52 protein-coding genes (1 of these 52 cut by a window edge) are annotated in these 57448 nt (G+C 69.4%); 29 read left to right on the top strand and 23 right to left on the bottom strand.

What is annotated here, in order from left to right; all coding sequences use genetic code 11:
- The 3 genes in view from ACRDTB_RS10865 to ACRDTB_RS10855 are tightly spaced (each overlapping or abutting the next) and all read left to right on the top strand, a layout consistent with a single transcriptional unit that may run on beyond the window.
- Nucleotides 1–2985, top strand: partial view of an amino acid adenylation domain-containing protein gene (locus tag ACRDTB_RS10865; protein WP_431429941.1) — the 3' portion only. It extends 3357 nt beyond the left edge of the window; 2985 of the gene's 6342 nt are visible here — the last part of the coding sequence; its start codon lies beyond the left edge, outside the window; the stop codon is at nt 2983–2985.
- The gene (locus ACRDTB_RS10860; RefSeq protein ID WP_431429940.1) at nt 2982–6827 is read left to right on the top strand and encodes an amino acid adenylation domain-containing protein; all 3846 of its coding nucleotides are present in this window, start codon (nt 2982–2984) and stop codon (nt 6825–6827) included. The genes ACRDTB_RS10865 and ACRDTB_RS10860 overlap by 4 nt, the downstream gene beginning before the upstream one ends.
- Nucleotides 6808–8082, top strand: a complete 1275-nt coding sequence (locus tag ACRDTB_RS10855; protein WP_431429939.1) for an MFS transporter — start codon at nt 6808–6810, stop codon at nt 8080–8082. Before ACRDTB_RS10860 ends, ACRDTB_RS10855 begins: the two co-directional genes overlap by 20 nt.
- A gap of 18 nt (nt 8083–8100) precedes the next feature.
- Here ACRDTB_RS10855 and ACRDTB_RS10850 read toward each other — a convergent pair whose 3' ends face one another.
- Nucleotides 8101–8493, bottom strand: coding sequence for a VOC family protein (locus tag ACRDTB_RS10850; protein ID WP_431429938.1), 393 nt, complete (start codon nt 8491–8493; stop codon nt 8101–8103).
- Between the two features lie 365 nt (nt 8494–8858).
- Here ACRDTB_RS10850 and ACRDTB_RS10845 point away from each other — a divergent pair, with 365 nt between their 5' ends.
- The 3 genes from ACRDTB_RS10845 to ACRDTB_RS10835 are packed head-to-tail and all read left to right on the top strand — an operon-like array spanning nt 8859 to nt 11667.
- Entirely contained in the window at nt 8859–9869 is a 1011-nt protein-coding gene (locus ACRDTB_RS10845) for an ABC transporter substrate-binding protein (protein ID WP_431429937.1), read from the top strand.
- Between the two features lie 10 nt (nt 9870–9879).
- A complete protein-coding gene (locus ACRDTB_RS10840) occupies nt 9880–10689 on the top strand; it encodes an ABC transporter ATP-binding protein (protein WP_431429936.1) in 810 nt (269 codons plus the stop codon).
- 51 nt (nt 10690–10740) lie between these two features.
- On the top strand, nt 10741–11667 hold the full coding sequence (locus ACRDTB_RS10835) for an ABC transporter permease (RefSeq protein WP_431429935.1): 927 nt from the start codon (nt 10741–10743) through the stop codon (nt 11665–11667).
- 41 nt (nt 11668–11708) lie between these two features.
- Here the strand turns inward: ACRDTB_RS10835 and ACRDTB_RS10830 are convergent, their stop codons facing one another.
- Both ACRDTB_RS10830 and ACRDTB_RS10825 read right to left on the bottom strand, forming a co-directional pair.
- Nucleotides 11709–12398: a cysteine hydrolase family protein gene (locus ACRDTB_RS10830; protein WP_431429934.1), complete on the bottom strand. Its 690-nt coding sequence runs from the start codon at nt 12396–12398 to the stop codon at nt 11709–11711.
- Between the two features lie 13 nt (nt 12399–12411).
- Complete coding sequence (locus tag ACRDTB_RS10825; RefSeq protein WP_431429933.1) at nt 12412–14094, bottom strand: amidohydrolase; 1683 nt, start codon at nt 14092–14094, stop codon at nt 12412–12414.
- Nucleotides 14095–14228: 134 nt separating this feature from the next.
- Between ACRDTB_RS10825 and ACRDTB_RS10820 the strand changes: the two genes are divergently transcribed.
- The 12 genes from ACRDTB_RS10820 (at nt 14229) to ACRDTB_RS10765 (ending at nt 25670) form a co-directional block, all read left to right on the top strand.
- Complete coding sequence (locus ACRDTB_RS10820; protein WP_431429932.1) at nt 14229–15062, top strand: TauD/TfdA dioxygenase family protein; 834 nt, start codon at nt 14229–14231, stop codon at nt 15060–15062.
- 3 nt (nt 15063–15065) lie between these two features.
- Nucleotides 15066–16529 carry an aldehyde dehydrogenase family protein gene (locus ACRDTB_RS10815; RefSeq protein ID WP_431429931.1) on the top strand — a complete coding sequence of 488 codons (1464 nt, stop codon included), beginning with the start codon at nt 15066–15068 and terminating at the stop codon, nt 16527–16529.
- Nucleotides 16530–16561: 32 nt separating this feature from the next.
- Nucleotides 16562–17659: a zinc-binding dehydrogenase gene (locus ACRDTB_RS10810; protein ID WP_431429930.1), complete on the top strand. Its 1098-nt coding sequence runs from the start codon at nt 16562–16564 to the stop codon at nt 17657–17659.
- Between the two features lie 44 nt (nt 17660–17703).
- Nucleotides 17704–18597, top strand: a complete 894-nt coding sequence (locus tag ACRDTB_RS10805; RefSeq protein ID WP_431429929.1) for a DUF6282 family protein — start codon at nt 17704–17706, stop codon at nt 18595–18597.
- Between the two features lie 106 nt (nt 18598–18703).
- Nucleotides 18704–19606, top strand: a complete 903-nt coding sequence (locus tag ACRDTB_RS10800; protein WP_431429928.1) for an SDR family NAD(P)-dependent oxidoreductase — start codon at nt 18704–18706, stop codon at nt 19604–19606.
- A 25-nt stretch (nt 19607–19631) separates the two neighbouring features.
- Entirely contained in the window at nt 19632–20477 is an 846-nt protein-coding gene (locus tag ACRDTB_RS10795; protein ID WP_431429927.1) for an enoyl-CoA hydratase/isomerase family protein, read from the top strand.
- Between the two features lie 3 nt (nt 20478–20480).
- Complete coding sequence (locus ACRDTB_RS10790; protein WP_431429926.1) at nt 20481–21428, top strand: ABC transporter permease; 948 nt, start codon at nt 20481–20483, stop codon at nt 21426–21428.
- Nucleotides 21429–21437: 9 nt separating this feature from the next.
- Nucleotides 21438–22331 (top strand): ABC transporter permease, encoded by an 894-nt coding sequence (locus ACRDTB_RS10785; RefSeq protein ID WP_431429925.1) that lies wholly within the window; start codon nt 21438–21440, stop codon nt 22329–22331.
- A complete protein-coding gene (locus tag ACRDTB_RS10780; RefSeq protein ID WP_431429924.1) occupies nt 22328–22813 on the top strand; it encodes an FAS1-like dehydratase domain-containing protein in 486 nt (161 codons plus the stop codon). Before ACRDTB_RS10785 ends, ACRDTB_RS10780 begins: the two co-directional genes overlap by 4 nt.
- On the top strand, nt 22810–23247 hold the full coding sequence (locus tag ACRDTB_RS10775; protein ID WP_431429923.1) for a MaoC/PaaZ C-terminal domain-containing protein: 438 nt from the start codon (nt 22810–22812) through the stop codon (nt 23245–23247). Before ACRDTB_RS10780 ends, ACRDTB_RS10775 begins: the two co-directional genes overlap by 4 nt.
- Nucleotides 23240–24487: an acyl-CoA dehydrogenase family protein gene (locus tag ACRDTB_RS10770; protein ID WP_431429922.1), complete on the top strand. Its 1248-nt coding sequence runs from the start codon at nt 23240–23242 to the stop codon at nt 24485–24487. The genes ACRDTB_RS10775 and ACRDTB_RS10770 overlap by 8 nt, the downstream gene beginning before the upstream one ends.
- Nucleotide 24488: 1 nt before the next feature.
- Nucleotides 24489–25670, top strand: a complete 1182-nt coding sequence (locus ACRDTB_RS10765) for an acyl-CoA dehydrogenase family protein (RefSeq protein ID WP_431429921.1) — start codon at nt 24489–24491, stop codon at nt 25668–25670.
- A 15-nt stretch (nt 25671–25685) separates the two neighbouring features.
- On the opposite strand, the gene ACRDTB_RS10760 is transcribed toward ACRDTB_RS10765, so the two are convergent.
- Nucleotides 25686–27035, bottom strand: a complete 1350-nt coding sequence (locus ACRDTB_RS10760; RefSeq protein ID WP_431429920.1) for an FAD-dependent oxidoreductase — start codon at nt 27033–27035, stop codon at nt 25686–25688.
- A gap of 211 nt (nt 27036–27246) precedes the next feature.
- On the opposite strand from ACRDTB_RS10760, the gene ACRDTB_RS10755 reads away from it, so the two are divergent.
- From ACRDTB_RS10755 to ACRDTB_RS10745, 3 genes are read left to right on the top strand one after another with little or no spacing between them, the layout of a single operon-like run.
- Nucleotides 27247–27870 carry a TetR/AcrR family transcriptional regulator gene (locus ACRDTB_RS10755; RefSeq protein ID WP_431429919.1) on the top strand — a complete coding sequence of 208 codons (624 nt, stop codon included), beginning with the start codon at nt 27247–27249 and terminating at the stop codon, nt 27868–27870.
- An 18-nt stretch (nt 27871–27888) separates the two neighbouring features.
- Nucleotides 27889–29136, top strand: a complete 1248-nt coding sequence (locus ACRDTB_RS10750) for a cytochrome P450 (protein WP_431429918.1) — start codon at nt 27889–27891, stop codon at nt 29134–29136.
- On the top strand, nt 29133–30131 hold the full coding sequence (locus ACRDTB_RS10745) for an NAD-dependent epimerase/dehydratase family protein (protein WP_431429917.1): 999 nt from the start codon (nt 29133–29135) through the stop codon (nt 30129–30131). Before ACRDTB_RS10750 ends, ACRDTB_RS10745 begins: the two co-directional genes overlap by 4 nt.
- Before the next feature lie 27 nt (nt 30132–30158).
- On the opposite strand, the gene ACRDTB_RS10740 is transcribed toward ACRDTB_RS10745, so the two are convergent.
- Nucleotides 30159–30701: a Zn-ribbon domain-containing OB-fold protein gene (locus ACRDTB_RS10740; RefSeq protein ID WP_431429916.1), complete on the bottom strand. Its 543-nt coding sequence runs from the start codon at nt 30699–30701 to the stop codon at nt 30159–30161.
- A 27-nt stretch (nt 30702–30728) separates the two neighbouring features.
- Between ACRDTB_RS10740 and ACRDTB_RS10735 the strand changes: the two genes are divergently transcribed.
- Nucleotides 30729–31874 (top strand): thiolase C-terminal domain-containing protein, encoded by a 1146-nt coding sequence (locus tag ACRDTB_RS10735; protein ID WP_431429914.1) that lies wholly within the window; start codon nt 30729–30731, stop codon nt 31872–31874.
- A gap of 190 nt (nt 31875–32064) precedes the next feature.
- Here ACRDTB_RS10735 and ACRDTB_RS10730 read toward each other — a convergent pair whose 3' ends face one another.
- Genes ACRDTB_RS10730 through ACRDTB_RS10675 form a run of 12 tightly spaced genes read right to left on the bottom strand, consistent with a single transcriptional unit; the run spans nt 32065 to nt 45741 of the window.
- On the bottom strand, nt 32065–33126 hold the full coding sequence (locus ACRDTB_RS10730) for a phosphotransferase family protein (RefSeq protein ID WP_431429913.1): 1062 nt from the start codon (nt 33124–33126) through the stop codon (nt 32065–32067).
- Between the two features lie 33 nt (nt 33127–33159).
- The gene (locus ACRDTB_RS10725) at nt 33160–34332 is read right to left on the bottom strand and encodes a thiolase C-terminal domain-containing protein (RefSeq protein WP_431429912.1); all 1173 of its coding nucleotides are present in this window, start codon (nt 34330–34332) and stop codon (nt 33160–33162) included.
- A gap of 28 nt (nt 34333–34360) precedes the next feature.
- Nucleotides 34361–34771, bottom strand: coding sequence for a carboxymuconolactone decarboxylase family protein (locus ACRDTB_RS10720; RefSeq protein ID WP_431429911.1), 411 nt, complete (start codon nt 34769–34771; stop codon nt 34361–34363).
- 19 nt (nt 34772–34790) lie between these two features.
- A complete protein-coding gene (locus ACRDTB_RS10715; protein WP_431429910.1) occupies nt 34791–35252 on the bottom strand; it encodes a Zn-ribbon domain-containing OB-fold protein in 462 nt (153 codons plus the stop codon).
- The gene (locus ACRDTB_RS10710; RefSeq protein ID WP_431429909.1) at nt 35212–37215 is read right to left on the bottom strand and encodes an FAD-dependent oxidoreductase; all 2004 of its coding nucleotides are present in this window, start codon (nt 37213–37215) and stop codon (nt 35212–35214) included. Before ACRDTB_RS10710 ends, ACRDTB_RS10715 begins: the two co-directional genes overlap by 41 nt.
- 57 nt (nt 37216–37272) lie before the next feature.
- Complete coding sequence (locus tag ACRDTB_RS10705) at nt 37273–39420, bottom strand: acetate--CoA ligase family protein (RefSeq protein ID WP_431429908.1); 2148 nt, start codon at nt 39418–39420, stop codon at nt 37273–37275.
- A gap of 10 nt (nt 39421–39430) precedes the next feature.
- A complete protein-coding gene (locus ACRDTB_RS10700; RefSeq protein WP_431429907.1) occupies nt 39431–40213 on the bottom strand; it encodes an SDR family NAD(P)-dependent oxidoreductase in 783 nt (260 codons plus the stop codon).
- Nucleotides 40210–41250 (bottom strand): ABC transporter ATP-binding protein, encoded by a 1041-nt coding sequence (locus ACRDTB_RS10695; protein WP_431429906.1) that lies wholly within the window; start codon nt 41248–41250, stop codon nt 40210–40212. The genes ACRDTB_RS10700 and ACRDTB_RS10695 overlap by 4 nt, the downstream gene beginning before the upstream one ends.
- Nucleotides 41250–42302 carry an ABC transporter ATP-binding protein gene (locus ACRDTB_RS10690; protein WP_431429904.1) on the bottom strand — a complete coding sequence of 351 codons (1053 nt, stop codon included), beginning with the start codon at nt 42300–42302 and terminating at the stop codon, nt 41250–41252. The genes ACRDTB_RS10695 and ACRDTB_RS10690 overlap by 1 nt, the downstream gene beginning before the upstream one ends.
- On the bottom strand, nt 42299–43921 hold the full coding sequence (locus ACRDTB_RS10685; protein ID WP_431429903.1) for an AMP-binding protein: 1623 nt from the start codon (nt 43919–43921) through the stop codon (nt 42299–42301). Before ACRDTB_RS10685 ends, ACRDTB_RS10690 begins: the two co-directional genes overlap by 4 nt.
- 19 nt (nt 43922–43940) lie before the next feature.
- The gene (locus ACRDTB_RS10680; RefSeq protein WP_431429901.1) at nt 43941–44729 is read right to left on the bottom strand and encodes an enoyl-CoA hydratase/isomerase family protein; all 789 of its coding nucleotides are present in this window, start codon (nt 44727–44729) and stop codon (nt 43941–43943) included.
- Nucleotides 44722–45741 (bottom strand): LLM class flavin-dependent oxidoreductase, encoded by a 1020-nt coding sequence (locus ACRDTB_RS10675; protein ID WP_431429900.1) that lies wholly within the window; start codon nt 45739–45741, stop codon nt 44722–44724. The genes ACRDTB_RS10680 and ACRDTB_RS10675 overlap by 8 nt, the downstream gene beginning before the upstream one ends.
- Before the next feature lie 39 nt (nt 45742–45780).
- Between ACRDTB_RS10675 and ACRDTB_RS10670 the strand changes: the two genes are divergently transcribed.
- Complete coding sequence (locus tag ACRDTB_RS10670; protein WP_431429898.1) at nt 45781–47508, top strand: ABC transporter substrate-binding protein; 1728 nt, start codon at nt 45781–45783, stop codon at nt 47506–47508.
- Between the two features lie 124 nt (nt 47509–47632).
- Here ACRDTB_RS10670 and ACRDTB_RS10665 read toward each other — a convergent pair whose 3' ends face one another.
- Both ACRDTB_RS10665 and ACRDTB_RS10660 read right to left on the bottom strand, forming a co-directional pair.
- Entirely contained in the window at nt 47633–47974 is a 342-nt protein-coding gene (locus ACRDTB_RS10665; RefSeq protein ID WP_431429896.1) for a Pepco domain-containing protein, read from the bottom strand.
- The gene (locus tag ACRDTB_RS10660; RefSeq protein WP_431429895.1) at nt 47971–48714 is read right to left on the bottom strand and encodes a hypothetical protein; all 744 of its coding nucleotides are present in this window, start codon (nt 48712–48714) and stop codon (nt 47971–47973) included. The genes ACRDTB_RS10665 and ACRDTB_RS10660 overlap by 4 nt, the downstream gene beginning before the upstream one ends.
- Nucleotides 48715–49109: 395 nt before the next feature.
- On the opposite strand from ACRDTB_RS10660, the gene ACRDTB_RS10655 reads away from it, so the two are divergent.
- Nucleotides 49110–49802 (top strand): DUF3237 family protein, encoded by a 693-nt coding sequence (locus ACRDTB_RS10655; RefSeq protein ID WP_431429894.1) that lies wholly within the window; start codon nt 49110–49112, stop codon nt 49800–49802.
- A gap of 657 nt (nt 49803–50459) precedes the next feature.
- Here the strand turns inward: ACRDTB_RS10655 and ACRDTB_RS10650 are convergent.
- The 3 genes from ACRDTB_RS10650 to ACRDTB_RS10640 form a co-directional block, all read right to left on the bottom strand.
- Nucleotides 50460–50576, bottom strand: coding sequence for a hypothetical protein (locus ACRDTB_RS10650; protein WP_431429893.1), 117 nt, complete (start codon nt 50574–50576; stop codon nt 50460–50462).
- 295 nt (nt 50577–50871) lie between these two features.
- Nucleotides 50872–51306: a VOC family protein gene (locus ACRDTB_RS10645; protein WP_431429891.1), complete on the bottom strand. Its 435-nt coding sequence runs from the start codon at nt 51304–51306 to the stop codon at nt 50872–50874.
- The gene (locus ACRDTB_RS10640; protein WP_431429890.1) at nt 51257–52462 is read right to left on the bottom strand and encodes an RNA polymerase subunit sigma-70; all 1206 of its coding nucleotides are present in this window, start codon (nt 52460–52462) and stop codon (nt 51257–51259) included. Before ACRDTB_RS10640 ends, ACRDTB_RS10645 begins: the two co-directional genes overlap by 50 nt.
- A gap of 105 nt (nt 52463–52567) precedes the next feature.
- Between ACRDTB_RS10640 and ACRDTB_RS10635 the strand changes: the two genes are divergently transcribed.
- The 5 genes from ACRDTB_RS10635 (at nt 52568) to ACRDTB_RS10615 (ending at nt 57012) form a co-directional block, all read left to right on the top strand.
- Nucleotides 52568–52933 carry a nuclear transport factor 2 family protein gene (locus ACRDTB_RS10635; RefSeq protein WP_431429889.1) on the top strand — a complete coding sequence of 122 codons (366 nt, stop codon included), beginning with the start codon at nt 52568–52570 and terminating at the stop codon, nt 52931–52933.
- Nucleotides 52866–53327 carry a TfoX/Sxy family protein gene (locus tag ACRDTB_RS10630; RefSeq protein WP_431429888.1) on the top strand — a complete coding sequence of 154 codons (462 nt, stop codon included), beginning with the start codon at nt 52866–52868 and terminating at the stop codon, nt 53325–53327. The genes ACRDTB_RS10635 and ACRDTB_RS10630 overlap by 68 nt, the downstream gene beginning before the upstream one ends.
- A 151-nt stretch (nt 53328–53478) precedes the next feature.
- Nucleotides 53479–53775 (top strand): hypothetical protein, encoded by a 297-nt coding sequence (locus tag ACRDTB_RS10625; RefSeq protein WP_431429887.1) that lies wholly within the window; start codon nt 53479–53481, stop codon nt 53773–53775.
- A 160-nt stretch (nt 53776–53935) separates the two neighbouring features.
- Nucleotides 53936–55312, top strand: a complete 1377-nt coding sequence (locus ACRDTB_RS10620) for a hypothetical protein (protein WP_431429886.1) — start codon at nt 53936–53938, stop codon at nt 55310–55312.
- On the top strand, nt 55309–57012 hold the full coding sequence (locus ACRDTB_RS10615) for an AMP-binding protein (RefSeq protein WP_431429885.1): 1704 nt from the start codon (nt 55309–55311) through the stop codon (nt 57010–57012). Before ACRDTB_RS10620 ends, ACRDTB_RS10615 begins: the two co-directional genes overlap by 4 nt.
- A 40-nt stretch (nt 57013–57052) precedes the next feature.
- Here ACRDTB_RS10615 and ACRDTB_RS10610 read toward each other — a convergent pair.
- The coding region (locus ACRDTB_RS10610) for a transposase (RefSeq protein WP_431429884.1) at nt 57053–57448 on the bottom strand (396 nt) is incomplete at its 5' end.

The raw sequence follows: 57448 nt of genomic DNA, 5'->3' as shown, positions 1-57448 counted from the left end.
ACGTTCCCCGAACAGGACGGCGAACCCCGGCTGGTGGTCGGAAAGCAGGCGCGGACGGCGCTGACCGTCGCGGACCTGACCGGGCACGGACCGGAGGCGGTGCACCAGGCCGTGCGCGACCTCGCCCGGCACCGGTTCGACCTGGCGGACGGGCCGCTGGTGCTGGCCCGCCTGCTCCGGGTGGCCGACCGCGAGCACGTCCTCGTGCTGTCCCTGCACCACTGCGTCACCGACCGGTGGTCGATCTCGATCCTGCTGGGCGACCTGTGGGGGCTCTACAGTGGACGGGCGCTTCCGGAGCTCACCGTCACCGCGGCGGACTACGCGCTGTGGCAACGGGACGAGGTGGCGCGCCGGCGCGACGAGTTGGTCGGTTTCTGGCGCCGGGAGCTCACCGGCCTGCCCGACGTGCTCGACCTGCCGGCCGACCGGCCCCGCCCGGCCGTGCCCAGCCATCGTGGCGAGCGGCTGCGGTTCAGGTTCGACGGCGAGCTCACCGCCGCGCTGCACCGGCTGGCGAGCGCCGAGCGGGCAACCCTGTACATGGTGCTGGCCACCGCCGTGCACGCGTTGCTCGCGCGCTACACCGGCCGGTCCGACATCGCGGTCGGCACGCCGGTGTCGGGGCGTACGCACTCGGCGATCGAGCACGTGGCCGGCCTGTTCATCAACACCGTGGTGCTACGCGGCGACCTGTCCGGGGATCCGAGCTTCGCCGAGCTGCTGCGCCGGACCCGGACCAGGGCGCTCGACGCGTTCGCCCACCAGGACCTCCCGTTCGACGTGCTGGTCGACGAGCTGGGCACGCCGCGCGTCCTGTCCCGGAACCCGCTGTTCCAGGTGCTGCTCGCGGTGCAGAACACCCCGCCGTTCCCGCGGCCCGCGGCTGGGCTCGCGATGACCGAGCTGCCGGTCGACGCGGGCGTCGCCCAGGTCGACCTGGACCTGCTCGTGGAGGAGCAGGACGGCGAGCTGCACGGGGTGCTGCAGTACGCCACCGACCTGTTCGACGCCGACCGGATGGCCCGGCTGGTCGAGCACCTCCGTTGCCTGCTGACGTCCGCGTGCGCCGACCCGTCGTCCAGGAGATTGTCCGAGCTGCCCATGGTTGCGCCGGCGGAGCGGGCACTCGTGGACGGCTGGAACGCGACCGCCCGGTACTATCCGGACGGTCTGCTCCACGAGCTGGTAGCGGATGTGGACGGGCCCGCGGTGGGGTTCGACGGCTCCTGGCTGTCTTATGCGGACCTGCGCGCCCGGGCCAACCGGCTGGCTCACCGGCTGCGTGCCGAGGGCGTCGGCACCGACGACGTCGTCGGGGTCTGCCTGCGGCGCTGCCCGGACCTGCTGCCCACCCTGCTCGGCATCCTCACCGCCGGCGCGGCCTACCTCCCGCTCGAGCCGGCCGATCCGCCGGAGCGGTCGCGGTTCATGGTCGACGCGGCCGGCGCCCGCGTGGTCGTCACGACGGCCGCCGAGGCCGGCCGCTTCACGTCCGGGGTTCGGGTGCTGGACGTCGCGGCCCCGTCGATCGCGGCCATGCCCGCGACGGCGCCCGCGGTGCGCACCTCGCCGGACGCGCTGGCCTACGTGATCTTCACGTCCGGGTCGACCGGGGAGCCGAAGGGGGTCGGCGTCTCGCATCGGGCGATCGTCAACCGGTTGCGGTGGATGCAGGAGACCTTCCGGCTCGGCCGGGACGACCGCGTGCTGCAGAAGACGCCCTACGGGTTCGACGTGTCGGTGTGGGAGCTGTTCTGGCCGCTGCTCGCCGGCGCCGGCGTGGTGCTCGCCAGGCCGGGCGCCCAACGCGACGCCGACGAGCTCGCCGAGCTGATCGACCGCGAGCGGGTCACGACTGTCCACTTCGTACCGAGCATGCTGGAGGCGTTCCTCGACGTCGTGACCACGAAGCAGCGGCTGAGCGGACCGCGGCGGGTGATCTGCTCCGGCGAGGCGCTCTCGCCCGACGTCGCGAACCGCTGTCACCGGCTGCTGCCCGGCGCCGAGCTGCACAACCTGTACGGCCCCACCGAAGCGGCCGTGGACGTCACCTGGTACCGCTGCGTCCCGGACGAGACCAGTGTCCCCATTGGACGGCCGATCGCCAACACCTGGGTGGAGATCGTGGATCCGCACGGCCGGCCGGCGCCGATCGGGGTTCCCGGCGAGCTGTGGATCGGGGGAGTGCAGCTCGCCCGCGGCTACGTCGACCGGCCGGGGCTGACCGCGGAGCGGTTCGTGTCCACCGGTGACGGGCGGCGGGCCTACCGGACCGGCGACCTGGCCCGGTGGCGGGCGGACGGCGAGATCGAGTACCTGGGCAGGCTGGACGACCAGGTGAAGATCCGCGGCCACCGGATCGAGCCGGGCGAGGTCCGGGCGCGGCTCGCCGAGCAGCCGGAGATCCGGTCGGCGGTGGTCGTCGCCCGCGACGACGGCGCCGGTCAGCGCCTCGTGGCCTACCTGGTCCTCGCGCCGGACGCCGACGACGGCGTCGACTGGCGCGACCGCCTGCGCCCGCGTCTGCCCGTGCACCTGATCCCAGCCCATTTCGTCCGGCTGGCCGAGCTTCCGTTGACCCGCAACGGCAAGCTCGACCGTGCCGCGCTGCCCGAACCCGACGAGCGCCCGCCGGGGACCGACGCGGGCGCCGCGCGCAGGGCCCCAGCCGGCCCGGCGGAGGAGACCGTCGCGGCCGCGTGGCGCGACGTGCTGGGCCTGCGCGAGGTTCGCGCCGAGGACAACTTCTTCGCCTCGGGCGGGGACTCGATCCACAGCCTCAAGGTCATCGCCCGCCTGCGCGCGGCCGGCTACCGCGTCGAGCTGCAGCAGGTGTTCCTGCACCAGACGGTGGCGGAGCTGGCCTCGGCGCTCGTGCCCGAGGCCGAGTCGGGGGCGGACGAGCCGGCCTACGAGCCGTTCGGGTTGCTCAGCCCCGAGGACGCGGCCCGGCTCGCCGGCTCGACGGGCGGTCAGCGATGACCGTCGAGGATGCCTACCCGCTCGCCTCGCTCCAGGCGGGCATGCTCTACCACAGCGCCTACGAGCCGGAATCCGCCACGTACCACGACATCCAGACGATCACGTTGCGCGGGCCGTTCGACCACGGCGCGCTGACGGCCGCACTGGCGGAGCTCACCGCCCGGCACGCCGTACTGCGGACCTCCTTCGACCTCGCCGGGTTCAGCGAACCCGTCCAGCTGGTCCACCGGAGTGCCACCATCCCGTTCGCCACCACCGACCTCACCGGACTCCGCCTCCCCGACGCCCAGGCCGAGGTCGGCCGCTGGCGTTGCGACGAGCGGCACCGGCCGCTGGACTGGGGCGCCCCGCCGCTGCTGCGGACGCACGCGCACCTGTTGCCCGACGGGCTGTTCGCGCTGAGCCTCAGCTTTCACCACGCGATCCTCGACGGGTGGAGCGTCGCGAGCCTGGTCACCGAGCTGTTGCGCCGATACATGGCGCGACTGGACGGGTCGAGCCTCCCGGCCGCGCCGCCCGCGGCGAGCTTCCGCGACCTGGTCGCCGGGGAACGCGCGGTGGTGCGATCCACCGCGGCTGCCGGGTTCTGGCGCGACGTCGTCGACGACGCGCCGCCGGGCCGGCTGCCCCGGTGGCCCGGCTATCCCCGGGCCGGCCCGGGCGAGCTGCGGGTCACCCGCGGCCGGGTGGACGCCGGGGTGTACGACAGTCTCGAACGAGTCGCCGACGAGCTGCGGGTGCCGCTGCGCACCGTGCTGCTGGCCGCGCACCTGCGCGTGATCGGCCTGTTCACCGGGCAGCCGGAGGTGCTCACCGGGCTGGTGACGCACTCGCGGCCGGAGAGCGACGCGGGCGATGAGGTCCTCGGGCTGTTCCTCAACAGCGTTCCGGTGCGGATCACGCTCGAGGTACCGACCTGGGCCGACCTGGTGCGGTCGGTGTTCGCGGCCGAGGTCGCGCTGTTGCCGCACCGCCGCTTCCCGCTGTTCGAGATCCAGCGGCTGGCCGGCCGCACACCGTTGCTGGACACGCTGTTCGACTACCGCGACTTCCACGTGTACGGCACCGTCACCGGCGACGACCGGCTGACCCTCGTGGCCGACGAGTTCTTCGAGCGGACCAACCTGCCCCTCACCGCCGGGTTCAACAGGTCCCGCACCGAGGGCGGGCTGGAGGTCGCACTCAGCCACGACACCGCCGAGTTCCCCGAGCCGCAGCTGGTGCGCATCCTGGAGGCGTACCACCGCGTGCTCGCCGCGATCGCCGACCCGGCCGGCGACCCGCGGCCGACCGCGCCGTACCTGGCCGGCGACGCCGGGCTGATCCAGCGGTGGAACGCCACCGACCGGTCCTATCCGGACGGTCGGCTGCCCGACCTGGTCGCGAACGGCGACCGGCCGGCGGTGTGTTTCGCGGGTTCCTGGTCGTCCTATCGGGAGCTGCGGGAACGGGCGAACCGGGCGGCGCACCGGCTGCGCGCGGAGGGCGTCGGCGCCGACGATGTCGTCGGGGTCTCGCTGGAGCGTGGCCCCGATCTGCTGCCGACGCTGCTCGGCATCCTCACCGCCGGGGCCGCCTACCTTCCGTTGGAGCCGTCGGATCCGCCGGAGCGGACCCGGTTCATGGTGCGGACCGCGGGTGCCCGCCTCGTGCTCACCGAGTCCACTGTGAACACTGTGGACACCGTGCCGGAGAGACCAGCGGCGCCGGCGGTGCGGGCGTCACCGGACTCCCTGGCGTACGTGATCTTCACCTCCGGGTCCACCGGGGAGCCGAAAGGCGTTGGCATCTCGCACCGGGCCATCGTCAACCGGCTTCACTGGATGCAGGAGGTCTTTCCGCTCGGCCCGGACGACCGGGTGCTGCACAAGACGCCCTACGGGTTCGACGTATCGGTGTGGGAGCTGTTCTGGCCACTGCTGGCCGGGGCGGGCCTCGTCATCGCCCCGCCGGGTGCCCATCGCGATGCCGATCAGCTTGCCGAGCTGGTCCACCGCGAGCGAGTCACGACCGTCCACTTCGTACCCAGCATGCTCGAGGCGTTCCTGGACACCCCGAACCTCGCCGGCCGGCTGACAAGCCTGCGGCGGGTCATCTGCTCCGGCGAGGCACTGCCACCCGCCCTCGCCAGCCGGTTCCTCACCGAGCATCCCCGCATCGAGCTGCACAACCTCTACGGGCCGACGGAAGCCGCGATCGACGTCACCTGGCACCGGTGCGTGCCCGGCGAACCCGTCGTGCCCATCGGCCGGCCGATCGCCAACACCAGCGTCGAGATCACCGACCCGCTCGGCCACCCCACGCCCATCGGGGTCCCCGGCGAGCTGCGTATCGGCGGGGTCCAGGTCGCGCGCGGCTACGCGAACCGGCCGGCGCTCACCGCCGAGCGGTTCGTCGCCTCCGCGTCCGGAGAACGCCAGTACCGGACCGGTGATCTCGCACGCTGGCTCCCGGACGGCGAGATCGAGTACCTCGGCCGGCTCGACGATCAGGTCAAGATCCGTGGTCAGCGTGTCGAGCCCGGCGAGATTCACGCGCGGCTCGTCGAGCAGCCCGAGGTGCGCGCCGCCGCCGTCGTCGTGCGCGACGCCCTGCTCACCGCGTACGTCGTCACGCATCCCGGTGTCGAGTGGGACCGCGTCGACTGGCGCGACCGGCTGCGCACCCACCTACCCGACCACATGGTGCCCAGCCACTACGTCCCCCTCGACGCACTGCCCACCACACGCAACGGGAAGCTCGACCGCGCGGCACTGCCCGCCCCGGACGACACCGGGCGGCGCCGCGCCTACCGCGCGCCACGCGACCCGGTGGAGGCGACGCTGGCCGGCCTGTGGGAGGAGACCCTCGGCGTCGACGCGGTCGGCATCCACGACGACTTCTTCGAGTTGGGCGGCCATTCGCTGCTCGCGCTGCGGCTCACCATGCGGATCAGGGCCGAGCTGGGCCACGACCTCCCGGTCGGCACGGTGCTCACCGCACCGACCGTGGCGCTGCTCGCCGACGCGCTGCGCAGACCGGACGACCTCGCCCCGCGCGGACGCATGGTGTCGCTGCGCGCCACCGGCGAGCGCGCGCCGGTCTTCCTCGTGCACGCGCTGGGCGGCCACGTGTTCCGGTATCTGCCGCTGGCCCGCAAGCTGGGTGACGACCAGCCGGTGTACGCCATCGCGGCGCGCGGTCTCGCCGACGGCGAGGAGCCGCACGACACGCTGGCGGAGATGGTCGACGACTACGTGGCACACATCCGCGAGGTGCGGCCGAACGGACCGTACGTGCTGGGCGGGTTCTGCATCGGCGGGAACATCGCGCTCGAGCTGGCTCGCCGCCTGCGCGCGGCGGGGGAGGAGGTCCCGCTGGTGGTCCTCTTCTTCTCCGGCGCGGGCGAGCCCGTGGTGACCTCGTCGCTCGAGGACGACACGGCGCTGATGCTGCACGCGCTGGCGGGCGGACCGCTCGACGTCGACACCGACCGGCTGCGCGAGCTCGACCCGGACGAGCGCCTGCACGCCGTCATCGAGGCATCCGCGGCAGCTGGCACGCTGCCCCCCGACGCCGCGGACATCGACCAGGCAAGGCGTTTCCTGCGGGTGTTCCGGGCCAACGCGCACGCGGTCGGCTTCCACCGCGCGCGGCCCTACGACGGTGACGTCGGGCTGTTCTCGCCCACCGACGACCCGGCCGCCCCGCTGTCCGACCTCGGCTGGTCCGAGGTCGTCAGCGGAGCGCTGCGGATGGCACCGATCCACGGTGACGGTTACACGATCCTGTACGAGCCGCAGGTCGCCGATGCCGCGACCACGATGAGGGAATGGATGGACCATGGCTTCCGGAGTGACTGAGCGGCGGCGGGGTGGCTTATGGGGGCACCCGGACTTCTTGAAGCTGTGGGCCGGGCAGAGCGCATCGCTGGTCGGTGCCGAGGTGACCGTGGTGGCGATGCCGTTCATCGCCATCCAGCTCCTGGGCGCCTCCGCCGCGCAGATCGGGATCATGGTGGCGCTCGCCAGGCTGCCGTCGATCCTCTACCTGTTCGCCGGGGCGTGGACCGACCGGACCCGTCGCCGGCCCATCCTGATCTGGACCGACCTCGGCCGCGCGGCGATGCTCGTGACCATCCCGGTGCTGTTCCTGTTCGACGCGCTCGCGCTGGGATGGCTGTTCGTCGTCGTGTTCGTCGTCGGGGTGCTGCGGGTGCTGTTCGAGACCGCCTACCGGTCATACCTGCCGTCACTGATCGGCCGCGAGAACCTCGCGGAGGGCAACAGCAAACTGCAGCTGAGCGAGTCGGTCGGCCGGTCCGCCGGCCCTGGCCTCGCCGGCGTGCTGGTCAACGCGGGCTCGGCGGCGCTGGTCATCATCGTCGACGTCGTGAGCTACCTCTTCTCGGCGCTGGCCTGTCTGTTCATCCGCAAGCGGGAGGAGGCGCCGCCCGCCGAGGAGGAGCGGAGCAACGTCCTCGCGTCCATCTGGGAGGGCATGCGGTGGGTATTCACCCAGCCGCTGCTGCGGCCGGTCGTGCTGAGCACCGCCTTCTACACGTTCTTCGTCACCGGCGTGATGGAGACGCTGTACTTCCTCTTCCTCATCCGCGAGCTGCACCTGTCGGCGGGCTGGGTGGGCGCGATCCTCGCGGTCGGCGGCATCGGCGCGATCATCGGCGCGTGGGTGTCGGCGCGAATCATGCGGCACTGGGGTCCTGGCCCCGTGATGCTGTGGAGCACGATCATCGGCAACGGTGCGCTGCTGCTGGTGCCGCTGGCCAACGGTCCGATCTGGATGGTGATCGCGATGCTGGCGGCGTCGCAGCTCATCGTGGACCTGTTCGTCCAGGTGTACATGGTCAACCAGCTGACCCTGCAGCAGTCGCTCACGCCGGATCGCCTGCAGGGCCGGGTGATCGCGACCATGTGGTCGGTCGCGCTCGGGCTCGCGCCCGTCGGCGCGGTGGTGTCCGGGTTCCTCGCGGAGACCTTCGGCATTCGGGAGGTCATCCTCGTGTCCAGCCTGATCGGCGTGATCGCACCCGTGCTCCTGCTGACGTTCTCCCCGATCCGCCGCCTGCGCACGATGCCAGAACCGGCGACGCCGAGCTGAACAGGCGCGGGGAGACGCTCACTCGGATGGCGGCGGCGCGGCGTCCGCGCCGGCGGGCTCCCAGAGCTGGACGGGGTTCCCCTCGGGATCGGTGAGGTCGGCGAACCGGCCGTTCGGGTAGGTCTCGGCGTGCACGTCGACCTCGATACCCGACTCACGGAGCTGGGCGACCATCGCGTCGAGGTCACGGACCCGGAAGTTGATCGCCCATTGCTGATCGGAGCGCTGGAAGTGCTCGGAGTCGCTGGGGAACGGCGAGAACACCGTGGGTCCGGCCTCCTGGTCCCACGATCGCTGCTCGTAGCTCCGCGGCGGGCATCCGACGCCGAGGTGGCGCTCGTACCACTTGCTCAACGAGTCGGGATCACTCGCCCGGAAGAAGACGCCGCCGATGCCCGTGACTCGCTCCATGCCGCGCCCCCAGTCGATGGACCGTGGTTCCGGAGGCCACCCTAGCGACTTCAGGACATGAACACAGTCGGTCGGCCCGTCGAGTCGTCGCCACAGCGTTGCGGGCACGCGGCGCGCGGCGTGGTAATGGACGCCGCTGCCGCGACGTCGCGGGGCCGGGTAACGGAGCCGGGTAACGGAGCCGGGCGACCTCGCCTGCCGACTATGACGGGTTAGTCAGTCCAATGGACTTACCATTGACTCACACGGCGGCCTAGGTAAAACTGTATGACCAATACACGCATGCGGCCGCCGACGTCTGCAGCAGAGGGTCAACGGCCCCACGTGCCCGCTGACGTCGTCGAACCGCAACGGAACATCTGGTCATGACGAAGAGAGGCCTGGACGTGGATCGTAGGCGTGCACTCAGAATGCTGGGAGCGGCGGTGCTGTGCGGGTCGCTTGTCGCCGGATGTGGTGGTGGGGGAGAGGCCGCATCCACCGGAGCCGGCGCGACGCTCGACCCCGCTGATCCGACGAAGATCAGCGTGGGCATCTCGGTGGACGAGCCCACGCTCATGAACCTCTACGCCGCCATGGACGAAGGCATCTTCAAGGAGAACGGTCTGGATGTCACGCTCGTCGCCTCGCAGTCGGGCAACGGTGCGATCCTCCAGTCGGGCTCGATCCAGATGCTCGTCGGGCCACCGGCGACCATCACCAGTCAACTCGAGGGCGCCCAGATCACCGCGGTCGGCCGCTCGGCGGTCACGAGCCACTTCATGTTCGCCGGGCCGAACTCGGGTGTCCGGTCGACGGCGGACCTGCGGGGCAAGAAGATCGGCCTGTCCGCCCCGGGCGGCACCGCGGACCTCCAGGTCCACCGAGCCACCGAGCTCGCCGGCATCGACATCGACGACGTCACGTTCGCCTACATCGGAGCGCAGGCCGGGATCCTCGAGGCCGTGAAGACGGGTCAGGTCGACGTCGGATACGCGACCAAGGCGACCGTCCGGGCGGCCGAGGAGTGGGGCGGCGTGGAGATCGCCAGCCGGCAGAAGGGGCTGGACGCCAACGTCCTGAGCTACCCCATCGGGGTGAACGACGCATGGGCGGCCGAGAACCCGGAGGTCATCCGCGCCTTCCTGAAGGCGTTGACCGAGGCGACGCAGCTGGTCATCGACGACCGGGCCGTCGGGGAGCAGACGCTGGTCGAACACCTGAACTTCACTCAGGCCGAGGCCGCCCTCGAGTACGACGTGTACGCCTCCGGGCTCGACCCCGACCTGAAGATGCCCGAGGAGTACGTGAAGCGGCTCCTCGACTTCGCCAATGCGGGCGAGGAGAACCCCAAGGACTTCTACACCGACGAGTACCTCCCGAAAGCTTCATCCTGAAGGACAGCCGATGCTCAGCATGGTGGATCTCAACGTGCGTTATCCGCCCGCGGCGGGTGGCAGTGACCGCGTCACCCACGCCCTGTACGACGTGTCGCTGGACATCGACACGGGCAGCTTCGTCGCCATCGTCGGGCCGAGCGGTTGTGGGAAGACCACGCTTCTGAACGTCGTCGCCGGGCTCGTCAAGCCATCGTCGGGTACCGCCGTGCTGGACGGGGAGCGCATCACCGGTCCAGGGGCGAGCCGCGCGGTGGTCTTCCAGCACGCGTCGCTGTTCCCGTGGCGGACGGTGCTCGACAATGTCGTCTTCGGCGCCGAGGTGCAGCGGCTCGGCAACCGGCGGCAGCGCAAGGAGAAGGCCCGGGCGCTGATCGAGATGGTCGGCCTCAGCGGCACCGAGAACAAGCGGCCGTTCCAGCTGTCCGGCGGTATGCGCCAACGGATCAACCTGGCGCGGGCCCTGATGCTCGAACCGCAGGTTCTGTTGATGGACGAGCCGTTCGCCTCTCTGGACGCACATACCCGTCGCCTCATGCAGGAGGAGTTGCTGGGCATCTGGGAGCGAGTCAAGGCGACCACGCTCTTCATCACGCACGACATCTCCGAGGCGCTCTACCTCGCCGACACCGTGTACGTGATGAGCCCCTCGCCGGGACGGATCATCGGCCGGCTCGACATCTCGCTGGATCGCCCCCGTCCCGAGGACGCTCGCACGGATACCCGGATGGCGCAGTGGGAAAGGCGGATCGACCACGCGATCCGGTCGGGTGGACGAGCCGACGCGGACGAACATGCCATCGACGCGACTCATGTCTGATTCTCGCCTCGCCTGCCACCGTCCACACCACATTCGAGAAAGGCGGACCCGATGAGCGCCGACATCCGTGCGTCGACCACCACGACATCGAGTCCGGCCCCACCTCAGGACCGACCGGGGGCCGTGGGGGAGTACGTCGAGTACCCCCCGGTCGAGACGACCGCGGCGGGCGCCGGTTCGCATGAGCGGGCGGGCGCCGTGGCGTTCGTCGCCCGCTTCGCCAGGCGCCACATCCAGGGGCTCGTCTTCGTCGTCGTCCTGCTGGTCCTGGTCGGGATGTGGCAACTCGCGGCGAGCCAGGGGTGGGTCAACCCGCTTATCCTCAGCTCGCCGTCGGCGGTGTTCGACGCGCTGATCAACTACCTCGGGTCGCCTCAGGCGGCGATCGACCTGAGGACAAGCGGCATCGAGCTGGCCGCCGGGTTCGGGATCGTCGTCGCGGCCGGCGTGACCATCGGGCTCCTCGCGGGCACGAGCCGAGTCGTGGACATCGTCGTGAGCCCGCTGGTGAACATGCTCAACTCCGTACCACGGATCGCGCTGATCCCGATCTTCATCATCATCTTCGGCATCGGCGTCGAGTCGAAGATCGCCACCATCGTGGCGGTGGCCCTGATTCCCGTCATCATCAGCGCGCAGGCCGGTGTGCGGTCCGTGCCGGCCGAGCTGCTGACCGTGGCGGTCGTGTTCGACGCGAACGCGCTGCAGCGTTTCACGAAGGTACTGCTGCCGGGTGCCATACCGGCGATCATCGGTGGTCTGCGAATCGGCTTGGGTCAGGCACTGGTCGGCGTGATCGTCGGCGAGTTCTTCGCCGCGTCGGCGGGGATAGGCTTCTTCATGATCAAATCCGCCAACCAGCTCCAGACCGCCAACGTGCTCGCCGGAACCGTCATCGTGACGGTCATCGGTTGGTCCCTCGCCACCGCGATGACCGTCGCCGAACGGTACTTCCACCGTCGGCACGGCGGCATCTGACGGGACGGCACGCCGTTTATCCGGAGGCAGTCGGTCGCCTCTCAGCGCGTGCCGAGGGTCTCCATGACCTCGTTAAGGACGACCACGTCGGCATACTTCATCGCCATGTCGAAGAGGTTGATCCAGTGCGCGGCCTCGGTGCGGTCGTAGCAGCAGTCCTCGACGACGGTCACCCGGAAGCGGTTGGTCGCCGCGTCGACGACTGTCGCACGTACACAACCACTCGTCGCCTCACCGCAGATGATGAGCGAGTCGGCCCGTAGGTGGTTGAGGTGGTAGAGCAACGGCGTGCCGGCGAACCCGCTCGGCGCCGCCTTCTCGATGACGACGTCGCCGAAGCGGGGAGCGATCTCCGCGACGATCTCGTTGCCCTTCGCCCGGTGCATGTCGGTGGACGTGAGCTCGGCGATCATCGGCCGGCCCGGGGGAGCCCACGAGCCGGGGAACGGCAGGTCCCGAAGGTAGACGACCGGCACACCGGCGGCGCGGGCGCCGGCCAGCAGCTCCGCCGTGCGGTCGATCGCCGCCCACCCCTCGAGGCCGCAGGACAACGGCCAGCTCTTGATCGACTCCAGTAACGGTTCTCGCTTGTCGCCGACGGACGCGTAGTACGCGTCGACCACGACGACGACGGGCCGGTCGCCGAGTCCGTAAGGTTCCCGATCCGCGAAGCCTTGAGCCAGATGCTCCTTGTCCCGTGCGCTGAGGAATCGTTCCCACCCTCGAGTCATGATCCGCCCGCGCTCACTGGTCGCGCCCGACCGTCGACGCGTCGGTCGCCGATGTGTCGGACGACAACGCGTCGGACAACCACGTCACGACCCCGTCCACGATCGTCGCGTCAACGCCCATCGATCCGAGGCCTGTGCCGTCGGCCCCGAGCGGGTCACCGGCGAGCACGACGAGATCCGCGAGCTTGCCTTCCTCAACCGTGCCCAGCCTGTCCTCGACCCCACCGAGCCACGCCGCTGAGCGGGTGAGCGCGACCAGCGCCTCGCGGTGGGTGATCCGCTGGTCGGGGCCGATCTCAATCCCGTCACGAGTGCGCCGGTCGACCGCCACACCGGCGTCGCGCAGCGGATCGATGGGCCAGTAGATCGGTGCGTCGGCACCGAAGGTGAGCGGGAAGCCGTCGTCGAGAAGCCGGCGGAGCGGAAACGAATCCCTTGTTCGGTCCCTGCCCAGGGTGAGTGCGGCCTCACGGCCGAGATAGTGCAGGAAAGCCGGGTTCGGCACCGGGGTGACCCCGATGTCCTTCGCCAGTGCCGCGCGCGTTTCGTCCATGAGCCAGTTGCCCATGTGCTCGACCCGATGGCGAAGCACTGCCGGGTCGCCGCGTCCGCGTGCCCGGGCGAAACTGCCGAGCACCATGTCGGTCGCCATGTCGCCGATGGCGTGCACGCAGATGCGCATCCCGGCCTCGTGGTAAGCGGTCACCACCGCGTCGAGTTCCTCCTGCTCGATACGGATCAGCGGATGGTTCCCGCATGGTTCGCCGGGGACCGGCGACCAGGCCGACGCGCGACCGGTGAAGCCCCCGTCCACGCTCAGCTTGACTCCGCCCAGACTCAGCATGCCGCCGGCGCCGATCCCGTCGATGAGGCCGAGGTCCAGCAATGCCCACGTCGGCGTGTGCGCCTCGATGACGCGCACCATGAGGTCCACTCGGACCGGGAGACGCCTCTCGCGGGCGAGCGTGACGTAGGCCCGGATCTCCTCGGGCCGGCTGACCTGCTCGTGGATGTGCGTGACGCCGCGGGTGGCGGCCAGGCGAAGCTCCCGCTCGACGGCCTCGGTGAACCGCGAGAGGTCAGGCGCCTCCTGCAGGTCCCTGATCGGGCCCTGGGCGCGCTCGTAGAGAATGCCAGTCGGCTGCCCGTTCGCGTCGCGATCGATCATGCCGCCAGCCGGATCCGGGGTTGCCGAGCTCACTCCGATCAGCTCGAGGCCCCGGCGGTTGGCAACCGAGACGTGCGCGCCGAAACTAAGGAACACCGGGCGGTCGGGTACCGCATCGTCTAGCTCACGGCCGCTGGGGAGTCGCCCCTCGGCGAGGCGGAACTGCTGCATCGGGCTCCCGGCGGCGAAGACCACGCCACCGGCTGTCGTGCTGGCGGCCGCGCGGAGCCGCTCGAGGATGTCGTTGACCGAGGTGATCCGGGCGTAGAAGTCCCGGCAGTCAAGGAACTCCGCGGACATCGCCGCGGCGGCGAGGTGCGTGTGCGTGTCGACGAGACCCGGCATGACGACGCGATCACCGAGCGGGATCGTGCGTGCGGCAGGGCCGGCGGCGCGCTCCACGAGCTCGCGTTCCCCGATGGCCGCGATGTGTCCGTGCCGGATGGCGACGGAGGCGGGTCGGTAGCCGGGACCGTCGTTCATGGACAGGATGCGACCGTCAATCAACGCGATGCTCCCGGCGCTCATGACAAGTCCCTTCCTGGATGACCTACCGAGTGACACTAATGCTGATGGGCCAACTAAACAATGGACTTACCATTGACATATTTGCTGGTCGTGGGACAGACTGAGATGTCATTCGGACGTCGAGGTGGTGGAGCATGGGTACGCGTGCCGTGTCGCGTGTTGTGGTGGGTCATGAGCCGTTGACGCCGAACATCGGCTCGGTCGTGTCGGGAGTGGACTTCTCCTCGCGTGCGGCGGTCGAGTCCTGTGCCGACGAGCTTCGCGCGCTGCTGCTGGATCGGCAGGTGTTGTTCTTCCGCGACCTGGGTGACCTACGCGCCGACGTGCAGGAGGCGTTCGCGGGAGTCTTCGGCGTGGTTGCGCCGGTGGGTGACTTCACGCCGACGCACCTGGACTCCACGAACGTGGAGGTTTTGCACACCAAGGGTAAGGCGGTTGGCACGGACATCTGGCACGCCGACCGGACCTGGCATGCGACACCGCCCTCCGCGACGTGTCTGTATGCCAACAAGGTGCCGGCCGTGGGTGGCGACACGATGTGGGCGTCGATGACGGTCGCCGTGGAGGCGCTGGATTCGTCGCTACGTGAGCACCTGTCGAAGCTCGAGTGCGTGCACTCGTGGGAGAGCGAGAGCCACAAGGACACGTTGGGGGAACAGCGGTACGCGCAGATGCGGACGAAGTATCCGCCACGCGTGCGGCCGGTGATCGAGACACATCCGGTGTCGGGCAAGCCGATCTTGTACGTGAACTCGCTGTACTCGACACGGATCCTTGGGGTGCCGCAAGCCCAGGCCGACGCGTTGCTGCGGTATCTGACGAGTCTGGCGTCCGTTCCGGAGTACCAGGTGCGATGGCGTTGGAAGCCGGGGGCGATGGCGGTGTGGGACAACTGGGCGGTGCAGCACTACGCGGTCAGCGACTACTTCCCGCACGAGCGGATCATGCACCGCGTCACCGTCGTCTGAGCCATGGCGGATATCGCGGAGGACATCGCCGACCGGAAGTGGCAGCTCTTCTACGGCGGTGACTGGCAGCCGGCGCAAGGTGGCGACGTGCTGCCTGTCCACACGCCGATCGATGGCAGCCGCCTTGCCACGGTGCCGGTCGCCGACGTCACCGACGTCGCCCGTGCGGTCGCCGCGGCACGCGATGCCGCTGTCCCCTGGGGACGGACCGGACCGGGCCAGCGAATCAAGACGCTGCGCCGGGTCATCGACAAGGTCGCCGGGTCGGTGGAGGAGCTGGCCTGGCTCGACACGCTCAACGTCGGCATCCCGATCAGCGCGATGCGGCAGGAAGTCGCCAAGACACTGGAGATCCTGGACTACTACGCCGGGATCGGCCACGAGGTCAAGGGTGTCCACCATGCCAGCACACCGGACCTGGTGGCGTACACCCGCCGAGAGCCGTACGGCGTAGTCGGCCAGATCTACCCGTTCAACCACCCGCTGATGTTCACGCTGTTGGGCTTGGCGCCCGCGTTGCTCGCTGGCAACGGCGTGGTGGTGAAGCCGGCCGACCAGGCGCCGCTTTCGTCTCTGGCGCTGGCCGAGCTGCTGGCCGACGTGCTGCCGCCCGGGCTGTTCAACGTGGTTCCCGGCACCGGCCCTGGCACGGGTGGGGCCCTGTGCGCGCACCCCGACGTGCCACGGATCGCGTTCACCGGCAGCGTCGCCGGTGGCCGGTCGGTGTTGCGGGCCGCCGCGGAAGGCGTCAAACACGTCTCGCTCGAGCTCGGCGGCAAGAACCCGTTGCTCGTCCTCCCGGACGCGGACGTCGACATGGCGGTCGCGATCGCCGTCCGCGGGATGAATCTGCGCGGCGGAGCCGGACAGTCCTGCCAGTCCAACTCCCGGGTGCTGGTGCACGCGGCGGTGGCCGACCGGTTCGTCGATGCGCTCGTCGACGCGTTCGACGTGATCAAGGTTGGTGACCCGCGGCACGAGGCGACCGAGATGGGACCGCTGGCGTTCCCGGCCCACTACGAGAGGGTTCGCTCGTACATCGAGGTCGGCGGCGCGGAGGGCGCCACGCTCCGCTACGGAGGCGGGCGCCCGGCCGGCGTCGACGACCGGGGTTGCTACCTCGAGCCGACCGTGTTCACGGATGTGCGGCCCGGCATGCGGATCGCCGACGAGGAGATCTTCGGCCCGGTCGTCGTCGTGGTCGGCGTCGCCTCCGAGGAAGAGATGGTCGAGATCGCGAACAGCCTCCCGTTCGGTCTCAACGCACGGATCGTGGGCGGCTCGGCGACGGCCACCATGCCGCTGGTCGAACGGCTCGAAGCCGGCACCGTCTGGTTCAACGAGTCGAACCGACGACCTCCGGGCATGCCGATGGGCGGCCACAAGCAAAGCGGTCTCGGCAACCAGCTCGGCGTCGGTGAACTGCTCAGCTACACGCAGGAGAAGGCGGTCGTCCTACGAGTCTGACCGGCGAGGTGCGGCGCGGGAGGAGACGAGACATGTCAAAGATGGCCCTGGTCGCCGTGGTCGGCGGTGCGGGAGAGCCGTTGACCGTCCGGGAGATTGTCGTCCCAGAGCTGCACGACGGCGCCCTCCTCGTACGTGTGGAAGCGGCAACGGTGTGCGGCACGGACGTGGCGATGTGGCGCGGCGACGGGCACCACGGGCTTCCGCCATACATCCCCGGCCATGAGACGGCCGGCATCGTGGTCGACATCCGCGGCTCCCGTACCGACGTACTCGGCGAACCCGTCCGCCCCGGCGATCGGATCATCTGGTCGTACCCGTTCTGCGGCGAGTGCTTCTACTGCAGCGTCGCCGGGCAAGAGTCGTTGTGTACCAACACTGTGCGGTTCGGACGGGCGGCAGTGGACGAGGATCCCGGGCTGCTCGGCGGCTTTGCCACGCACCACTACGTACCACCGAGGTCGGGCATCGTGAAGGTGCCGGAGGGCGTATCCCCGGCGCTTGCCGCTTCGGCTTCATGTGCGTTGCGGACGGTCATGCACGGGTTCGAGCGGCTGGGCAGGGTGGCGGCTCATGAGGTGTGTCTGGTCCAGGGCAGCGGGCCGGTCGGGCTGTACGCCACCGCCGTGGCGAGAACCCAGGGATTCCGTTCGGTGTACGTGATCGGCGCCCCGGACGGCCGGCTCGACCTCGCTCGGACCTTCGGCGCCGACGACACGCTGAGTGTGGAGCGAACGACCGCGGCGGAACGCGTCGCCTGGGTCAACGACCGCAGTGGTGGCCGTGGCGCCGACGTGGTCATCCAGAGCGCGATCGGCTCGGCGATCCCGGAAGGACTGGCCATGGCGCGGCCGGGCGGCCGGTTCGTCTCGATCGGCGCCGGGGGCGCGTCCACACTGGAGGTTCCGGCGTTGACGTTGCACGGCAAGATGCTGACGATCGTCGGCGTACGCGCGGCGCAAGCCCGGCACTACTACGCGGCGCTGCAGTTCCTTGCCGGAGGATCGGCGCCGTTCGAGCTGCTCACCGCCGGCACCGACTACGCCCTGAACCAGGCCACCGAGGCGCTCGTGGCCATGGAGACCTTCGCCGAGGTCAAACCGGTCGTCGACCCTACGCTCCCGATCTGACTTCTTCTTGGTCTGACCGACGGTCCAATCAACCGAGGAGGGTTGTGAAGCACGCTGGTTCCGATCTGCTGAGTGGCGCCATCGATCTACACACGCACTGCTTTCCCGAGATCCATCGCGGATTTCCCATGGCCCAGGACGACGCCGAGATGGCCGGCCACGCCGCCCGCGCCGGAATGGCCGGATACGTGCTCAAGTCACACCTCTGGCCAACGATGGACCGCGCGTACCACCTGGCGCAACGCGTGCCCCAGGTGGATGTTCTCCCCAGCATCACGCTCAACGCGCTCGTCGGAGGCTGCCATCCGGGTGTTCTCGAAACGGCGGTCAAGCAAGGTGCACGCGCGGCGTGGTTGCCGACCTGGAGCTCGCACAACGATCTGTCGCGCAACGGGTTCTCCCGGCTGATCCGGGCCGAGCTGCCCGGCCTCGTACCGGACGTCGGCATCTCCTTGCTGACCAAGTCCGGCGCACTCACCGACGTGGCACGCGCCGTCGTACGCGTGGCGTGCGATGCGCGGATCGTGCTCAACACTGGCCACGTTTCCGCCGAGGAGACCCTGGCGGTGGCGGCGGAGAGTGAGCGGATCGGCTTCACCAAGCTCGTTGTCACGCATCCCGACAGCGCATCTGTCGGCGCCACGGATGAACAGGTGGTCGAGGCCGCCCGCCGCGGCGCCACCATCGAATGGACGTTCCACGGGATGTTGCCCGACGCGCAGCGAATCACGCCACAGCGGGTCGCCGAGTGGGTCGACACGCTCGGTGCGGATCGGTGCGTACTGACCACCGACACCTTCGGCCGGGCCGGCCTTCCGATGGCCGATCTCCTCGTCTACTACATGGGCCTGCTCGTCGAGGCCGGCGTCGGCGACGCGGAGGTCAAGCGGATGACCGCCGAGAACCCGGCCGCGCTGCTCGACCTGCGCGCCCCGTGAGCTGTCCGGGCTGCTTCGGCTCGACGAGCGAACGCACCTAGCGTGCTTACTGATTTGTAGGTAAGCTCACGACCCGTACGCTGACGTGACGAGTCGGAGCGTCTCTATGGATCAGTTGGACGGTAGGGTCGCGGTAGTTACTGGTGCCGGAGGCGGCATCGGCGCCGCTGTCGCGAAACGACTTGCCGCCGAAGGTGCCGCGGTTGTCGTCAACGATCTCGGCACTAGCGTGATCGGTTCGGGAGAGGGGCATGGCCCTGCCGACACGGTCGTCGACGACATCCGGGCGTCGGGCGGACGGGCGGTCGCCGACTACGCCGATGTCGGTGACTTCGAAGCTGCCGAGAGCCTCATCAAGCACGCCATCGGTGAGTTCGGGCGATTCGACGTCCTCATCAACGTCGCCGGGATCCTGCGCGACCGCATGGTGTTCAACATGTCGGCCGAGGAGTGGGACTCGGTCATCCGCGTGCATCTGCGCGGGACGTTCAACACCACGCGCCACGCCTCGGCGTACTGGCGGTCCAACCGGGGCGGGTCCTACCGGCTGATCAACTTTGCCTCGCGGGCGGGACTGTTCGGAGGCCCCGGGCAACCGAACTACGCCGCGGCGAAGGCGGGGATCATCGGCTTCACGTACTCGTGCGCGAACGCGCTCGCCCGGTACGGGGTTACGTCGAACATCATCTGCCCGACCGCGGCGACGCGAATGATCGGCGAGGCGGCCGGCACGCTGGTGGATCAACTGGGTCTGCGCGACCCCGACGAGATGGCACCGGACAACGTCACGCCGGCAGTGCTGTACCTGGCCTCCGAGCGGTCGGCATGGCTGAACGGACGTGTCGTCGGGGCGAGTGGACGCCGCATCACGCTCTACACCAATCCCGAGGTGGAGCGCGAAATCGTGAGCGTGCAACCGTGGACCCTCGAGTCGGCGTTCGACGAGATCGAGCGCGTCTTCCAGCCTGCTGTCGAACATCGCGGCATGTTCGACTCGTTGACAAATTGAGGTCGCAGGGCTGAGGGAGGCGTTCGTGGACGAAGTACAGGCGTACGAGGTCCGGCGCGACGGCCAGGTCGCGACCATCGAGTTGACTCCGTTGCGCGAGACCGTGGAGGTCGGTGCGGCGGTTGACATTCATTGGGCGCTTGGCGCGGTCCTCGAGGAACTTCGCTGGGACGACGACATCCGGATCATCGTCATCACTGGCAAGCGGAACGGCGAGTTCCTGATCGCGCCGGCGAGCGACCACTATGGATCCGAGGCGCAGAAGCGCAGGATGCGTGGCATCAAGGGCTCGTGGAGCCGGTCGCAGGGCGTGATCAGGACGCACCAGGCGCTCGCCCTGATCGAGAAGCCGGTTGTGGCCAGGCTCAACGGCGACGCACTCGGGTTCGGTCAAAGCATCATGTTCGGCTGTGACCTGATCGTGGCCCGCGAGGACGCGATGATCTCCGACGTCCACCTCGGCATGGGTCGGGTGCGGCGCAGCGAGGACGGCGCCACGGTCGGGCCCCCGTACGGCCTGGTACCCGGGGATGGCGCGCTGGCTTGGGTTCCGCTGTCGATGCCGCCGCAGAAGGCGAAGGAGTACTTGATGCTCTCGCGCGAGCTCAGCGCGAAGCAGATGGCCGAACTGGGCATCGTCAACTACGCCGTTCCCGCGGACCAACTCGACGCGAAGACAGCCGAGATCGTGGAAGAACTGCTCGCTCGGCCGGCCACGGTGTTGGCGATGACGAAACGGCTGCTGAATCGGCACATGATCGAGCAGAGCAATCTGTCGCTCGACCTGAGCTACGCCTACGAGAAGATCAACTTCTTCGAGCTGTCCAGGGCTGGCTGGAAGGACAAGTTCCAGCTGAAGGACGAAGACTGAGCTATGTTTGGCTTTGTGGCTCGGCGAATACTCGCCACAATCCCCATCCTCTTGTTCGTTTCGGTGGCGACGTTCCTGCTGATTCACCTGAGTCCCGGTGACCCGGCGGTGAAGGCGGCCGGTGGTATGCAGGCCACGCCGGAGGCGATCGCGATCGCGCGCGAGCGGTTGGGCCTGAACAAGCCTCTGGTCACGCAATACCTGGACTGGATGTCCGGGCTGGTGCGGGGCGATCTGGGCCGGTCGCTGTTCAAGCCGATGTCGGTGTCGTCGGCGATCGCCGAACGCTTCACCATCACCCTCTCGCTCACGGTCTGCGCGATCTTCATCGCGGTCGTGCTCGCGCTCGTCGCCGGTCTGCTCGCGGCGTCGCGGCCGGACGGCATCGTGGACCGGATCGTCACGCCGGTATCGTCGCTCGGCATCGCGGCGCCGAACTTCTTCATCGGCATGCTCCTGGTCCTCGCCTTCTCGCTGCATTTCGGGTGGTTCCCCGCGGTCGGGTACGTGCCATTCACCGAAGATCCGATCGAATGGCTTCGCCACCTCGCGTTGCCGTCATTCGCCCTCGGTGTCGCCGTGGCCGCGGAGCTCGCCCGTCACCTGAGGGCGTCGCTGCGCGACGTGCTGCAGACCGACTATGTCCGCACCGCCGTGGCGAAGGGGTTGCGGGCGCGTTCCGTGCTCACCAAGCACGCGTTGAAGAACGCCGGCATCCCGGTGATCACCGTGCTCGGGATCCACATCGGACACCTGTTGGGTGGGACGGTGGTGATCGAGAGCGTCTTCGGAATTCAGGGCCTCGGCTCACTCGCGGTCACGGCCGTCTTCGACCGGGACTACACCATGATCCAGGGGATCACGATCGTCACGGTGCTGTTCGTGGTCGTCGTCAACCTGCTCGTCGACCTGTCATACGCCGTGCTCAACCCCCGGGTCCGGCCACATTGAGGATCTTTCATGGCTGACACAGCAGTCCTGGCCGGCGGATCCGCCACGCGACCGTCGGGCACGCCGTCGAAGAAGCACACGATGTGGTCGCGGCTGCGGCGCAGGCGTGCGGCGATGGCGGCGTTGATCTTCCTGGTTCTGCTGGTGGTCGCGGTGCTCGCCGCTCCGCTCGTCGCGCCGTACGACCCCAATGCTCTCGACGTGCGCGATACCTTCGCCGGACCGAGCTCCGAACACTGGCTGGGCACCGACGATCTGGGTCGGGACATGGTGAGCCGGTTGCTCTACGGCGGGCGGTTGTCGTTGCTGGCGGGGCTCACCGCGGTTGCCGTCGCGACGCTGTTGGGTGCCCCGCTCGGCCTGATGAGCGGCTACGCCGGCGGGTGGTGGGACCGGGTCATCACGAGCTTCAACGACTCGCTGATGAGCTTCCCGCCGCTCATTCTCGCGATCGCGATCATCGGTGTGCTCGGGCCCAGCCTGATCAACGCCATGATCGCGATCGGGATCGTCTTCGCGCCACGGTTCATGCGCATTCTCCGGGGCGCGACGCTCGCCGTCCGCCAGGAGGGCTACATCGAAGCGGGCATCGCGTCGGGGACCCGCACGTCGCGGATCCTCACTCGCCACGTGCTGCCGAACGTCCTCTCACCATTCATCGTGCAGCTGACCATCGGCATGGGCGTGGCGATCCTGGCCGAGGCGGGCTTGAGTTTCATCGGGCTCGGTGTACAGCCTCCGCAGGCGAGCTGGGGCGCGATGCTCGACCGCGCGTTCGACCACATGTCGCGGGCGCCGCTCAACGTGATAAGTCCGGGCCTGATGATCATGCTGGTCGTGCTCTCGTTCAACACGCTCGGCGACGGTCTGCGCGACTCCCTCGGTCAGGAGCGCACGCGATGACCGCCCGGTCGACGGACCTCGGCAGGGTGGTCCTGCGGGTGCGGTTCCCGGTCGAGGCGGGGAAGGTGCGTGAGTTCGCCCGCGCTCTGGACGATCCCAACCCGGTCTACCGCGACGCGGACAGCGCCCACCGAGCCGGATTCGATCGGATCCCCGCCCCGCCGACGTTCACGGCGGTCGCCGCGCACTACGCCGAGGTCGAGGACGGCACGATGAGCCCGGCTCGGGCCGCGGCCGTGGCGCTGGGGCTGGACCTGCCGCGGACCGTCAACGGTGAGCAGACCTGGGAGTTCGACCGGATTCCCCAAGTCGGCGACGAGCTGACCGGTGAGAGCGTGATCACCGACATACGGCAGAAGGAGGGCCGCCGCGGCGGGGCGCTCACCTTCGTGACCGTGACCACCACCTATGTCGACCAGAGCGGCTCGCCGGTCGTTCGGGAGCAGGTGACGATCATCGAGACGTCTGGACCGTCCACATGAGCCAGTCAGACCGGCCCGGGCCGCGGCCGGGAGAGAGCGTCTCGGTCGGGGACGTCATTCCCGGGTTCGAGTTCGGGCCGGTCACGAGGAGCGGGATCGTCCGTTACGCGGGCGCGGGCGGCGACTTCAACCAGGTACATCACGACGAGCCGTTCGCACAGTCGAAGGGCTATCCGACCGTGTTCGCGATGGGTCTGTACCCGGCCGGAGTCCTGGCCCGGATCATCACAGACCGGTTCGGCCTCGGTCGGCTTCGCTCGTTCGGCGTCAGGTTCACCTCGCAGGTGTGGCCGGGTGAGACCCTCCGGTTCTCGGCGACGGTCGTGGGCGTCCGGGAGGCCGATGAGGTGCTGGTCGATCTGGAGACTCGTGCGGAGAGCGGTTCCGGGGAGACCAAGATCGTTGGTCGAGCGACGGTGGCCCTCGATGGATGAGTCGCTGATCTCGGGCGCCGCCGGGCGGGCCGAACGGCAGGAGCTGGCGCGTGAGGTTCGCCGGTTCCTGGAGCGGCACGCCAGTCTGGCGCACAACAGGAAGAGAATCACCGAAGACCTGCTTGCCGGGTCGAGCATTGGCACCGAAGACCTGCTTGCCGGGTCGAGCATCGGCGAGGTCGGCTACGACGAGGCGGTCTGGCGGCGCCTGGTGGACGACTTCGGCGCACCGGGCATTCAGGTACCCGAGCGGTTCGGCGGGCAGGGATTCGGCTTCGCGGAGCTCGCCGTGCTGCTCGCCGAGTCCGGGCGGGTGCTGCTCCCGTCGCCGTTGCTGTCGAGTGCGGTGCTCGCCACGGCCGTGCTCCTGGAACTGGGCGACGAGACCGGCCGCGACGAGTTGCTCGCGCGGTTGGCGACGGCGGAGCGAACCGCCACGCTTGCCTTGGTGGAGCCCGGATCCGGCTGGAACCCCAGCTCGGTGACCATGGTCGCCGAGCCGGACGGGGCCGGCGTTCTGCTCAGCGGCGAGAAGGTCGTCGTGCTCGACGGCCAGGCCGACGTCGTGCTCGCCGCCGCCCGTCGACCGGGTACCAGTGGGGAAGCCGGACTTCTCGTGGTGGCCGTGCCGCGGGGCCATGAGGGCCTCGAAGTCCGCGACACGGCGTCGCTGGACCCGACCCGTCCGCTGCACGCGCTACGGTTCAGGTCCGTGCGCGGACGGCCGCTCGGGCACCCGACCGGATCCGCCGCCGACGCGCTGCGGTCCGCGCTCACCCTCGCGACCGTCGCGTTGGCCGCCGAGATGGTCGGCGGTGCGCGCCGCAGTGTCGAGATCGCGGTCGACTACGCGAAGACCCGCGCGCAGTTCGGCCGGCTGATCGGCTCCTTCCAGGCGATCAAGCACCGATGCGCCGACCTGCTCGCCGAGGTGGAGCTGGCCGACGCCATCGTCGGGGAGGCGGCGTCGGCGGCCGCCGCGGCCGCCGACGGCGCGCGCGGGCTGGCGTCGATGGCGAAGCTGCAGGCATCCCGGGCGTACCTGTACGCCGCGCTGGAAGGCCTGCACGTGCACGGTGGTATCGGGTTCACCTGGGAGCACGATGCGCATCTCTACGTGCGCCGCGCGAAGGCGAGTGACGTGCTGTTCGGCAACCAGCAGTTCCACCGGCGGGTGGTCGCTGAACACCTGGGGTTGTCGCACCCCACAACGGTCGTGGCGCGAGGGCGGGGATGCTGACATGGTCGACGAGCTCGAGTCGTTCCGCGAGCAGGCCAGGGCCTGGTTGTCGGTCAACGCGCGGCCGCTGCGGTGGGAAGACGAGCCGGTCATCGGGCTGATCCGCGAGATCCACAGCGCCGACGAGGTCCGGCAGGTCCGGGAGTGGAACCGGGCGAAGTTCGACGGCGGCTGGGCGGGCATCACCTGGCCTCGACGCCATGGCGGCCAGGCTCGCTCGGCGGCCGCGCAACTGGCCTGGAAACAGGAGGTCAGCCGGTTCGACACGGCCGAGGAAGGATGCGTGGTCGGCCCCGCGCTGGCCGGCCCCATCATCCTCGACCACGGTTCACCGGAGCAGCGGGACCGGTATCTGCGCGCGATCCTGCGTGGTACGCACATCTGGTGCCAGCTGTTCAGCGAGCCCGAGGCCGGTAGCGACCTGGCATCGCTGTCCACCGCCGCCCGGCCGGACGGCGACGGGTGGCTGGTGAACGGCCACAAGATCTGGAGCTCGGTCGCGCAGTTCGCCGACCGCGGACTGTTGCTGGCGCGGACCGACGGTTCGGTTGCCAAGCACCGCGGAATCACCTGCTTCGCGCTCGACATGCGCACCCCGGGCATCACGGTGCGACCGATCGTTCAGATGAACGGGCAGCAGACGTTCAACGAGGTGTTCCTCGACGACGTGCGCATCCCGGACGGCGACCGGATCGGCGACGTCGGAAACGGTTGGCGCATCGCGATGAACACCCTGACCACCGAGCGGCTCGACCTCGGCCTGCGCGGTGGGGTGAACGTGCCGCGGTTGCTTCGCCTGGCCACCGGCACCACGGTTGACGGTGTTCCTGCCGCCGACGTGCCCGCCTACCGGGACCGACTGGTCGACGTGTGCGTCCGAGTCGAGTCGCTGCGCGCACTCGGCCGCGACGCGGTTCTGCGGGCCATGGCGGGGGAGGCGCCTGGCCCGCACGGTTCGATCGCCAAACTCGTCGGCGCGCAGCTGATGAACGACGCCGCGAACCTCGCGTTGGACATGCAGGGGCCGTTCGGGATGATCGCCGGCGATGACGCGCCGGAGAACGGGGTCTGGCAGCACGGGTTCCTGAGCTCGCCGGCCAGGCGCATCGGCGGTGGCACAGATGAGATCCAGCGCAACATCATCGCCGAGCGCCACCTCGGGCTGCCACGAGAACCCGCGTGAGGGTCGCGAGCGTGGTCAGCGTCCGGCCGCGGTGAGATCACGGGCGGCCACGATGCCGAACACGCTGGCCAGTGCCAGGCCGCCACAATAGCCGCGGTCGTAGACACCACCGACGTCCGCGCCACACGCGTACAAACCCGCGATCGGCTCACCGCCCTTGCCGAGCACCCGCGCCCGGTCGTCGATCCGCAAGCCCGAGTGCGCGAACGTGACCGCCGGTTCCACCTCCATCGCGTAGAACGGTGGTGCGGTCAGCGGTCGTACCTGACTCACCCGCATGGGGATCCCGGTCGTCGGGAGCGAGCCCTCACCCGTGTTGAACTCCGCGACCGATGCCGCGATCCGGTCCGGCTTGAACCCCCAGCCGGCAACCTTCGTCGCCAACTCGTCGAGCGTGTCGGCGGATGCGGTGTTCGCGCCCCGGCTGCGGGCCAGCTCGAACTTGTCGTACGGGGCGAACCGCTCGACGTTCGGAGTGATCACCGCGGTCCGGTATACCCGGTCGTCGAACACGAGCAGGCCGCGTGAGTCACGCTGCGGTACCAGTGCCTGCGCGTTGAAGTGGTCCCCGGCCTTCTCGACGGTGAACCGCACGCCGTCCAGGTTGAGCAGCGCGCAGAGGTGGCTGTAATGCTGGTACAGCGGGGTGAAATCGGCGTCGGTGAACCGGTCCAACGGCGCGCAGATGAGGTGACCGTAGAACCCCGGGCTGGTGCCGTGCACATCGGCGCCGGCCGCGATGGCCAACCGAAGGCCGTCGCCGACGCTGTGCTGGTTCGCGCGCACCGCGACCGTCGCCGCGTTCGGGTGGATGTAGCGCGCCCGGGCGTCCGGGTCACCCTGCAGACCGCCCGTGGCGAGCACCACCGCGTCGGCGCGCACGGTCACCTCGGTGCCGTCGGCGTCCCGCAGTACCGCTCCGGTCACCCGCGACCCATCCAGGACGAGCCGTCGCACGACGGTCGACCGCATCACGAACCCGCCGGCGGACTCGATGATGGAAACGGCGCGCCGAAAATACCCGATGATGTCGAACGGCCGGCCGGGCGCGAAGTCGTGTACGAGCACGGGCGGCTCGATGTCGACGTTCAGTTCGGCGAGCCACGCCCAGACTTCTGGAAAGCCGTCGACCAATGCCCGGCCGAGCGGCTCCTCAGCCTCGGGGCATCGCTCGCGCCACTCCCCGAACGTTGGTGCGGTCCACAGCACGCCACCGGAGACCATCGAGGTGCCGCCGACATCCTCGCTCTTCTCCACCAGGAGCACGGACTTGCCGTTCCGCGCGGCATAGCTGCCCGCGGTCAGGCCGCCCATGCCACCACCTACCACGATCGTGTCGACGGTGAGATCATCGTCAGAACTCATAAGACCTCCACCCCGAGCCACGATCCAGCGTCAGGTGCCGCCACGTGTTAATCTACTGACACGCTAGTAAGTACGCAAGACGAGTGGCCGCACGTGCTGGTACTGTCACGGGTCGCCGCGCGCCGCCCATCTCGAGCGAAGTACTCGCACGCTTACCTACGTGTTGGTAGACTCGCCGCACGTAGTCCTTCCGGCATTTGACGAGGTCCACATGCGGTCAGTCTCGGCGCCGATAATCGCCGCCGACGTTCTCAAGGAAGCCGCCGAGCTCTTTCGTACGCGGGGATACCACAAGACTCGAATGCAGGACATAGCCGCCAGATTCGGCGTGACACATGCCGCGCTTTACTACCACTTCAAGTCGAAGCAGGACATCCTCGCGCAGATCAACCTTTCCGCGATTCGGGACATCCTGGCGACTGCCCGCTCCATTGCCGGGCAGGAACTACCGCCGGAGGAGCGGCTCACCCAGCTCGTCCGTGCCCACTTTCTCTGGGTCGCCGAGAACGCCGCGCTCGCGTCGAGCCTGCTCGACTTCGATGACGAGCTTCCGTCGCGAACGATGCGCAAGATCCGCGACCTGCGCCGTGAGTACACCGTGATGCTGCGTGAGACGTACGCGGAAGGTGTCGCACAAGGTGCGCTGACAGACCTTGATCCCCGCCTCGCGATCAACTTCATCATCGGGGCCGGCAACTGGGTCTACCGGTGGTACCACCCGGGTGACGCGCCATCGCCCAAGGACATCGCCGACAATGGTGTGCGCCTCTGGGCCGAGGGGTTCCTTCGTCGTCCGGGCGGGAAGCCGAGGGGTGCGGCTCGGGCGAAGGACTGAGACGAGAGGTGGTCCCGCATGCTCGGCACCGACCAGGAGCGGCTGAGAGCGGACGTGCGGCGGCTGTTCGCAGGCGACGCTCCGCTGTCCGGGGCTCCGTTCGACCTCTACCGCGCCCTGCGGACGTACGCACCGGTGCTGCGGGACGAGGCGCAGGTGGTGGTCACCCGGTACGACGACATCGCGGCGATCATCAAGGACCCCGAGCGGTTCTCGTCCCGGACCATGGATGGCAGCCATGTGCGGACCGCGCTCGAGCGGGCGCCCGCGGCGGACCTGCCGCTGCTGGAGGATCTCGTCTACCTACGACGGCAGCAGATGGTGATGAACGACGCGCCGGAACACCGGCGGCTGCGTGCCACCGCGCACAAGGCGTTCACCCCGCGCCGGGTCGCGCAGATGCGAGGGAGTATCCAAGTCCTGACCGACCGCCTCGTCGATCGGGTCGCCGACGCGGAGGTCGTCGACTGGATGGCCGTGGCCCGCCAGCTGCCGTTGCTCGTGGTGATCGAGATGTTCGACTTTCCGGCAGCCGATCACGAGTTCATCCGGGAGTGGGGCGACACCTGGGCTCGGTTCTGGGGAACCGAGCGGTCCAACCTCGCCGCGACCCACCGGTTGACCACCTCGTTCAACGACTACGTACGCGAACAGATCGCCGAGCGTCGGCGTCGCCCGACGACCGACCTTCTCGCCGGATTGATCGAAGCCGAGGAGGAGGGTGGCCGCCTCACCGAGGACGAGCTGCTCGTCATGGTCGCGAACACGCTCTTCGCCGGGCACGAGACAACCATCAACCTGCTTGGAAACGGGATGCTGTGCCTGGTCAGGGAGCCCGGCCAACAGCGGCTCCTGCGCGACGACCCGGGCCTGATCTCATCGGCGGTCGAGGAGTTCCTGCGGTTCGAGAGCCCGGTCCACAATGTCCGGCGGCGCGTGGTCGACGACTGCGAGCTGCACGGTGAGTGGCTGCGCACCGGCGACACCCTCCAGCTGGTCGTCGCGTCCGCGAACCGGGACGGTGACCGGTTCGTCTACCCCGATCGCCTCGACGTGACGCGCACGGACAACCGGCACCTGACCTTCGGTGCGGGTGTCCACTTCTGCCTGGGTGCCGCGCTCGCCCGGCTCGAGGCCGAGGTGGTGTTCGGCACGATCCTGCGTCGCACCAAGCAGCTCGAGCTCGCCGGGGCGGCGCTCGACTGGCAGCCGAACAGTCTCTTCCGCGGCCTCCGGGCGTTGCCGCTCACCGTCCGCTGGTCGTGATCGCGACCGCCGGGCAGCCCCCGAACGATCCGGACCTCGGGACGGTCCTGATCACCGGCGGCGCCGGCTTCGTCGGCTCCCACCTCGTCAGGGCCCTGCGGCTGCGTGGCCGCCACGTCGTCGTCTACGACCTCGCCGATGAGCTGCCCCGGCACGTCCTCGAGGTTGCCACCGGGACCACGGGGGCGGTGACACACGTTCGGGCCGACGTCACCGACACCGAGCGGCTCGCCGAGGTGGTGGCCAGGCACGACGTGCGGTACGTGGTGAACGCCGCGGCGCTGCTCGGCGAACCCGCGGCGACCCGGCGCCCGCTCGACGCCCTGCGGGTGAACGCGGAGGTGGTGTGGCGGCTGTGCGAGCTCGCTCGGCGGGCGGGGACGATCCGGCGCGTCCTGACCATCAGCAGTAGGTCGGTCTACGGTGACCAACCGCACGCGGAGTCGCTCACCGAAGACAGTCGACCTCGACCCGACGGTGTTTACGGGGGATCCAAGGCGGCCGGCGACCTCGGTGCCGAGCTGTACCGCGAGCACCTGGGCGTGGACGTCGTCGTCGCGCGCATCACCGGACCCTACGGACCCGGCCAGCGGCACCAGACCGACCTGCTGAGGATGGCCCGCGCCGCGTGCGAAGGACGCCCGTACGACGGAGGCCCCCGCGGTGACCTGCCGCGGGAGTACACCTACGTCAAGGACATCACCGGCGCACTGCTGGTGCTGCTGGACACGCCGCGGACCCGGCACTGCGTCTACAACGTGAGCGCGGGCGTGCAGTCGACGTTGACGGAGGTGGCGGGGGCGCTTCGCACCGCGCTGCCCGACGCGGATCTCAGGCGCACGCCTGGGTCGCCGTCCGGCGCCGGACGTCGCGCCACGCAGTCGATCCAGCGCCTTCGGGAGGAGTTCGGCTTCTGTCCCCGCTGGTCGCTTGTGGACGGTGTAGGTGAGCTCGTCGACTGGATCCGGCACGGAGACTACGGACTCCCGGTCTGACGATGTCGCCGAGGTTGCCGGGCCGACTCACTCGGCCGGCGCCCACATCCACGTCACGACGGGACCGGAGCCGCCGTCGTACAGTGGGGCGATCACCAGCCGCACGGGCATGTCGTGGCGGAGTTCGGTCGTCCGCGTCAACAGCCCGAGAACTCGTACCCCGCCCGGGAGGTCGACCATCCCCACGGCATAGGGGCCCTCGCGATCGAAGCGAAACGGTGCGGGTGCCCTGACATGCTGCACCGTCCAGCTCCACAACACGCCGTCCGGCCCGCCGTGCCAGGCTTCGACGTTCGCGCGGTCCTTCACGCAGTCGGGGTTGGTACAGAACGGAGTCGCCGGGAAGTTCACGGTGCCGCAGACGCCACATTCGCTGCCGAGCAACCGCGGACCGTCCGGCTGTTCGACAACGAGCCCCGGCAGTACCGGTGTGCCCGGGCCGAGGTTCAACCCACTCAGCTCCCTCGCATTGCGATAGCTTACCGACACGTTAGTATAACCAGGATTCGGGTTCGCGCGAGTGCGGAGGTCCCCGTGAGAGACGTGGCGATCGTCGGCGTAGGTGCCCATCCATGGGGCGTCTTTCCAGATCGCGCGATGCCCGAGATGGCAGCCGAGGCGATCGTCGAGGCGCTGGGTGACGCCGGGCTCGACTGGCGGGACGTGCAGGCCGTCGTCGCCGGCGCGTATCTGTGGAACGCGCAGCACGAGGGCCTTTTCGCACTGCTGAGCGGCGCGCCGATCGTGGCACTGATGGGCCAGACCGGGATTCCGGTGGTCAACTGCACCAATGCCTCCGCGACCGGAACCACGCTGCTGCGCGAGGCGTGTCTGACGGTCGCTGCCGGTGCGCATGACGTGGTCGTCGCGGTGGCCGCGGACAAGTCCGCCGGCGGTCTGTTCACACCGCTGTCGAACGACACCCGGTTCGACGAGGACTACATCCGCTGGGTCACCACCGGTGCGGTCAACCCGGCGTACTGGGCGATGGAATGCCGGCGCCGGATGCACGAGCTCGGTACCACCGAAGAGGACCTGGCGCTGGCAAAGGTCGTGACGTCCGGTCCGGCCAAACGCAACCCGAAGGCCCGGTACCGGCGGGAGTTCACGATCGAGGAGGTGCTCGGCTCGGCGCCGGTAGCCGACCCACTCCGGCTGCTCGAGATCTGCGCCACCAGTGACGGGGCCGCCGCCGTCATCGTCGCGGCCGGAGACGTCGCGCGGCGGATGAGCGCCCGGCCGGTCTGGGTCGACGCCGTCGCGTTGGCCTCCAGGGACTTTGGCGATCCGTCGATAAGGACGCCGACTCTCAGTGCCTACGCACGGGCGGGCGTGCCGTCGCTCAGCGAGGCGCACAACTGCATGGCCGAGCTCATTCGCCGGTCGGAGATCGGCCCGGACGACCTCGACGTCATCGAGCTCCCGGACAACAGCTCCTGGCACTACCTGACATATCTCGACATCATCCTGGGCGCTTTCGGGGCGAGGCCGGGGGCGGCCGAGGCCCTGTTGCGCGAGGGCGCGACCGATCCCATGACCGGACGCGTGCCGGTCGGCCCCGGTGGCGGCGCGAGCGGATCCGGCGAGGCGGTGCTCGCCCAGGGGTTGCTACAGGTCCATGAGCTTGTCACGCAACTGCGTGGCGCGGGTGGGGACCGCCAGGTGCCGGGCCCGCTCCGGCGTGGCCTCGCGATGACGTACGGATACCTCGGCAACAACGCCGGATGCGTTCTCGCCGTCTAGTCCGCCTCCCCGGAATTAAAAGTGTTGGTTGCGTTCCAGCGGATGGTGCGGTTCTCGGGTTGATTTGTGGCTGGGTGGCGTCACGGTCCCCTGAGGTTCCGTTGTCCATGTGGTTCCGTTGCGGTACAAGACCGCACACGATGATCCACTGTGATGACAAGCCGATTCGGGTCCGGTGGCTGTGGGGCAGTCAGGTGTCGCTGAGCAGGGAACCGTCCAGGGCCGAGTCGGCGAGTCGGAGGCATCCGGCGGCCCGCTCCGGGAGGGTGCGGACCGACTGGTCGATCTCGCCGTACGCACCCCCGAGGTAGCGCGCGTACACGTTGCTCAGGAGGACGGCATTCCGCCAGAACGCGAACGCGAGGTAGAAGGCGATGTCCCGCACGTCGTCACCGCTTGCCTGGATGTACAGCGAGCGAAGCTCGGACCGGGATGGAAATCCCGGCGCCGACGACGGAGCGGATTCCATCGCGGCAACCTCGTCGGGGTGGTCGGTCCAGTACGCGAGCATCAGCCCGACGTCGGCGAATGGGTCACCGAGCGTCGACAGCTCCCAGTCGAGCACCGCGCGGACGCTGCCGTCCGCGCCCACCACCAGATTGTCCAGGCGGTAGTCACCGTGGATCAGCGACGTCCGTTCCTGCGCTGGCACCCGGCGGACCAACTCCGCGTGCAGCGAACGCACCGCCGAGTCGTCGAGCAGGTCGTCGCGATGCCCGCTGCCCAGCTCCCACTGGCGTAGCCAGCGCCGGAGCTGACGCGGTACGAACCCGACGCCAGGGCCGATGTCGGCGAGACCGAGTTCGCCGGGATCGACGGCGTGCAGGCCGGCGAGTACCGCGGCGAGCTCACCAGCCACCCGCGCCCGCGCGGTGGTCGACAGCAGGCGTTCGGCATCGTGGCGCGTGCGCACGACGATACCGTCGACGAACTCCATGACGTAGAACGGTGCCCCGATGACCTCCACGTCCCGGCAGTTGGCGAGCACCCGCGGCACCGGCACCGCACTGCCCGCGAGCGCGGTGAGCAGGCGCACCTCCCGGTCCATGTCGTGCGCGGACGGCAGCGCGCCAGAAAGCGGTGGCCGGCGTAGAACCAGCTGCCGGCCGGAGGCATCCGTGAAGCGGTAGGTCAGGTTGGACCTCCCGCCCTCGATCAATTCGAACGCGGCCGCGGAGCCGAACTCGACGCCATGCCGCGCGAGCCAGCGTCGCGCGGCGGCGGTGTCGAGTGCCGCGTCGAGCTCGTACATACCTTTCGCCTTCCGTACGCACCGTCAGGACACCTAGGCGGCGCTGAGCACGAGGCCGCTTCCGGTCGTGGTGCCGAAGCCGGTCGCGACACCGATCTCCGCGCCCTGGCGCTGGCGGATACCGGCCTGCCCACGGAGTTGCTGTACCACTTCGACAAGACCATTCAGGCCGTGGATGTACGCCTCATTGAGCATCCCCCCGTTCAGATTCACGGCAACGTCGCCGTCCGGCGCTATGTGGCCGTCCCGAACGAATGCCGCCCCCTCGCCCGGAGCGCAGAATCCGAACCCTTCGAGCTGGGAGATCACCGAGAAGGTGAAGCAGTCGTAGATCGATGCCACGTCGACCTCGCCCGGCCCGATGCCGGCTCGGGTCCACAGCTCGTCGGCGACATGGGTGGCGTACAGGTCTGCGCCGTCGTCCCAGGTGTAGAACCCGTCGAATCCGTATCCCGGCTTTGGTCCGCCCCCGATCGCCCAGCCGAGCACGGGCACCGGGCGCGACTTCAGGTCCTTCGCCGTCTCACTCGCCGAGACGAGTACGGCGCATGCTCCGTCGCTCTCCAGGCAGCAGTCGAGGAGCCGGAACGGGTCGGCGATGAGCCGCGAGTTCTGGTGGTCGGCAAGCGTGATCGGGTCGCGAAGCAGGGCACGGTCGTTGTTCGCGGCATTGCTGCGCATCTGGACGGCGACCTGTCCGAAGTCCTCGCTGGTCGTCCCGTACTTGAGCATGTGCCGGCGTGCCGGCATGGCGTTGTACTGCGGGAACGAGATCCAGCCGTGCGGGTAGGTGAACTGCGCTTCACCCGCGCCGACCAGGTCGTCGCTGGTGCCCGTCCCGCCGATCCGCTTGCCAGAACGCCCGTTCAACGCCCGGTAGACCAGCACATGCTTCGCCTCTCCCAGCACGACCGCCTTCGCCGCCTCGCCGACCGACGCGACGCAGATGTCGCCGCCGCCGAGATAGTTGGCGAAGTGGCGCAGGCGCGGCAGGCCGAGTCCGGTCGCGACCGCCTGAGCCCACACCGAGTCGTTGAGACTGAACGTCAGGATGCCGTCCACGTCGTCGACGTCGACGCCGGCATCGTCAATGGCTCTCGTGCACGCCTCGAGTGCCAGCGAGAGCACTGTCCGACCCGACTGCTTCGAATACTCGGTGAAGCCCACACCGGAGATCGCCGCCTTGCCTCTCAAGTCGAAGGGCATGGACCACTCCTCACTACGTACTCACTGGTCATTTCTGCGAGGGGAACTTCGGCAGGTCCTCCGGGTCCGCGTCGAACACCCTGCTGATGAGCCGAAGTGCCGTGTGGATGACGGGCAGCCCGGCGTAGAAGAGCATCTGTATCGCGACCTGGACGAGCTCCTCGCGCGTTACGCCAAGTCTCCGAGCGCCATGCAGGTGCAGCTCGGCGTAGTCGTATCGCTCGAGCGCAAGCAGGGTCGTGATGGTGACGATGCTTCGGGTGCGCACGTCGAGGGTCGGCTCGGCCCAGACCTTCGCCCACAGCACGTCGTCGCTGATCTCCTTCACCAGCGGCGCCAACTCCTCGGTGATCGGGCGGTTGGCGAACGCCCGCTCCCGACCGAAGAGCTGCGCCTTGATCTCCCTGCCATCCACCGACGCGTGGGGGTCGTCCGTCATCGCCTGCTCCTCTCCACCGCTACGTCGCCGGGCGGAACGCCGGCAAGGTGATCTCCGGTGTCAGCTCGACGAATGTCACCTTCACCGGCAGGTGCTCCGTTATCGCGTCGACGTCGCAGTCGACCAGCCGGCTTGGCATGCGTACGCCGGGTGCGACCTCGACCAGCGCGATCACGTACGGCACCTCGCGTCGGAGCCCGTCGGTGACGGCGTGCCACACGACCACCCAGGAGTGCACGGTGCCGGTGCCGTCGAGCTCGACCCACTCCACATCCCAGCCGCGGCAGCGCGGACACAGCGGGCTCGGCGGGAAGCGCGGCGTGCCACAGCTCGCGCACCGCTGGGTCACCAGGCGGTGCGCCCTGGCGGCTGTCCAGAACGGAGCGGTGTCCGGATCGACCTGTGGCAGCGGGCGCGCCGGTCGGTCCGCGTCCACGGTGCTAGAGCTGTGCAGCGACACGATGTCCCTCCAGTACGGCATGTGAGATCCGGCGCGGCGCGACACAGTCGCCGACCGCGTACACCGCTGTGCGTTGCCGCCGCAACTCGACGAACAACCGGTCGACCGACCGCGAGGGCCCGGCGACAACGGTGATGTGTGCGGGTCGCGAGCGTGCCGCACGCGACGGCCGTCCTGGCTCGGCGAACGCGTCGACGGTGTGCACACACCGCTCCTCGATGCGCGAAACGGCGGTCATGACGGCGAACTCGACACCGTGGGCGTGCAGCCGGCGCAGCAAAGGCGGCAGGCTCTCCACCGGTAAGCCGGCTCCGACGGCCGTTGCCGGCGTGACAAGGGTGACCGCGGCGCCCCGCTCGGCGAGAAACTCCGCGGCGTTGTACGCCTCCCAGCGGCCGGACCCGTCGTCGACGACGACGGCCGGCCTGCCGCGCAGATCGGACCGGGTGACGTCGCCCAGCAAGGTCCACACGTCGAGCACGCGGGCGCCATCGGCGACCGGAACGGTGACCGGGGCCGGCTCCGCACCGGTCGCCACGACCACCGCATCGGGTCCGTCCGCGGCGATCGTCGCGGCCGTCACGGTGACGCCGAGGCGGACTTCGACGCCGAGCCTCGCCAACTCGGCCGACCGGAAGCCGATCACGCCGGCGAGCTCGTTGCGGTGCGGCGCACGCGATGCCAGTGCGACCTGCCCGCCGAGCGTGGCGGCGCGTTCGTAGAGCACCACGTCGTGCCCGCGCTCCGCGCAGATCCGCGCGGTCTCCAGGCCGGCCGGACCACCGCCGACCACGGTCACCGTGCGCTGCCCGCGCGCCGGGGAGGCCGTGCCGAGGTCTAGTTCCCGACCGGAGACCGGATTGTGCATGCAGGTGACTCCGCCGGGGTTCGACCGGCAGTCCTGTAGGCAGCCGACGCACGGCAGGATGCGGTCGACGTGGCCGCTCCGTACCTTGTGGACCCAGGCCGGGTCGGCGATGAGCTGGCGTGCCATGCCGATCAGGTCGGCGTCGCCGTTGGCGAGGATGGCCTCCGCGTCCCGCGGGCGGGTGATCCGCTGCGACGCGATCACCGGAAGGCCGCTCGCGTCCCGGATCGCACGGGCGAGCCCGCCCCACGCCGCCCGTGGGTGCGACATGTCCTTGACGTAGGCGCCGCGGACACCTACCGCGACCGAGACATAGTCGAACATTCCGGTCGCCGCGAGAATCCGCGCGGTTGCCGTCGACTCGTCGAGGTCGATTCCGTCGGGGATCTCCTCGGTGCCGGACAGGCGCACGCCCAGCGCGAACGAACCGCCGCAGCGGGATCGCACCGCCTCGGCGATCTCGATCGCGAACGTCGCCCTGGCCGCTGCCGACCCGCCGTAGCGGTCGGTGCGGCGGTTGCGTGCCGGCGAGAGAAACTGGCCGATGAGATAGCCGTGCGCGGCGTGCAGCTCGATTCCGTCGAATCCGGCGGCGAGCAGGTTCTCCGCCGAGGTCGCGAAGCCGTCGACGATGTCGTCGATCTCGTCCGCCGTGAGCGCGTGCGGCGGGTGGTTCGCCGCCGACCGGCGCAGTGCGGACGGCGCGACCGGCGGGAACTCCGAATCGCCGAGCCATTCGTCGCCGACGTGCAGCAACTGGCCGAAGAGCTTCGTGTGGTGGCGGTGGACCTCGTCCGCCAGCCGGGCGAAGGCCGGCACGTTGTCCGGTCGGAATGCCTCACGTTGTCCGTGTCCGCGACCGACCGAGCCGGGATGGGCGACCGTACCGCCCATGACGATCAGCCCGACGCCGGCCGCGGCGCGCGCCCGATAGAACGCCACGTCGTCGTCGGTGACCGTCCCCGAGCGGGTGAAGCGCAGCCCCATGGGCAGCATCACCACGCGGTTGGCCAGGTCGACCGGGCCGATTTCCGTCGGCGACAACAGGTTCGGGAAGCGCGCGACACCAGGGAGACCGGTGGTGACCACCGTGGGTTCGCTGGTGTACGCGGGCATGAGGCCAGATCTCCTTACTGACATGTAAGTTACCGCTGTGGGCTCATGGTGGCAAGCTCAGGCCGGAACGGGTCTGCGCTCGATGCGCGCGTCCACGGCGGTCAGGCGTCCGTCGGCGGATACGAGCACCGGATTGAGATCGACCGAGGTGACCGCGTCCGTGGCCGCGAACCAGTCGCCCACCCGCTGGAGCAACCCGACGAACGTCGGCACGATGTCCACCCGTCCACGCAGCGCCGCACCGATTCGGGTCGCGTGCAGCCGGTCCGCGATCGTGTCCGGTGTTGCCGGCCAGCGCATGGTGGCGGTGTCCCGGTACACCTCGGTCCAGGTGCCGCCGAGGCCGATCACCGCGATGGACCCGAAGGTCGGGTCGCGGTGGAACCCGACGAGCAGCTCCGCGACGCCCGCGACCTGGCGCTCCACCACGAGACCGACGCCCGCTCGGGGATCCGGGGCGACCGCCGCGGACCCGAGCAGCTCGACGGCCGCGGCCCGGATGTCGTCGTCCGTCGCGAGGAGCAGCCGCACGCCACCCACCGCCAGCTTGTGCCCGGACCCCGGCAGGCTCGACTTCAGCACGACCGGGTGGCCGATCACGGCCGCCGCGTGCACCGCGTCCTCGGCGGTGTGGACCAGCCGGGCGTCGTTGAACGGGACCTCGAGTCGCGCGATAGTCATCCGGTCCGACCAGTACGACCCGACCGGCGCGATGGCCGGCGCACCGACCGGAGTGGACGGTACCGGCGCCACCTCGCGAGCCGGCCGGGCGGCGTGGGCCGCGTAGTGCGCGATCGCGTGCAGCCCCCGCTCGACGCCCTCGAAGACCGGCACACCGAGGGCACGGAGCTCGTCGAGTCCCGTGGGTGCCGTCTCCAGCCCGGAGCGCAGCGCGACCGCGACCCGGTGCCGGCCCTCGTCGGCCAGCGCCGCCGCCACCTCCGCGTACATCGACTCGGCGTAGTGCCCGACGGTCACCAGTGAGGAGAACAGCAGTGCGTCGTAGTTGGGATCGGCGAGCATCGTGCGAGTGGCCAGCTCGATCTGACCGGGCCGACCCATGAACTCGGCCGTGAGGTCGAAGGGATTGCTCGGTTCCGCGAAGGAGAAGCCGGCCCGGATGTGCTTGGCCGTGCCGGCGGCCGGCGGCGGCAGTTCGAGCCTGGTCCGTTCCGCGGTGTCCGCGGCGAGGGCGGCATCTCCACCCGACGTGGAGATGACCGCGATCCGGTCGGTTCGGCCGGTGGGACCGCTCCACGCCGCAAACAGCTGGCCGACCTCCCACAGCTGGTCCAGCTCGCGGACCTGGATGATCCCTTCCTCCTCGAACACCGCCGAAGCGACGTCGGCGGCGCCGGCGAGGGACCCGGAGTGCGTGGCCACGATGGCCATGCCGCGCTCGGAGACACCGAGGTGCAGGGCGATCAGAGCCTTGCGGCGCTCGCGGGCCAGCCGGGCGACTGCGCGCACCTTTCCCGCCTCGGTGAGCGACTCGATCAGCAGGGCGATGCTCGTGACCCGCTCGTCGGCGAGGATGTGCGTGGTCACGTCCCAGATGTCCAGGTCGAGCTGGTTGCCGGTGGCGACGACGTATCCGACGCCGACCCCGTACCGCAGCGCGCGGTTGAAGACGCCGTTGCCGAGGGCGCCGCTCTGTCCGACGATCGCGAAGGATCCGGGTCGCAACGTGGCTGGATGATTGCGTGACGCGCGCGGGACGTAGCTGTCCAGGGTGTTGATGACGCCGGTGGTGTTCGGGCCCAGGACGCGGATGCCGGTGTCCTGGATCGCGGCGGCGAGCGCGGCCGATCGCGACGTGCCGCCCGGGCCGGCCGCCGCCTCACCGAAACCGGCGGCGACGACCGTCGCACTCGCCACGCCGAGCTCGCCGAGCTCGCGGAGCACGGCGGGAACCCGGTCCGCTCCGACCACGACGATCGCCGTGTCGGGCACCTCGGGGAGGTCTCGCACCGTCGGATATGCCTTGATACCGCCGACCTGCGTGCGGTTCGGGTTGACGACGTGGATCCGGCCCGGATACCCGTGGGCGAGCAGGTTGTGCACCGGCGCGGCCGGCATCGAGCCGGGCTTGTCGTCCGACGCACCGACCACGACGACGGAGCCGGGGGAGAGCACGGTGGAGATCGCCCGTTCGGGTCGTCCGCGCGGGTCCAGAGCCGAAGCGCCGAGGTGATGTCCGGTCACGAGCACGTCCTCAACTTTCGATCGGTGGCCGAAGAGCCGGGAACGCACCGCCGCTGACCGCGATCGACTCGCCGGTGACGTAGGACGACAGGTCGGAGGCGAGGAACAGGCACACGTTCGCGACCTCGTCCACGGTTCCCATCCGGCCGAGAGGGACGCGGTCGACGATCCGATCGAGGCGGCGCCGAACCGGTTCGGGCGCGCCGCTCCTGTCCGTGTCGATCACCCCTGGCACGATCGCGTTGACCGTGACCCCGGAGCCACCGCACTCGACCGCGAGGCCGCGGGTCAGCCCGAGCAGGCCTGCCTTGGCCGCGACCACGTGGACCTTGCCCTGCGCCCCCCAGAACGCGTCCAGCCCGGACACGTTGATGATCCGGCCGAAGCTCCGCTCGACCATTTCCGGGATGAGCCACCGCGACAGCAGGTACGGCGCCCGGAGGTTGACCGCCAGCACCGTGTCCCACTCCGCGGTGGCCAGCGCCTCGAGTTCGTGGTGCGGGCGGATCGCGGCGTTGTTCACCAGGATGTCGGGTGGCCCGACCGCGTCGCGGAGCCGGCGGACCGCTGCCTCGAGCACGTCGGCATCGGCCAGGTCGGCGAGCTCGCCCGCGCAGCGCACACCGAGGGTGTCCAGCTCGGCGAGCGTCTCCTCGAGAGCGGACGCGTCGGAGCCGCCGAGCACCGCTATCGAACAGCCGCTGCGGGCGAGCGTGTGCGCGATCCCTCGTCCGACGTTGCGGCTGCCGCCGGTCACCAGCGCGGTGCGTCCGGACAAGTCGACGGTGGTCACGGCTCGTCGACCATGGCCGTGGCCGCGACCTTGTCGACGAGCGGCAGCACCGAGCCGGACGAGGGCAGCTCGTCCGTGTCGTGCAGGTGGCAGGTGCTCGACCCGCCGCCGGGCACCGGGAATGGCGGCGGCACCTCGGCCCGGCATACGTCCATGACCAGCGGGCAGCGAGTGTGGAACCGGCAGGCGGGCGGCGGGTTGGCGGGGCTGGGCGTGTCGCCGCCGAGTACCAGTCGGGGCAGCCCGCCCTCGGCCCGAGGGCGCGGGATGGCCGACAGGAGAGCCGCCGTGTACGGATGCGCGGGCTCTCGCCACACTCGTGCGGTCGGACCTACTTCGACGATCTGGCCGAGGTACATCACCGCCGTCCGATGACTGATCGAACGGACCACCCCGAGATCGTGTGAGATGAACAGGTACGACAGACCGAGCTCGCCCTGCAGTCGCTTCAGCAGGTTGAGGATCTGTCCCTGGGTGGACACGTCGAGCGCGCTGACGGCCTCGTCGCAGACGACCAGCGCCGGGCGCGACACGATCGCGCGGGCGATCGCGATCCGTTGCCGCTGGCCGCCGGAGAACTGGTCCGGATACCTCGGCGCGTAGCCGGGGTCCAACGACACCTGGCGCAGCGCCTCCTCGACGCGCTCGCGCCGCTCCTGCCGGGACAGCTTCGCGTGTGCGTCCAACGGCTCGGCCACGATGTCGAGCACCCGCATGGACGGGTCGAGTGAGGAGTACGGGTCCTGGAAGACGATCTGCATGTGCCGGCGCACGGAACGGGGCACGCGACCGGTGGACGGCACGGGGTGGCCGAGCACCTCGACCTCGCCGGACGTGCGCGGGAGTAGCCCGAGGATCGCCCGCGCGGTGGTCGACTTGCCGGAGCCCGACTCGCCGACCAGGGCGAGCGTTTCGCCGGGCATGACATCGAAGGTCACGCCGTCGACCGCGGCGATCTTCGAGCCGCGCCCGACGAGCTTGGTGTTCCGGAACTCGACGCCGAGGTCTCGGACGGACACGGCGGGGGTGGCGGTCATCAGTCCGACCCCGTTTCGATGTGTTGCGGGCTCCGCAGGTGCAGCTCGGTCGCGCGAACGCACCGCACGTCGCGGTTGCCCGGATGGGACGTCAGCAGGATCGGGTCCGTGGTGCAGCGGAGCGGGTCGACGTAGTCGCAGCGGGTGTGGAAGCGGCATCCGGTCGGCTTGTCCCACGGCGACGGCACGTTGCCCTTGATCGGCCGCAGCCAGCCTTCGGAGTCCGCGGCCTGCGGCATCGAGCGGAGCAACCCCTCCGCGTACGGGTGCAGGGGCCGATCGAAGATGTCCTCGCTCGGCGACTGTTCCACCGCCTGGCCGGCGTACATCACGACGACTCTGCCGCAGTTCTCCGCGGCGAGCAGCAGGTCGTGGGTGACCAGCACGATCGCCATCCCGAACTGTGCTTGCAGCGTGCGGAGCAGCTCCATGATGCGAGCCTGCACGGTCACGTCGAGCGCGGTGGTCGGCTCGTCGGCGAGCAGCAGCTTCGGCTCGCAGGCGAGTGCCATGGCGATCATGGCCCGCTGCCGCATGCCACCGGAGAACATGTGCGGGTAGTCGTGTACCCGGCGGGCGGGGTCCGGTATGCCGACGATGTCCAGCACCTCGACGGCACGGTTCCACGCCGCACGTCGGGTGGCGCCCCGGTGCCGCATCACCGTCTCGGCGATCTGAGATCCGATCTTGAACGCCGGGTTGAGACTGGTCATCGGCTCCTGGAAGATCATCGCGATCTCGTTGCCCCGCACGTCACGCAGGTCCTGCTCCCGCAACCGCACCAGATCGCGGTCGCCGAACCACACGTGGCCGCCGGCGATGCGCCCGCCCCGCATGCTCAGCAGGCCGAGCACCGACTGCACGGTGACCGTCTTTCCCGAGCCCGACTCGCCGACCAGGCCCAGCGTCTCGCCGCGACGCACCTCGAGCGTCAGGTCGTCGACGACGCGGACCCAACCGTCCGAAGTGCGGAAGTCGATGCACAGGTCCTCGATGCGCAGCAGCGGCGAGTCGCCGTTGCGCGCGGCCCTGCGTGCCGCGGGGGCGGTCATCCCGACTCCTGGGTGAACGCCGCCCGCAGCACGTGCTTCTGCACCTTGCCGGACGGCGTCATCGGCAGCCGCGGCACGATCTCGACTCGCTGCGGGTACTTGTACTTGGCGATGTCGTGCCGCTCGAGGAACGCGATCAGGTCGTCGAGGGTGGTCGCCGAACCCGCGTCGTCGGGGACCACGCAGGCGCACGCGATCTCGCCGAGCCGCTCGTCCGGCAGCCCGACGACCGCGACCGCCGCGACGCCGGGCATGGTGGCGAGCACGTCCTCGAGCTCGCGTGGGGCGATGTTGATCCCGCCCCGGATGATGATCTCCTTCTTCCGCCCGACGACGGTCATGTAGTCGTCGGTGTCGAGGACGACCAGGTCGCCGCTGCGTACCCACCCGCCGGGGAGGAACGTCGCGGCCGTCCGCTCGGGGTCGTCGAAGAATCCGACCGCCGCGCTCGGACTGCGGGCGACCAACTCGCCGGGCGTGCCGCGGGGGACCGGCCGGCCCGCGTCGTCGCGCACCTCGATCTCGACGTGCGGCATGATCGCGCCGTCGGTGTTCTCCCGCTTGCCGTCCGGTACGTCGGGCGGCGCCCACGTGACACCGAGCAGCTCCGTCGACCCGTACAGCCGGAGCACGCCGATGCCACGGGCGGCCGCCGCCCTGACCAGTTCGGGGGGAACGGGCGAACCGCCGCACGAGAAGGCGCGCATCGTCTTCAGGTCCGCCGTGCCCTCGGCCGACGCACGCACCAGATCGGCCAGGAACGTCGTGGCCGCGAGCGTGTACGTGCAGCCGAAGCGGGCGATGAGCTCCACCGCGCGCCGGGCGTCCCAGATGTCCTGCAGAACCAGCGGCAGGCCGTGGAACACCGCGAAGCGGATCCCGTAGTTGAGCCCGGTGGAGTGCCCGACGGGGGAGGGCATCCACACGCAGTCGTCGGCACCCATGCGCAGCCACTCGTAAGCGTTGCGCACGCCGAAGTTCGCCGTCTGCTCGGTGTGCATCACGGCCTTCGGTGCCGCCTCGGTGCCAGAGGTGAAGATGATCTCCGAAACCGCGTTCGCCGGTCTGACCGGCCGGAGGTCCTCGCCGCCGCCGGCCCGGAGGATGGTGTCGGTCGACGGCAGGTCCGCCGACTCGCCGACGACCTCGCCGACGACAACGTGCAGATCGAGCTCGGGCAGCTCGGGTCGCAACCCTCGCACCATCTCCACGAAGTCGAACCTCCGGTATGTCGTCGTGGTGACGATGCCACGCGACCGGGCGACCCGCAGGATGTGCCGAAGCTCCTTCGCGCGGTAGTTCGGCAGCAGCGGGTTCAGCACGCCGCCGACCATCAGCACCGCGAGGTCGACGACCACTGCCTCGTAGCGGTTCGGCAGCTGCACCGACACCGTGTCTCCACTTGAGATGCCGTGTTCGGACAGGTAGTGGGCGAGCGCGCGGACATCCCGCAACAGCTCGCCGTAGGACACCTCGCGGCCGTCCGTGCCGTCGATGACGGCCGGCGACGAGGGCGCTCTGGTCGCGTGCTCGACCAGCTTCCCGGCGAGCGTGTCGGTGGTCCACAGGCCGGCTGACTCGAGCTCGGCCCTTCGCTCGGTCGTGACGACGTTGTCCATGGCAGTCACTCCGCGGATGTCAGGTACCGAGCCACACCGGATCGCGTCGGTCCAGGAACGCTTCGATCCCTTCCCGGCAGTCGTCGGTCTGGTGCAGCAGCGAGCACGCGAGGTGCTCCATGGTCATCAGCGTCTGGGTGTCGCCGTCCAGGCCGCGGTTCAGCGCCATCTTCGTGATCGACATCGCGATCGGACTGAGCGCGACCAGCGGCGCGACGAAGTCCTTCACCGCGGCGTCCAGGTCCTCGGGCGCCGCGACGGCGTTGACCAGGTTGATCCGTTCGGCCTCCACACCGGACAGCGTCCGACCGGTCAGCACGAGTTCCTTCGCCCTGCGCATGCCGACCAGCCGTGGCAGCCGGTAGATCGGCCCGCCCCCACCGAACAGCGCCCGGGTGATGTGGAAGTCGCCGATCCTCGCGTCCGTGGTGCTGACCACGAAGTCGGTGCTGATCATGAGCTCGAAGCCACCGGCGACCGCGTGGCCGTGCACCACCGCGACCGTGGGCTTTCCCATCTCGTAGAACGCGGCGAAGGTGCGCGCCGCCCTCCTGGCCACCGACAGGGAGGTGGGCACGGTCGTGCCCTCGTCCCGCAGCATGGACAGGTCACCGCCCGCGCAGAACGTCTTGCCCCGGCCGCGGAGGAGCACGGCTCGCACCTCCGGGTCGGCCTCGGCCCGCGCGGCCGCGTCGGCGAGCTCGTCGAACAGCGCGCGGTTGAGCGCGTTGCGCTTCTCCGGACGGTTGAGCCAGATGGTCGCGACGTGGTCGTCGACCTCGTACTCGACGGTTTGGTAGTCACCCATGCGCACTCCCCTCGATCACGGCAGAACCCTGGAAGTGCGGCGCCACGTCCTCGGTGAAGGTCTCCAGCATCCGCATGCTCTCGGCGTGGTCGAGGCCGAGCAGTGGCGGGTGAATGATCAGGCGATGCAGCGGTGCGTGCGGCGCCTCGTCGATGAATCCCCGCAGCCGCTCGATCACGTACTCCGGTGTCCCGATGATGCACTCCTCTTCGACGGATCGCTGCCACTTCCGCAAGCCCACCGACTTGAACCACTTGCCGTAGTGGCTGATGATCCAGTCCGCCGCCGGCCCGGCGACCTTCCATGCCCGCTCGTGCGACCGGTCGACCCAGACGAAGCGGGACGTCATGTGCTTGAGATCCGCCGGCCGGCGCCCGTGCTCGGCGAGTGCCGCGGTGTACTCACTCAGCAACTCCTCGGGTGGTCGACCGGCGAGACCGGCGACCGGAAGCCGGGCCGCACGACGTAGCACGGGAAGACTCATGCCCCCGAGGTATACCGGGATCGAGGGGCGCTGGACCGGCTTGGGCATGACGTCGACGTCGTCGAAATCGAAGTGACGCCCGTGAAACGACAGCGGTGCGTCGGCCCACGCGCGCAGCATGATCTCGACTCCCTCGGCCTGGAGCTGCCCTCTGCGCGAACGGTCGATGCCGAACCCGGCGAACTCCTCGGGTCGGTAGCCCGTGCCGACCGCGAGTTCCAACCGCCCGCCGGACAGTTGGTCCACCACGGCGGCGTCCTCCGCGACACGGACGGGATTGTGGAAGGGCATCAGCATGACGTAGGCGCCGATCCGCATTCGGTTCGTCAGAGCCGCGAAGGCGCCCAGCGCGGGCATCACCGACGGCAGGTGTCCGTCGTTCAGGAAGTGGTGCTCGGTAACCCACGCCGACTCGAAGCCGAGTAGCTCCGCGTGCCGAACTTCCTCGAGGATGTCGCGGTAGACCTCCGGATGTGGGCGGCCCCAGCCGGGGGGACTGCGGAAGCTCCACTGCACACCGAAGTACACGCCCGCGCCACCTCTCAGCCAGCAGCCGACCGAGCAGCAATGTCGATCATACTTACCTTGCTGAAAGTAAATCATCCTCTCTTGTGTCCGGTCAACGTTCGCGCCGCATGCGTATCGGTTGGGTACGGCTTGGTCACCATGCTTGACCCTCGGGCGGCCGTAGGTGTAGGACGTAGCTTACTAACCCGTCGGAAAGTTCGGTCGGTGACTGAGAGCATGCGCGTACAACGACTGCCGGCAGCACTCTCGATCCTCGTGTTGACAACGATCGTCGCCTGTTCCAGCGGCAGCGACTCCGGTGATTCGAGCTCGTCTAAGGAAGTAGACCCGAACGGCGAGCTGATCTTCTTCGACAACGCCAGCATCGAGTCCTTCGATCCCACGAAGAACACGACCGGTCGTGCCGTGCGATGGCTGTACCCGGTCTTCGACCGGCTGCTGCACCTGAACGTCGACGGCGAGATCGAGCCGGGGCTGGCGGAGTCGTGGGACTACCCGGAGGACAACGTGCTGGAGCTGCGCCTGCGTGAGGGCGTCGAGTTCCACGACGGCAGCGCACTCGACGCGCAGGCCGTCAAGGCCAATCTGGAACGAACGAAGTCGCTCGTCGGCGTCGAAGCTCAGGCCGACCCGGTGGCCAGCGTCATCGAATCGGTCGAGCCGGTCGAGCCGACGCTGGTCCGGATCAACCTCACCGAACCCAACCGGCGGATCATCTTCAGCCTCGCGAGCACACTGGGCATGATGATGAGCCCGGCGTCGCTGAAGAGTCCGGATCTGGAGACGAAGCCCGTTGGCGCCGGCATGTTCACCCTTGCCGAGTTCCAGCCGGGCGAGCGGGCGGTGTACGAGCGGTTCGACGGCTACTGGGACCAGGATGCGGTGAAGCTCGCCACGCTGGTGCTGCAGAACGTCCCCGATTCCTCGACGCGCCTGAACGCACTACGGTCGGGGCAGGTGGACCTCACCTTCCTCGATGTCGGACAGGTCAAGGACGCGGAGGCGGCCGGTCTCACGGTCGAGCCGTTCGACACGATTCAGGTCTACACGATGTTCACCCGCGTCAAGCCCGGCACTGCGCTCGAGAACAAACAGGTCCGGCAGGCGATCAACTACGCGATCGACCGCAAGGCGATCGTCGATTCGGTCCTCTTTGGAATCGGTAAGCCGACGGTGCAGATCTACCCGGAGGGCTACTTCCCGTACAACCCGAAGTATGGGCCCGAATTCTACGAGTACGACCCGGAGAAGGCACGATCGCTGCTGGCGTCGGCGGGCGTCACGGTGCCGCCGTTGACCTTCCTCGTCTTCAACCGGCCAGAAGAGATCCAGGTCATGGAGATCGTGCAGAGCCAGCTCAAGGACGTCGGCATCGAGGTCAAACTCGAACCGATCGAGCCGACCAGGTTCGACCGCTTCACCGTCGAGGACTGCTGTGACGTCATGGCGGGCAACCGCAGTGGCGGACCGGACCCGCTCGAGTCCCTGGCGTTCGTGTTCGGCCCCGACGGGGTGTTTCATCCCGGTGGAGTCGAATCGGAAGGGCTGCAGCCCGTGCTCGACAAGATCGCCGCGCTCGAGCCGGGCGAGGAGCGGACCAAGCTGCTCCAGGAGGCATCCGGTCTCACGGTCGAAGATCCGGTCGCGTTCCCGCTCTTCGCCAGGACGATCCCGTATGCCTCGCAGGAGGACTGTGTGGTCGGTTTCCGCGCGTATCGCAACGGTATCGACGAGTACCGCAACGTAGGGGTGCGGGTCGGCTGCTGACCGGTGTGCCTGGGCGAGGACTGGTGGACGCTGCTCGGCGTCCGGGAACGCTTGTTACGCGAGGAAACCGGCCCCACGACCCCGTGACCGCCCACCACGGCCCCGCGGTGGACGGCAGGCAGGCTCATTCGTGCTGCTGAACGAGTTCGTCGCCGTCGGCTCTGGCGAACCTCACGGTGACCGAACCGGTGACGCCGGCCTCGGCGATGAAGCCCAGCTTGCCGCTGGCGCTGAAGCCGAGCTGGAATTCGACCTCCTGTACCGAGAGATTTCCCGCGGCGATCGTCAGGCCGCTCACCATCTCGGTGAGCTGGTCGGCCATCCGCTGCCAGTCCTGGTTGACCTCTTCCCGCTTTCTGGTGAAGAAGTCCCGGACGGCCCCGAAGTCGGCGGCCTGGCCGGGGGCGAGCGCCTCCTTCGCGCTGATGAAGGCGATGTCGTCGCGCCTTGCCGGGGTCGTTGTCACAGGAGACTCCTCTTCTGCTCGCCGGCCAGTTCGAGGCCCCACACGATCTCGAGCTGACGGAACATGTGAACCCGGCCGCGTGGGCCGGTCTTGTAGCCATTCGCGCCGACGAACATGCCGTACGGCCGACCGAGGCCATGGTCCGGGTGGATGCGGACCGGGACGAACCCGCAGAACGGGTACGCCTTGACCGTCCTTGGTGCCGGACTGGGCGGCTCGTCCTCCACCAGCGCGGCGTCCATGATCGGATCGGCGTCGAGCACGGTCCGGGTGACGGGCCGCTCCGCGCTCGCGAAGCAGCAGGTGACCCGGTCACCCCTCTTGAGGGAGAACTCGTCGCCGTCGTCGGCGGCGACGTGTGCCGCGGTGAGCACTCCCCACCGGCCATCGACGCGGGCCCGGCTCGTCAGAATCCCGTTCCGGAACGGAAGTGCCCCATAGCTGTCGGTTGTCTTGGGCAGCCGGCGCAGGACGACCGGGAACTCGGTGCCGTCGACCTCCACGCTCATCGGCGCGGCCTGCGGCAACGCCAGCGGGCGCACGTAGAAGATCATGGCCAGCCGCGCGCCGGACTCCGTTGTGACGAACCCGATGGCCGTACGGATGACACCGCGGATCCTCGGCGCCGACTTCCCACTGCCGAGTGCCCGCGAGAGCGCGACCGCCCACCCGTTGGTCTTCTCCACGGCAGCCGGCAGCGTGATGTCTCCCATCAGGTCTGGCCCGTGGAGTTCGGCCACGTCAACGCTCTTGGGTGGATGAGTCGGCATGCCCGCCGTGATTGCCCGCGGCGACACGTCTGTCGCCGGATCGGCGTTGGCCAGCGACGCCTGGCCACCGAAGCGGCGCAACCGGCGCCAGCGCCCGATGCGTTCGAGGACGTCGATCAGAGCGGGCGATCCGAATGCCGTTCGGCGTGGCGGTTCTGGAACGGCTGACGGGCGCATCGTGACCACGGCGACCTCCCACTGCAGGTGTCGTCGGCGGCCAGCGGGTGTTTCAGAGCGAGGTTGTCGGCGCCGCTAACTGGGTGAGGTATGCGGCTATCTGGGTGTGCGCCCCGCCCGACGGGTGGGCGCCGTTGCCGCACGCTCGGTGTCGCACGTTCCGAACACGACCCGAGGAAGGTTTCGACGTGACCGACAACGATCTCTACTACCGGCTGGACGCCAAGTTCACGAAGCTGGGGCCGATCGGGTTGACGCCCGACGGCATCCGGATGGACAACGAGTTCGCCGGGCACATCGCGGAAGGAGTGCTGACCGGCGCCACGGTGACCGGCGTGGACTACTTCCGGATTCGCGCCGACGGCGTCGGGGTGGTCGACGGGCACGAGGTCCTCGTGCATGACGGCGCCACCGTCGCGGTGACCATCACGGGGTACGTGCTGCCGCCCGCCGGCATGCCGATGCCCTCGCCGGAGGTCCTCCTGTCCCCGGACTTCGCGTGGCCGGACGCGCCGTTCACGGTCGAGGTGTTCGCCACCTTCGAGACCGGTGCGCCGAAGCTGGCGGAGCTCAACCGCACGACCGTCGTGCACACCGGGCGGGCGAACATGGCCACCGGCGAGCTGACGATCTATGCGCACCGCCGGCGTCAGCCCGAATCACCAGCGTCGACCAGGAGATCTTCGCGCGTACCTTGGACGGGCTGCGCAGGCTCGAGCCCACGTCCATCCTCAGCTCGCACCTGCCGCCCGCGCACGGCCAGACCGAGGCCCTGCTGGCCAATCTCGCCGCCGCACCGACGGCCGAGCCGCCACCCGGCACCACCCAGTCCGAGCTCGAAGCCCTGCTCGCCACCATGGAGCCCACCCGTGCCTGACTAGACGGCGTGTCTCCCATATGCGCGGTGAGGCGCGCTGCGTGATCGCGGGGTGAGGGAATCGTCTACCGGTACCGGACCGGATCCCGTGGCGGGACCTGCCGCGCGAGGAGTTCGGGTCGTGGAAGACGGGTTTGGAAGCGGCACCGCCGCTACGCACAGGACGGCACCTGGGACCGGGTCCGTCAGGCGCTGCTCGCGCGGGCGAACGCCGAGGGCAAGATCGATTGGACAGCCCGCTCGGGGGTGAACGCGAACCCGCGGGTCATGGCATCGGACGCTCCTGTGGCGGGCTGACGACCAAGATCCATGCCGCGGGTGGACGGGCACGAGTGGCCGCTGGCAGCCGTGGTCGCCGATCGCGCCTACTCGTCCGGCGTGACCCGCCGGATGCTCGCCCGGCGCGGCATCAAGGCTGTGATCCCGCAGAAGAAGGACGAGCTCGCCGCCCGCCGAGGCAAAGGCTCCGCTGGCGGGCGACCCCCGCACCTGGATGCCGACACCTACAGAGGCCTCAACGTCGTCGAGCGGCACACTTCAACCTCGCCAAGCAGTGGCGAGGACTGGCAACCCGCTACGACGAGCTCGCCATCACCTACCGCGCTGCCTACATCCTCTGCGCCTGCATCGCCTGGACGCGCGTAGGAGCCGAGGCTCTGCGTCAGCCCGGGGTGAGGACGCAGAACTCGTTGCCCTCAAAGTCGACGAGGCACATCCATGGCACATCGTCCTGGCCGACGTCGGCGTCAGTGGCGCTCAGAGCCCGCAGCCGGGCCACCTCCGCTCAAACCGGCCGAGCGCGGAGTCATCCCGAGCCTTGAAATTCAGCGAGCTCGCGGCGGTGCCTGAGACTGGCTGGTCAACAACACGGATCCGCAGCGATCTCCCCGGACGCAGCCCGACTCCTGCTCATAGCTGGTCACCTCACGATGCCCCGCGCGCGTGTCGAACCGGCCGGACGGTTCGCCCGTCCCGGGCGCCTGATCCGGCGGTCCGCGCCACAGCGCCTGACAGGTCGGGGGCGGGTCTTCGTCCTGGCCCATGGGACAGAACGAGGACACGTTCGCGGCCCCTCAGTCGAGACAGAACTCGTTGCCCTCGATGTCCTGCATCACGATGCACGACTCGTCGTCGCCATCGGCAGGCAGTAGTCGCACGCGTACCGCGCCGAGCGCGACCAGTCGTGTGCACTCGGCCTCGAGTGTGGCGAGGCGCTCTTCACCCACGAGCCCGGTGCCGACCCGCACGTCAAGATGCAGCCGATTCTTGACGATCTTGCCTTCGGGAACGCGCTGGAAGAACAGTCGCGGGCCCACACCTGAGGGATCAATGCAGACGAACGCTGAACCCTGATGCTCAGGCGGCAGCGAGCGATCGAAATCGTCCCAAGTAGCAAACCCCTCCGGTGGCGGCGGTACGACGTACCCCAACACCTCGCACCAGAAACGAGCGACGCGCTCAGGTTCTGCGCAGTCGAAGGCGACTTGGAACTGCTTGACCGACGCCACCGGTCCACCATAGTGGCGCGTGCTGTTCACCGAGACCCCAGATGTCGTTGAATCTCGCCAGATTCAGTGAGACTGTGCCGCCTTCGATGAGACAGGACACCGCGTGGCTCTGGGAGACACGCCCTAACTGGCTTCCAGGGCGGATAGCGTCTCGGGGAGCCCGAAGTGGGGGGTGCAGACCGGTGTCGAGGAAGCGGGTCATGCCGCGGATGCGGCCTTTGGCGAGGGTGAGAACGATGATGCCGGCGGCGTCCGCGGTGTCCTCGCCGGACCGGGTGATGTAGCAGCCGAACGCCGGCTGTCTGTTGGCGTGCGTGGGCACCAGGCGGAGGTGGCGGCCTCCGCGCCACGCGGCACTGGCGCGGAGGAAGGCGGCGATCGCCTCGGCGCCGTGGTACTCGTGTGGTGCCGGCGGCATCGCCAGCCATGCGCGGTCGGTGAGCAGGGCGACGACGCCGTCGATGTCGTCGCCGGTGAGTGCTTCGGCGAAGCGCTGACTCAGGTCGTGCTCCGGTGCGAGGGCCGGCGGGTGTTCCTCATGGACGGTGTGGCGGTGCCGGTCGAGCGTCGCCCGGGCGCGCTGCAGTGCGCCCTTGGCGGCGGTGTTGGTGGTCTCCAGCATGGCCGCGACCTCGGCAAGGGTATAGCCGAGCACGTCGCGGAGCACCAACGCCGCCGCCTGCCGTGGTGGGAGGTGTTGCAGGGCGGCGACGAACGCGAGCTGAACGGTCTCCTTGGCTTCGTAGCGCTCCTCGGGTCCGGGCGCGGTCTCGGCCAGATCCGTGAGCAGGATGTCGGGGTATGGCTGCAGCCACGTGGTGTCCGAACGGCGACTGGGCAACGGCGGATCGAACGGCGGGACCGGCTCGGGCGGCCGTCGACGTCTGGCGGCGCGCAGCCCGTTGAGGCAGCGGGTGGTGGCGATGCGATACAGCCACGCCCGCAGGGATCCTGGGCTGGTGACGCCGGGCAGGCCGCGCCAGGCCGCGAGCAGCGTCTCCTGCAGCGTGTCCTCGGCGTCGGTCAGCGATCCGAGGATCCGGTAGCAGTGCAACCGCAGTTCGCCCCGGTAGGGGTCGGTGAGCTCGCGAAACGCCTGCTCGTCTCCCGCACGTGCCCGATCGAAGCTCGCCCGATCGACGATGGCCCTGGTCACCGGGGCATCGTCTCAGGGCGGTCCGACCGCGTCCACGGGACCGTTCCGTTTCGTCGCGCGCCGGTGTCTAACCAGGTGAAGGGTGTACGACGAGGAGGGATCGACATGAGCGACGACCACAACGGCCCGGCCCTGCGGACTGCCCTGGCGTACCACCGGGCATGGACCAGCGGAGACCTCGACGGCGCCATGGCGTACGTGGCCGATGACGTCTTCTGGCGGACGCCGGGCGAGGACCTCACCGGGAAGGACGCTTACCGCGACTTCCTGGGCGGCTTCCTCCGGGTCTTCACTGGTTCGACGGATGTCGCGGCATTCGGCGACCAGGAGCAGGCGCTGCTGTGCTACTACCCGCACACCGACGTCACCGGCACCGCTCCCGCCGCCGAACACCTCACCATCCGTGACGGGCAGATCGTGGAGAACCTGCTGGTCTTCGATCGCCTCTCCTTCGCCCCGCCACAGGCTTGATCGGATTGACCTTGATCGGATTGGAGAAGGGACGTTGGCGGTGGCGCGTCACAGAGATCTCGCGGATCGCGTCCGAGAGGCGCTGGCGGCCCAGCCGTCGGTACGTGAGGTGAAGATGTTCGGCGGCCTGTCGTTCATGGTGAACGACAGACTCGTGGTGAGCCTGATGCCCGATGGCGCGCTGCTGGTACGCGCCGATCCGGAACGGGACGACGAGTTGCTCACGGCCGCGGGAGCACGGCCGGCGGAGATGGGTGCCGGCAGAGTGATGGGAAAGGGCTGGATCGCGGTCGGCGAGGAGGCCGTCGCGGATCGAGGCGACTTCGACTTCTGGATCGGTGTGGCATTGGAGTACAACAGTCGCGAGAGGGGGCCGGGAAGGAATCGCCGATGATCACGGACCCGACGATCATCCGGATCGGCGAGGCGGTGCGGCGCCACCACCAGGGCAGCGGGAGGCCGCTCGTCTCCTGTTCGCGGAGATCTGGGACGAGACCGGCGCCGAGCAAGGGGACCCCCTGCACCGTTGCACGCTCGCGCACGCGATGGCCGATGTGCAGGACGACGTGCACGAGGAGCTGGTCTGGGACCGGCGGGCGCTGGCGGCCGCCGACCTGCTCACCGATGCGCGGGTGGCGCAGGCCGGGGTGACGCTTCCGGTGGCCGGCTTGTACCCGTCGTTGCACCTGAACCTGAGCGAGTGCTACCGCAAGCTGGGCGACCTCGGCCGTGCTCGTGAGCACCTTCGGCGGGCGCAGGCCACGATCGGCGCGCTCGGCGACGACGGGTACGCGCGGATGATCAAGGACGGCCTGGCGCAACAGGTCGAACGGCTGCGCTGACCCGGCAGCGGATCTGAACGGAATCAGGTTAGACCATTAGCCTGTATGGCCGTGGATGCCGGCGGGCAACCGTGACATCTGGTCTTGACATGACTGGAACAACTTGCTTGTCTGTTCACTAATGGTTAGACCATAGGTCCAGGAAGCGAGCAGCCTGCGCATGTGTATCGACCACAACCACGAGGCCCTGACCGACGCGTCGTTGTACGTGGACCCGGACGTCCTGCGCAGGGGGGTCGAGCGCGGGTGCGTGTGGACACCGGACGAGGTGGCCGACGTGCTCGCCGAGATGCGGCAGTTGCGGTCGCCCCACGTGGGCTGGGTGGGGTACGGCGGTGTCCAACCGGGACAGAACGTGCTCATCGGGATCGACCGTGGCTATGACCCGGAGGTCGCCGACGCGGTCGCGACGGCGCTCCGGGAGAAGGGCGCCACGGTCGACATCCTGACCCTGGACTCCGGGAGCGACCGCGAGTACACGCCGCTGGAGGAGATCGACTGGATCATCCGCGACCGGCCCTACAGCGAGCACCCGCGCCGCTGGGACGGGGTGCCCTGGATCGAGGACCTGGCGGCCGACCGGTACGACCTGTTGATCCACCGCAAGGGCGGCGGCACCCGGGAGACCAGGTTCGGCTACGAGCAGCTGCCCTTCCTGAAGCTGGAGCACCTCACCTCGGGTGCGGGGATCTTCCCGCAGGACCTCAACCGTGCGATCAACATGAAGACCTGGGACGGTATCTGGCGTCGCGGCCGGGGCGGCACGGTGCGGCTGACGGACCCGGAGGGCACCAATCTCACCTGGACCCTCCACGAGGAGTACTACCACGGGAACCGGCGGGGTTTCGTGGAGAACCCGGTCCGCCACTACGGGCACCTGCACGGTCACCCGCCGGCGCCGCTGGTGTCCCAGGAGGACTGCACCGGCGTCGTCGGCGGTACCACCTCCCATGCCGGCCGGCCGTTCCCCAGCATTCGGCTGCACATCGACGGCGGGCGGCTCGAACGGGTCGAGGGCGGCGGGGAGTACGGGCGCCGTTGGGGGGAGTTGCTGGAGGAGACCAAGAACAACCAGTACCCGGCGTTCCCGCGCAAGGGCCTGTTCTGGATGTGGGAAGCGGCCATCGGCACCCTCCCGTGGATCCGGCGTCCGGACGACGTGCACCTGATCTCCTCGGGTGGCTTCGAGTGGGAGCGCCGCCGCTCCGGCGTGATCCACATCGGGATCGGGACCCGGTGGAACGGCGAGGAGGAGTACTGGGCCGCCGAGCGGAACATGACCTACGGGCACCTGCACGTGCACCTGCTGTTCCCCACGTTCGAGATCGAGACGGTGGACGGCGAGAAGATCACGCTCATCGAGAACGGCCGGCTGACGGCCCTGGACGACCCGGAGGTCCGGGAGATCGCGAGCCACTACGCCGACCCGGACCTGATGCTGACCGAGTCCTGGATTCCGTCCATTCCCGGCATCTCGACGGCCGGCGACTACGCCGACTACGCCGAGAACCCCGAGAAGTACGTGTACTCGCTATGAGCGCGACCGAGGAACTGCGGGCCGCCCGCGACTACCTGCTCACCGTCCGCACCGACTACGACGCCGCCCGCGCGGGTTTCCGGTGGCCCCGGCCGGAACGGTTCAACTTCGCCGTCGACTGGTTCGACGCCGTGCTCGCGGCCGAGCGCCCCGACCAGCCCGGCCTGGTGCTCGTCGAGGAGGACCGCACCACGGCCGCGTACACGTTCGGCGAGCTGTCCCGCCGGTCCAACCAGGTCGCGGGGTTCCTGCGCCATGCCGGCGTCGGCAGGGGCACGCGGATCCTCCTGCTGCTCGGCAACCAGGTCGAGCTGTGGGAGACCACGCTGGCCGCGATGAAGCTCGGCGCGGTGATCATTCCGGCCACGACGCTGCTCGCTCCGGACGACCTGCGCGACCGGGTGGATCGCGGCGACGTCGGCGCGGTGGTGGCCGGCTCGGGCAACACCGCGAAGTTCGCCGACGTGCCGGGAGACTACGTGCGGGTCGCCGTCGGCGAGCCGATCGACGGCTGGCGCGAATACGGCGGCGCGGCCGCGTTCCCCACGGAGCTGCGGGATCCGGCGGACACCCGTGCCGCCGACCCGCTGCTGCTCTACTTCACCTCCGGCACCACCGCGCTGCCCAAGCTGGTGGAGCACACGCACAGCAGCTACCCGATCGGCCATCTGTCCACGATGTACTGGATCGGGCTGCGGCCGGGCGACGTCCACCTCAACGTGTCCAGCCCGGGATGGGCCAAGCACGCCTGGTCGTGCGTGTTCGCCCCGTGGCTGGCCGGTGCGACGGTGTGCGTCTACAACTACGCGCGGTTCGACGCCGGCGCGATGCTGGACGTCCTCGCGTCCACCCGGGTCACCACGTTCTGCGCGCCGCCGACCGTGTGGCGGATGCTCATCCAGCAGGATCTCAAGGAGCGCAAGGACTCGCTGTCGCTGCGCGAGCTGGTCGGCGCCGGTGAGCCGCTCAACCCGGAGGTGATCGAGACCGTCGAGCGTGCGTGGGGTCTGACCATCCGCGACGGTTTCGGCCAGACGGAGACCACGCTGCAGATCGGCAACTCGCCGCGCCAGCCGCTCAAGCTGGGCTCGATGGGCAGGCCCATGCCGGGCTTCGCGATCACGCTGGTCGATCCGGTGAGTGGCGAGCCGGGCGACGAGGGTGAGGTGTGCGTGGACTGCGAGCCGGAGCGGCCGGTCGGGCTGATGACCGGCTACCAGGGCGACGCCGAGCGGATGTCCGCGGCCTTCGCCGGCGGGCGCTACCACACCGGCGACATCGCCTCGCGCGACGGCGACGGCTACGTCACCTACGTCGGCCGCACCGACGACGTGTTCAAGTCCAGCGACTACCGGATCAGCCCGTTCGAGCTGGAGAGCGTCCTGGTCGCGCACCCGGCCGTGGCCGAGGCCGCGGTCGTGCCGGCCCCGGACGAGCTGCGCCTGTCGGTGCCCAAGGCGTTCGTGGTCCTCGTCGCCGGCGCGAAGGCCGACGAGGCCACCGCCGCGGACATCTTCGCCCACTGCCGCAGCCGGCTCGCCCCGTACAAGCGGGTACGCCGCCTGCAGTTCGCCGAGCTGCCGAAGACGATCAGCGGGAAGATCCGGCGGGTCGAGCTGCGGACGGCGGAGGAGCGGCACGCGGGCAGCCGGCCGGCGGGCGAGTACCGCGAGACCGACTTCGACCGGCCTGATCTCTGACTGATCTCCGACTGATCTCCGAGGAGTCTCAATGATCAAGTCAAGCCGCGTGCGTGACCGGCAGAACGGGGGTGAAGCGCCGGTTGTCACGCAGCTGTGCCCTCAGCACGTCGACTCGGCGGCGGGCGAGGGCGATGACGGCTTGGACGTGTTTGAGTCCTTGTCCGCGTTTTTTGAGGTAGAAGTCGCGGTTGGGGCCTTCGCGGATGATGCTGGTCTGCGCGGAGAGGTAGAACACCCGGCGCAGGCGGCGGCTGTAGCGTTTGGGGCGGTGCGGGTTGCCGGTGCGGCGGCCGGAGTCGCGTGGCACTGGGACGAGTCCGGCGGCCGAGGCGAGATGGCCGGCGTCGGTGTAGGCGGCCAGGTCACCGGCCGCGACGACCGGCTCCGCGCCCAGGATCGGGCCGATGCCGGGCAACGATTCGATGATCTCGGC

Source organism: Actinophytocola sp. (genome assembly GCF_050699935.1).
GTDB lineage: Bacteria > Actinomycetota > Actinomycetes > Mycobacteriales > Pseudonocardiaceae > Actinophytocola.
The sequence above is the reverse complement of the archived record's forward strand: the minus strand, read 5'-3'. Positions and strand labels throughout refer to the sequence as shown.

Coding starts and splice junctions, on each gene's coding strand:
- ACRDTB_RS10840 (WP_431429936.1), top strand. CDS start 9,880: ATGCTCAGCATGGTGGATCTCAACGTGCGTTATCCGCCCGCGGCGGGT.
- ACRDTB_RS10825 (WP_431429933.1), bottom strand. CDS start 14,094: ATGAGCGCCGGGAGCATCGCGTTGATTGACGGTCGCATCCTGTCCATG.
- ACRDTB_RS10800 (WP_431429928.1), top strand. CDS start 18,704: ATGGATCAGTTGGACGGTAGGGTCGCGGTAGTTACTGGTGCCGGAGGC.
- ACRDTB_RS10755 (WP_431429919.1), top strand. CDS start 27,247: ATGCGGTCAGTCTCGGCGCCGATAATCGCCGCCGACGTTCTCAAGGAA.
- ACRDTB_RS10685 (WP_431429903.1), bottom strand. CDS start 43,921: ATGGACAACGTCGTCACGACCGAGCGAAGGGCCGAGCTCGAGTCAGCC.
- ACRDTB_RS10765 (WP_431429921.1), top strand. CDS start 24,489: ATGGTCGACGAGCTCGAGTCGTTCCGCGAGCAGGCCAGGGCCTGGTTG.
- ACRDTB_RS10740 (WP_431429916.1), bottom strand. CDS start 30,701: ATGGGCACCTACGCCGACGATCGCCACGTCTCTCACGGGGACCTCCGC.
- ACRDTB_RS10615 (WP_431429885.1), top strand. CDS start 55,309: ATGAGCGCGACCGAGGAACTGCGGGCCGCCCGCGACTACCTGCTCACC.
- ACRDTB_RS10830 (WP_431429934.1), bottom strand. CDS start 12,398: ATGACTCGAGGGTGGGAACGATTCCTCAGCGCACGGGACAAGGAGCAT.
- ACRDTB_RS10720 (WP_431429911.1), bottom strand. CDS start 34,771: ATGACGGACGACCCCCACGCGTCGGTGGATGGCAGGGAGATCAAGGCG.
- ACRDTB_RS10635 (WP_431429889.1), top strand. CDS start 52,568: ATGAGCGACGACCACAACGGCCCGGCCCTGCGGACTGCCCTGGCGTAC.
- ACRDTB_RS10715 (WP_431429910.1), bottom strand. CDS start 35,252: ATGCCGTACTGGAGGGACATCGTGTCGCTGCACAGCTCTAGCACCGTG.
- ACRDTB_RS10780 (WP_431429924.1), top strand. CDS start 22,328: ATGACCGCCCGGTCGACGGACCTCGGCAGGGTGGTCCTGCGGGTGCGG.
- ACRDTB_RS10860 (WP_431429940.1), top strand. CDS start 2,982: ATGACCGTCGAGGATGCCTACCCGCTCGCCTCGCTCCAGGCGGGCATG.
- ACRDTB_RS10760 (WP_431429920.1), bottom strand. CDS start 27,035: ATGAGTTCTGACGATGATCTCACCGTCGACACGATCGTGGTAGGTGGT.
- ACRDTB_RS10850 (WP_431429938.1), bottom strand. CDS start 8,493: ATGGAGCGAGTCACGGGCATCGGCGGCGTCTTCTTCCGGGCGAGTGAT.
- ACRDTB_RS10735 (WP_431429914.1), top strand. CDS start 30,729: ATGCCCGAGATGGCAGCCGAGGCGATCGTCGAGGCGCTGGGTGACGCC.
- ACRDTB_RS10620 (WP_431429886.1), top strand. CDS start 53,936: ATGTGTATCGACCACAACCACGAGGCCCTGACCGACGCGTCGTTGTAC.
- ACRDTB_RS10710 (WP_431429909.1), bottom strand. CDS start 37,215: ATGCCCGCGTACACCAGCGAACCCACGGTGGTCACCACCGGTCTCCCT.
- ACRDTB_RS10820 (WP_431429932.1), top strand. CDS start 14,229: ATGGGTACGCGTGCCGTGTCGCGTGTTGTGGTGGGTCATGAGCCGTTG.
- ACRDTB_RS10815 (WP_431429931.1), top strand. CDS start 15,066: ATGGCGGATATCGCGGAGGACATCGCCGACCGGAAGTGGCAGCTCTTC.
- ACRDTB_RS10750 (WP_431429918.1), top strand. CDS start 27,889: ATGCTCGGCACCGACCAGGAGCGGCTGAGAGCGGACGTGCGGCGGCTG.
- ACRDTB_RS10690 (WP_431429904.1), bottom strand. CDS start 42,302: ATGACCGCCCCCGCGGCACGCAGGGCCGCGCGCAACGGCGACTCGCCG.
- ACRDTB_RS10680 (WP_431429901.1), bottom strand. CDS start 44,729: ATGGGTGACTACCAAACCGTCGAGTACGAGGTCGACGACCACGTCGCG.
- ACRDTB_RS10695 (WP_431429906.1), bottom strand. CDS start 41,250: ATGACCGCCACCCCCGCCGTGTCCGTCCGAGACCTCGGCGTCGAGTTC.
- ACRDTB_RS10785 (WP_431429925.1), top strand. CDS start 21,438: ATGGCTGACACAGCAGTCCTGGCCGGCGGATCCGCCACGCGACCGTCG.
- ACRDTB_RS10730 (WP_431429913.1), bottom strand. CDS start 33,126: ATGTACGAGCTCGACGCGGCACTCGACACCGCCGCCGCGCGACGCTGG.
- ACRDTB_RS10625 (WP_431429887.1), top strand. CDS start 53,479: ATGGCCGATGTGCAGGACGACGTGCACGAGGAGCTGGTCTGGGACCGG.
- ACRDTB_RS10775 (WP_431429923.1), top strand. CDS start 22,810: ATGAGCCAGTCAGACCGGCCCGGGCCGCGGCCGGGAGAGAGCGTCTCG.
- ACRDTB_RS10855 (WP_431429939.1), top strand. CDS start 6,808: ATGGCTTCCGGAGTGACTGAGCGGCGGCGGGGTGGCTTATGGGGGCAC.
- ACRDTB_RS10770 (WP_431429922.1), top strand. CDS start 23,240: ATGGATGAGTCGCTGATCTCGGGCGCCGCCGGGCGGGCCGAACGGCAG.
- ACRDTB_RS10835 (WP_431429935.1), top strand. CDS start 10,741: ATGAGCGCCGACATCCGTGCGTCGACCACCACGACATCGAGTCCGGCC.
- ACRDTB_RS10725 (WP_431429912.1), bottom strand. CDS start 34,332: ATGCCCTTCGACTTGAGAGGCAAGGCGGCGATCTCCGGTGTGGGCTTC.
- ACRDTB_RS10810 (WP_431429930.1), top strand. CDS start 16,562: ATGTCAAAGATGGCCCTGGTCGCCGTGGTCGGCGGTGCGGGAGAGCCG.
- ACRDTB_RS10670 (WP_431429898.1), top strand. CDS start 45,781: ATGTCGATCATACTTACCTTGCTGAAAGTAAATCATCCTCTCTTGTGT.
- ACRDTB_RS10790 (WP_431429926.1), top strand. CDS start 20,481: ATGTTTGGCTTTGTGGCTCGGCGAATACTCGCCACAATCCCCATCCTC.
- ACRDTB_RS10845 (WP_431429937.1), top strand. CDS start 8,859: ATGACGAAGAGAGGCCTGGACGTGGATCGTAGGCGTGCACTCAGAATG.